General features: G+C 68.7%; 49 protein-coding genes and 1 pseudogene (1 of these 50 running past the window's edge). 31 read left to right on the top strand and 19 right to left on the bottom strand.

Going from position 1 to position 57671, the window contains the following annotated elements; genetic code table 11:
• The 15 genes from DFR50_RS03410 to araD form a co-directional block, all read left to right on the top strand.
• Nucleotides 1-839, top strand: the 3' portion of a protein-coding gene (locus tag DFR50_RS03410) for a beta-ketoacyl-[acyl-carrier-protein] synthase family protein (protein WP_245427289.1). Its footprint begins 349 nt before the window's first position; only the last 839 of its 1188 coding nucleotides appear in the window; the start codon falls outside the window, past its left edge; the stop codon is at nucleotides 837-839.
• A gap of 9 nt (nucleotides 840-848) precedes the next feature.
• Nucleotides 849-1355, top strand: a complete 507-nt coding sequence (locus DFR50_RS03405; RefSeq protein ID WP_113887801.1) for a MaoC family dehydratase — start codon at nucleotides 849-851, stop codon at nucleotides 1353-1355.
• Nucleotides 1352-2695: a glycosyltransferase family 4 protein gene (locus DFR50_RS03400; protein WP_113887800.1), complete on the top strand. Its 1344-nt coding sequence runs from the start codon at nucleotides 1352-1354 to the stop codon at nucleotides 2693-2695. The genes DFR50_RS03405 and DFR50_RS03400 overlap by 4 nt, the downstream gene beginning before the upstream one ends.
• Before the next feature lie 233 nt (nucleotides 2696-2928).
• Nucleotides 2929-3696, top strand: a complete 768-nt coding sequence (locus tag DFR50_RS03395; RefSeq protein ID WP_170153034.1) for a CDP-alcohol phosphatidyltransferase family protein — start codon at nucleotides 2929-2931, stop codon at nucleotides 3694-3696.
• A 17-nt stretch (nucleotides 3697-3713) separates the two neighbouring features.
• On the top strand, nucleotides 3714-4883 hold the full coding sequence (locus DFR50_RS03390) for a glycosyltransferase (RefSeq protein ID WP_113887798.1): 1170 nt from the start codon (nucleotides 3714-3716) through the stop codon (nucleotides 4881-4883).
• A 137-nt stretch (nucleotides 4884-5020) separates the two neighbouring features.
• The gene (locus tag DFR50_RS03385; protein ID WP_113887797.1) at nucleotides 5021-5788 is read left to right on the top strand and encodes an SDR family NAD(P)-dependent oxidoreductase; all 768 of its coding nucleotides are present in this window, start codon (nucleotides 5021-5023) and stop codon (nucleotides 5786-5788) included.
• A gap of 301 nt (nucleotides 5789-6089) precedes the next feature.
• Entirely contained in the window at nucleotides 6090-6317 is a 228-nt protein-coding gene (locus DFR50_RS33525) for a DUF2934 domain-containing protein (RefSeq protein ID WP_170153033.1), read from the top strand.
• Between the two features lie 100 nt (nucleotides 6318-6417).
• Nucleotides 6418-6591: a hypothetical protein gene (locus tag DFR50_RS31860; RefSeq protein WP_170153032.1), complete on the top strand. Its 174-nt coding sequence runs from the start codon at nucleotides 6418-6420 to the stop codon at nucleotides 6589-6591.
• A 458-nt stretch (nucleotides 6592-7049) separates the two neighbouring features.
• Complete coding sequence (locus DFR50_RS03370) at nucleotides 7050-8012, top strand: alpha/beta fold hydrolase (RefSeq protein WP_113887794.1); 963 nt, start codon at nucleotides 7050-7052, stop codon at nucleotides 8010-8012.
• Nucleotides 8013-9527 carry a glycosyltransferase family 39 protein gene (locus DFR50_RS03365; protein WP_113887793.1) on the top strand — a complete coding sequence of 505 codons (1515 nt, stop codon included), beginning with the start codon at nucleotides 8013-8015 and terminating at the stop codon, nucleotides 9525-9527.
• A 22-nt stretch (nucleotides 9528-9549) separates the two neighbouring features.
• Nucleotides 9550-10671, top strand: a complete 1122-nt coding sequence (locus DFR50_RS03360; protein WP_245427287.1) for a glycosyltransferase — start codon at nucleotides 9550-9552, stop codon at nucleotides 10669-10671.
• A 23-nt stretch (nucleotides 10672-10694) separates the two neighbouring features.
• Entirely contained in the window at nucleotides 10695-11348 is a 654-nt protein-coding gene (locus DFR50_RS03355) for a sulfate transporter family protein (RefSeq protein WP_113887791.1), read from the top strand.
• 419 nt (nucleotides 11349-11767) lie between these two features.
• Nucleotides 11768-13435 carry a ribulokinase gene (locus DFR50_RS03350; RefSeq protein ID WP_113887790.1) on the top strand — a complete coding sequence of 556 codons (1668 nt, stop codon included), beginning with the start codon at nucleotides 11768-11770 and terminating at the stop codon, nucleotides 13433-13435.
• Between the two features lie 22 nt (nucleotides 13436-13457).
• Complete coding sequence (gene araA / locus DFR50_RS03345) at nucleotides 13458-14966, top strand: L-arabinose isomerase (RefSeq protein WP_113887789.1); 1509 nt, start codon at nucleotides 13458-13460, stop codon at nucleotides 14964-14966.
• 17 nt (nucleotides 14967-14983) lie between these two features.
• Nucleotides 14984-15682 (top strand): L-ribulose-5-phosphate 4-epimerase AraD, encoded by a 699-nt coding sequence (gene araD, locus DFR50_RS03340; protein ID WP_113887788.1) that lies wholly within the window; start codon nucleotides 14984-14986, stop codon nucleotides 15680-15682.
• Nucleotides 15683-15783: 101 nt separating this feature from the next.
• Here araD and DFR50_RS03335 read toward each other — a convergent pair whose 3' ends face one another.
• The 3 genes from DFR50_RS03335 to galU form a co-directional block, all read right to left on the bottom strand.
• Nucleotides 15784-16221: a hypothetical protein gene (locus DFR50_RS03335; protein WP_113887787.1), complete on the bottom strand. Its 438-nt coding sequence runs from the start codon at nucleotides 16219-16221 to the stop codon at nucleotides 15784-15786.
• A gap of 121 nt (nucleotides 16222-16342) precedes the next feature.
• A complete protein-coding gene (locus DFR50_RS03330; protein WP_113887786.1) occupies nucleotides 16343-17329 on the bottom strand; it encodes a KpsF/GutQ family sugar-phosphate isomerase in 987 nt (328 codons plus the stop codon).
• A 78-nt stretch (nucleotides 17330-17407) separates the two neighbouring features.
• Complete coding sequence (gene galU / locus DFR50_RS03325; protein ID WP_113887785.1) at nucleotides 17408-18298, bottom strand: UTP--glucose-1-phosphate uridylyltransferase GalU; 891 nt, start codon at nucleotides 18296-18298, stop codon at nucleotides 17408-17410.
• 152 nt (nucleotides 18299-18450) lie between these two features.
• Between galU and galE the strand changes: the two genes are divergently transcribed.
• Nucleotides 18451-19449 (top strand): UDP-glucose 4-epimerase GalE, encoded by a 999-nt coding sequence (gene galE / locus DFR50_RS03320; protein ID WP_113887784.1) that lies wholly within the window; start codon nucleotides 18451-18453, stop codon nucleotides 19447-19449.
• 77 nt (nucleotides 19450-19526) lie between these two features.
• Here galE and DFR50_RS03315 read toward each other — a convergent pair whose 3' ends face one another.
• The 6 genes from DFR50_RS03315 to DFR50_RS03290 all read right to left on the bottom strand — a co-directional run bounded on the left by DFR50_RS03315 (nucleotide 19527) and on the right by DFR50_RS03290 (nucleotide 26023).
• Nucleotides 19527-20096: a PadR family transcriptional regulator gene (locus tag DFR50_RS03315; protein WP_113887783.1), complete on the bottom strand. Its 570-nt coding sequence runs from the start codon at nucleotides 20094-20096 to the stop codon at nucleotides 19527-19529.
• A 1124-nt stretch (nucleotides 20097-21220) separates the two neighbouring features.
• A complete protein-coding gene (locus tag DFR50_RS03310; RefSeq protein WP_113887782.1) occupies nucleotides 21221-22513 on the bottom strand; it encodes a glutamate-5-semialdehyde dehydrogenase in 1293 nt (430 codons plus the stop codon).
• Nucleotides 22514-22600: 87 nt separating this feature from the next.
• Entirely contained in the window at nucleotides 22601-23131 is a 531-nt protein-coding gene (gene mog / locus DFR50_RS03305) for a molybdopterin adenylyltransferase (protein ID WP_210208793.1), read from the bottom strand.
• A gap of 85 nt (nucleotides 23132-23216) precedes the next feature.
• The gene (locus tag DFR50_RS03300; protein WP_147262645.1) at nucleotides 23217-23459 is read right to left on the bottom strand and encodes an XrtV sorting system accessory protein; all 243 of its coding nucleotides are present in this window, start codon (nucleotides 23457-23459) and stop codon (nucleotides 23217-23219) included.
• 147 nt (nucleotides 23460-23606) lie between these two features.
• Nucleotides 23607-24557 (bottom strand): exosortase, encoded by a 951-nt coding sequence (gene xrt / locus DFR50_RS03295; RefSeq protein WP_113887779.1) that lies wholly within the window; start codon nucleotides 24555-24557, stop codon nucleotides 23607-23609.
• Nucleotides 24557-26023, bottom strand: a complete 1467-nt coding sequence (locus DFR50_RS03290) for an undecaprenyl-phosphate glucose phosphotransferase (RefSeq protein ID WP_113887778.1) — start codon at nucleotides 26021-26023, stop codon at nucleotides 24557-24559. The genes xrt and DFR50_RS03290 overlap by 1 nt, the downstream gene beginning before the upstream one ends.
• 141 nt (nucleotides 26024-26164) lie before the next feature.
• Here DFR50_RS03290 and DFR50_RS31200 point away from each other — a divergent pair, with 141 nt between their 5' ends.
• The 4 genes from DFR50_RS31200 (at nucleotide 26165) to DFR50_RS03275 (ending at nucleotide 32037) form a co-directional block, all read left to right on the top strand.
• On the top strand, nucleotides 26165-26686 hold the full coding sequence (locus tag DFR50_RS31200; protein ID WP_147262644.1) for a hypothetical protein: 522 nt from the start codon (nucleotides 26165-26167) through the stop codon (nucleotides 26684-26686).
• 55 nt (nucleotides 26687-26741) lie between these two features.
• Nucleotides 26742-27443, top strand: coding sequence for a trypsin-like peptidase domain-containing protein (locus DFR50_RS03285; protein ID WP_113887777.1), 702 nt, complete (start codon nucleotides 26742-26744; stop codon nucleotides 27441-27443).
• A gap of 172 nt (nucleotides 27444-27615) precedes the next feature.
• Nucleotides 27616-28839 (top strand): efflux RND transporter periplasmic adaptor subunit, encoded by a 1224-nt coding sequence (locus tag DFR50_RS03280; protein WP_245427285.1) that lies wholly within the window; start codon nucleotides 27616-27618, stop codon nucleotides 28837-28839.
• Nucleotides 28840-28842: 3 nt separating this feature from the next.
• Nucleotides 28843-32037 (top strand): multidrug efflux RND transporter permease subunit, encoded by a 3195-nt coding sequence (locus DFR50_RS03275; RefSeq protein ID WP_113887776.1) that lies wholly within the window; start codon nucleotides 28843-28845, stop codon nucleotides 32035-32037.
• A 1409-nt stretch (nucleotides 32038-33446) separates the two neighbouring features.
• On the opposite strand, the gene DFR50_RS03270 is transcribed toward DFR50_RS03275, so the two are convergent.
• The gene (locus DFR50_RS03270) at nucleotides 33447-33938 is read right to left on the bottom strand and encodes a chorismate mutase (protein WP_210208792.1); all 492 of its coding nucleotides are present in this window, start codon (nucleotides 33936-33938) and stop codon (nucleotides 33447-33449) included.
• Between DFR50_RS03270 and DFR50_RS03265 the strand changes: the two genes are divergently transcribed.
• Nucleotides 33922-34764 (top strand): protein-L-isoaspartate O-methyltransferase family protein, encoded by an 843-nt coding sequence (locus DFR50_RS03265; protein WP_113887958.1) that lies wholly within the window; start codon nucleotides 33922-33924, stop codon nucleotides 34762-34764. The two genes, DFR50_RS03270 and DFR50_RS03265, sit on opposite strands and share 17 nt — an antisense overlap.
• Before the next feature lie 151 nt (nucleotides 34765-34915).
• Here the strand turns inward: DFR50_RS03265 and DFR50_RS03260 are convergent, their stop codons facing one another.
• Entirely contained in the window at nucleotides 34916-36424 is a 1509-nt protein-coding gene (locus DFR50_RS03260) for a glycosyltransferase family 39 protein (RefSeq protein WP_113887774.1), read from the bottom strand.
• Nucleotides 36425-36506: 82 nt separating this feature from the next.
• Between DFR50_RS03260 and DFR50_RS33520 the strand changes: the two are divergent.
• The 3 genes and pseudogenes from DFR50_RS33520 to DFR50_RS03245 all read left to right on the top strand — a co-directional run.
• Nucleotides 36507-36836, top strand: a pseudogene (locus DFR50_RS33520) (cupin domain-containing protein); the annotation flags it as partial.
• A 530-nt stretch (nucleotides 36837-37366) separates the two neighbouring features.
• Nucleotides 37367-40888: an amino acid permease gene (locus DFR50_RS03250; RefSeq protein ID WP_113887772.1), complete on the top strand. Its 3522-nt coding sequence runs from the start codon at nucleotides 37367-37369 to the stop codon at nucleotides 40886-40888.
• 14 nt (nucleotides 40889-40902) lie between these two features.
• Nucleotides 40903-41709 (top strand): crotonase/enoyl-CoA hydratase family protein, encoded by an 807-nt coding sequence (locus DFR50_RS03245; protein ID WP_425376062.1) that lies wholly within the window; start codon nucleotides 40903-40905, stop codon nucleotides 41707-41709.
• A gap of 72 nt (nucleotides 41710-41781) precedes the next feature.
• Here DFR50_RS03245 and murB read toward each other — a convergent pair whose 3' ends face one another.
• The 6 genes from murB to DFR50_RS03215 all read right to left on the bottom strand — a co-directional run bounded on the left by murB (nucleotide 41782) and on the right by DFR50_RS03215 (nucleotide 47608).
• A complete protein-coding gene (gene murB, locus DFR50_RS03240; RefSeq protein ID WP_113887957.1) occupies nucleotides 41782-42693 on the bottom strand; it encodes a UDP-N-acetylmuramate dehydrogenase in 912 nt (303 codons plus the stop codon).
• Nucleotides 42690-43388, bottom strand: coding sequence for a glutamine amidotransferase (locus DFR50_RS03235; protein ID WP_113887770.1), 699 nt, complete (start codon nucleotides 43386-43388; stop codon nucleotides 42690-42692). Before DFR50_RS03235 ends, murB begins: the two co-directional genes overlap by 4 nt.
• The gene (gene murC, locus DFR50_RS03230; RefSeq protein ID WP_113887769.1) at nucleotides 43385-44800 is read right to left on the bottom strand and encodes a UDP-N-acetylmuramate--L-alanine ligase; all 1416 of its coding nucleotides are present in this window, start codon (nucleotides 44798-44800) and stop codon (nucleotides 43385-43387) included. Before murC ends, DFR50_RS03235 begins: the two co-directional genes overlap by 4 nt.
• 266 nt (nucleotides 44801-45066) lie before the next feature.
• A complete protein-coding gene (locus DFR50_RS03225; protein WP_113887768.1) occupies nucleotides 45067-45519 on the bottom strand; it encodes a DNA polymerase III subunit chi in 453 nt (150 codons plus the stop codon).
• A gap of 16 nt (nucleotides 45520-45535) precedes the next feature.
• Nucleotides 45536-46072: a hypothetical protein gene (locus DFR50_RS03220; RefSeq protein WP_113887767.1), complete on the bottom strand. Its 537-nt coding sequence runs from the start codon at nucleotides 46070-46072 to the stop codon at nucleotides 45536-45538.
• A 36-nt stretch (nucleotides 46073-46108) separates the two neighbouring features.
• Nucleotides 46109-47608, bottom strand: a complete 1500-nt coding sequence (locus DFR50_RS03215) for a leucyl aminopeptidase (protein WP_113887766.1) — start codon at nucleotides 47606-47608, stop codon at nucleotides 46109-46111.
• 240 nt (nucleotides 47609-47848) lie between these two features.
• Between DFR50_RS03215 and lptF the strand changes: the two genes are divergently transcribed.
• From lptF to DFR50_RS03185, 6 genes are all read left to right on the top strand, one after another.
• Complete coding sequence (gene lptF / locus DFR50_RS03210) at nucleotides 47849-48970, top strand: LPS export ABC transporter permease LptF (RefSeq protein ID WP_113887765.1); 1122 nt, start codon at nucleotides 47849-47851, stop codon at nucleotides 48968-48970.
• Nucleotides 48967-50046 (top strand): LPS export ABC transporter permease LptG, encoded by a 1080-nt coding sequence (lptG, locus tag DFR50_RS03205; protein WP_113887764.1) that lies wholly within the window; start codon nucleotides 48967-48969, stop codon nucleotides 50044-50046. The genes lptF and lptG overlap by 4 nt, the downstream gene beginning before the upstream one ends.
• Nucleotides 50046-52631, top strand: coding sequence for an LPS-assembly protein LptD (locus DFR50_RS03200; protein WP_113887763.1), 2586 nt, complete (start codon nucleotides 50046-50048; stop codon nucleotides 52629-52631). Before lptG ends, DFR50_RS03200 begins: the two co-directional genes overlap by 1 nt.
• A gap of 32 nt (nucleotides 52632-52663) precedes the next feature.
• The gene (gene pdxA, locus DFR50_RS03195; protein WP_113887762.1) at nucleotides 52664-53665 is read left to right on the top strand and encodes a 4-hydroxythreonine-4-phosphate dehydrogenase PdxA; all 1002 of its coding nucleotides are present in this window, start codon (nucleotides 52664-52666) and stop codon (nucleotides 53663-53665) included.
• Entirely contained in the window at nucleotides 53662-54543 is an 882-nt protein-coding gene (gene rsmA, locus DFR50_RS03190) for a 16S rRNA (adenine(1518)-N(6)/adenine(1519)-N(6))-dimethyltransferase RsmA (protein ID WP_113887761.1), read from the top strand. Before pdxA ends, rsmA begins: the two co-directional genes overlap by 4 nt.
• Nucleotides 54544-54615: 72 nt before the next feature.
• Nucleotides 54616-55314 carry a hypothetical protein gene (locus tag DFR50_RS03185; protein WP_113887760.1) on the top strand — a complete coding sequence of 233 codons (699 nt, stop codon included), beginning with the start codon at nucleotides 54616-54618 and terminating at the stop codon, nucleotides 55312-55314.
• Between the two features lie 106 nt (nucleotides 55315-55420).
• On the opposite strand, the gene DFR50_RS03180 is transcribed toward DFR50_RS03185, so the two are convergent.
• A complete protein-coding gene (locus DFR50_RS03180) occupies nucleotides 55421-56086 on the bottom strand; it encodes a class I SAM-dependent methyltransferase (RefSeq protein ID WP_113887759.1) in 666 nt (221 codons plus the stop codon).
• A gap of 220 nt (nucleotides 56087-56306) precedes the next feature.
• Between DFR50_RS03180 and DFR50_RS03175 the strand changes: the two genes are divergently transcribed.
• The gene (locus DFR50_RS03175) at nucleotides 56307-56693 is read left to right on the top strand and encodes a VOC family protein (RefSeq protein ID WP_113887758.1); all 387 of its coding nucleotides are present in this window, start codon (nucleotides 56307-56309) and stop codon (nucleotides 56691-56693) included.
• Nucleotides 56694-56700: 7 nt separating this feature from the next.
• Here the strand turns inward: DFR50_RS03175 and DFR50_RS32445 are convergent, their stop codons facing one another.
• Entirely contained in the window at nucleotides 56701-57549 is an 849-nt protein-coding gene (locus DFR50_RS32445; protein WP_113887757.1) for a PEPxxWA-CTERM sorting domain-containing protein, read from the bottom strand.
• Nucleotides 57550-57671 lie beyond the last annotated feature (122 nt).

Raw genomic sequence — 57671 nt, 5'->3', positions numbered from 1 at the left:
GGAAAAAACCGCATCCGCTGACGATCGTCCGCGGGATGGTCAGCGGATGCGCGAGCCAGGTGTCGATGGCGTGCGGCGCACAGGGTCCGTGCTTCGTGACGTCGAGCGCCTGCGCCTCGTCGACGCACGCGCTCGGCGTCGCGGCTTCGCTGATCCGGGCTGGCGTCGTCGACGTCGCGATCGCCGGCGGGACGGAAGCCTTTCTCACCGAGGGTTCGCTTCTCTCCTGGGAAGCGATGAAGATCGTCAGCCGGACCAAGTGCCGTCCTTTCTCGAGGACCCGTGACGGGCTCGTGATCTCCGAGGGCGCCGGCGTGCTCGTCCTCGAGTCGGAAGACCATGCCCGCGCCCGAGGCGCCAGACCGGAGATCGAACTGGCCGGGTTCGGTTCGAGCGCCGACGCCGGCGATCTCCTGCAGCCGTCGGCCGACGGAATGCGCCGCGCCATCCTCGCGGCGCTGCGCGACGCCGATCTTTCTCCCGGCGACATCGATTACGTCAATGCTCACGGGACCGGGACGCGCTCGAACGACATCACCGAAACCGAGGCGATGACCCGGGTGTTCGGCCGCGACGCCCGCCCGCCCGTGTCGTCGACGAAGGCGGTCACCGGCCACGCGCTCGGCGCCGCCGGAGCATTGGAAGCGGTCGCCACGGTCCTGGCGATGCGCCGGCAGGTGGCGCCGCCGACGGCGAATTACGACCAGCCCGATCCCGAATGCGATCTCGATTGCATCCCGAACGCCGCGCGCGCCATGCGGATCGACGCCGCGCTCTCGAATTCGTTCGCCTTCGGCGGCCTCAACGCCACGGTGGCGTTCCGTCGCAGCGGCGCGTGAGCGGCGCCGGTGATCGGCTGGAGCGACATCGTCGACGCTGAGGGTTCCCTCGATCTCGGCGCAACCGACTGGCGGGCGCTCTCGCAGGCGCAGGTCGACCTTTTCGCCCGGGCGACCGGCGACGCCCAGTTCCTTCACGTCGACCCGGAGCGCGCGGCCAGAGAGGGACCATTCGGCGGCGCGATCGCGCACGGGTATCTCCTCGTCTCGCTGATGCCGGCGCTCCTCGCGCAGCGGATCGTCCTGCCCCCGGGAGCGGCGGTCGTGAACTACGGGCTCGACAAGCTGCGCTTCGCCGATCCGGTCCGGGTCGGGGCGCGGTTTCGCGGACGGTTCGTCGTTACGGCCCGCAACCGGCTCGGGCCGGGGAAAACCCTGGTGAAGGCGCGCGCCGCCATCGAGGTCGAAGGCGCCGCGCGGCCCGCCGTCACGGCCGATCCGCTGATCGCGCTCGTCCGGTTGCGCGACGCCTTCCAGACCCCGGAGGGCGCGCCTCCGGCGGCGGCGCCGGCATGACCTCGCGTCCGGTCCTGTACGACCTCACCCGGCTGTTCTCGCGCGTGTTCAACCGGACCCCCAACGGGATCGATCGCGTGGATTTCGCCTTCGCCGATCATTTCCTCGGCGCGCGGGGCGCAACCGGCTACGGCCTTCTGATGACCCCGATCGGTCCGCGGGTCTATTCGCAGGCGGCGGCGCGCGAGGTCGTCGACCTCGTCCGTCGCCACTGGGGCGAGGAAGTCGTCCCCGATCAGGACCGGCATCTGACCCACGTCTCCGCAGCGCTGCGCGACGATTCCCCGGAGCGCCGCTTCTCCAAGGGCCGCGCCGGCCAGTTCGCCGAGTCGCTGCGATGGATGGCGCGCCACGGCGTCTGGCTCGGGCAGGCGCCGGGGCGGCTCGCGGCCGACGGCGCCGTCTATCTGAACGTCAGCCAGTACCTGATCGATTTCGACCTCTGCCTGCGCTGGCTCGGCGCCAACCCCGCCATCGACGGCGTGTTCTTCCTGCACGACCTGCTGCCGCTCCAGTTGCCCGAGTATTTCCGGCCGACCGAATATCGGCGGCACGAGCACAGACTCAGGGGCGTCGCGCGCCGCGGACGCGCGGCGATCGTATCCAGTCAGTCGGTGCGGTCCGCGCTCGCGCGTCACATGGCCGGCCTCGGCAGGCCCGACCTGCCGATTCTGGTGGCGCCGCTCGCGCCCGACCCGACGTTCTCGACCGTCGAGACGGCCGCGACCGCCGACCCGGAGGCGCCCTATTTCGTGATGTGCGGCACCATCGAGCCGCGCAAGAATCATCTGTTGATTCTGCAAGTCTGGCGAGACCTGGTCGCGCGTTTGGGAGACCGCGCGCCCAAGCTCGTCCTCGTGGGCGAACGCGGCTGGGAGAACGAGCACATCATCGACCTGCTCGACCGCAGCGTGTCGCTGCGTCGGCACGTCGTCGAAGTGTCCGGACTGCCGACGCCGAGCCTGAAGCGGCTGATGCTCGGGGCGAGAGCGCTGCTGATGCCGTCGTTCGGCGAAGGCTACGGCCTGCCGATCGTCGAGGCGCTGGCCGCCGGCGTCCCGGTCATCGCCTCCGACATTCCGGTGTTCCACGAGATCGGCGGCGGCCGGATGACGATGATCGATCCGACGGACGGTCCCGGCTGGCTCGCCGCCATCCGCGCCTATGCCGACGACGCCGGCGGAGCGCGCACGCAGGCTCTGGCGCGCCTGAACGGCTACCGCGGCCCCGCCTGGGCGTCGACGCTTGCGGCGGTCGAGAGCTTTCTGGCGGGGTTGCCCGAGGAGAGGGGTCGCTGCGGGGCGCCTTCGGAGGCCCGCAAGACCGAGGCGGCGCTTTAGTGTTCGGCCGACGAACGCCTGCTGGCGGGCCGCCCGGGCGTCGCCGAGTTGTCGGCTCGCAGCGGCTCCTGGATCGCAGCCCGGAATCGGCGCCTTGCGGCCCTACTCTTGCTGTGGCATTGACAGTGTTTGCGCCGAGTGAACGCATTTCCACGGGATCGAGTCCTGCGCGGGGGGACGGGGTATCCCGTCGTATGCGTCAAGACTGGTCCGGGTCGAGGCGGGTTGAAATCATGACGTTCAAGCGGTCATATTATGACACCCGCATCCACAACAGCATGCTCTCCGGCCCGGAACGTCGTCTCCTGAACTGGACCGTCGAAAACCTGCCGGAGTGGGTCACACCCAACATGATGACCTCGCTCGGCGTGTTCGGCGGGGCGGTTGTCTTCTTCGCATGCGTTTCCGCCAACTATAATCTCAAGTTCGCCTATGTCGCCATTCTCGGCCTGCTTCTCAACTGGTTCGGGGATTCTCTGGATGGCTCTCTCGCCCGGATGCGGGGATTGGCTCGGCCTGCCTACGGATTCTATCTCGACCAGTTCGCCGACGTGGCGTCGCATTTCCTCCTGCTGTTCGGGTTGGGGCTGTCGCCCTTCATGCATCTGAGCCCGGCGCTGATGGCCCTGCTCGGCAGCATGCTGCTGATGTTTTACGATCTTCTGCAACTTCCGTTCAGCCGCACGCACCAGCTCGCTTACTTCGGCTGGGGACCGACGGAGCTGCGGATCGTCATTGCGGCCGGGTTCGTGTTCGAATCCGGGATGGGAATCCACTCGGTGACCAGCCCGTTCGGCACGCTCACGCTGTTCGATCTGGTGGGAATGATCGTATTCGTGGTGGCCGTCGCCAGCGTCGCGAGGGCCTTTTTGATCGACAGTCCGCGTTTCGCCGCCCTGGAGCGCCGCAAGCAAGTCTCGCGGCCGGCCCGGCCGGATCTCGTGACCCTGCGCGCGGCGGGCGAACCGGCGCCGGCGAACCGGACGACCGTAGGGTCCTAGCCGAGGGGGCCTCCCCCGTGCCGGCTCTCATCCTCGAGGCGTCGCTCGTCGCGGTCGTGGCGGGCGCCTTCGTTCTTCACGTGGCGACGGCAGCCATGACCGTGCGGCGACTGCGCTCGCCGAGGGAGCCGGACGGCGCTCTCCTCGCAAGTCGCCCGTCCGTGAGCGTCATCGTTCCGATCGTCGCGCTGGGACCGGGAGAGGTCGCGACGGCGCTGTCGGCGTTCGGAATCGGCTACAGCCGGTTTGAACTCTTGTACTGCGCGTTCCGCGCCGACGAGCCGGGCCTCGACGCGCTTCGTCGCCGGATCGCCTCCGCGCCCGACGTGAACGCCAGGCTGCTGATCGGCCGCGAGCGCCGTTCCGCCAACCCGAAACTCGACAACATGGAAAAAGGGTGGGCGGCGGCCCGGTCCGACTACCTCGCCATCGTCGACAGCAATGTCGACGTTCCCTCCGACCTCATCGAAAGATTGCTGGCGGTTTGGGACGAGTCGACCGGATTGTCGTGCTCCATCCCGATCGGCGTGAGACCCACGGGATTCTGGGCGCATGTCGAATGCGCTTTCTTGAATACGTTCCAGGCGCGCTGGCAACTCGCGGCCGACAGCCTCGGCGCCGGCTTCGGCCACGGCAAGGCGATGCTGGTGCGCCGGGACTTTCTCGCCGCCCGCGGCGGTCTTCAGGCCCTGCATTTCGATGTCGCCGAGGATTCGGCGGCGACCAAGATCGTCCGGGCCGCCAACCTCGGGGTCAGACTGGTTCAGCGTCCCTTCGAGCAGCCGCTCGGCCGCCGTGAGGCGACGGCGGTCTGGAACCGCCATTTGCGTTGGGCGCAGCTGCGCCGCCGCTCCTTTCCGCAGGTGTTTTTTCTCGAGGCCTTCGGGACCGTCGGCGCGCCGCTCGTCGCCGGGCTCCTGCTGGCGGCCTGCGCCGGCTGGCCGCCGCTCTGGGCGGCGCTCATGATCGCCGGATCGTGGTATGCAGTCGAAGCCGGGCTGGCGGTCGCCGTGGGCTGGCCGTGGCGGCCGATATCGTTCGCGGCCTGTCTGGTTCGCGACGGCATGGCGCTCGCCATGTGGCCGGTGGCGCTCGTCAGGGCGAGCTATTCGTGGCGAGGCCAGTCCGTCGAACTGGCCGATTCCTCCCGTCTGTCGGCTGCGACGGGACGCCGCCGCCAGTTCTGAAACACGAGCGCATGTCCGCCCCGCGCGGGCGTCCCGGCGGCGAAGGGTTCGCAGGCGTCCCGGCGCAGGGACCGGCGCTTCGCCAGGGCGCGCCGAGCCCGGCCGGTTTTCGAAACAGCAGTGGGAAGGGAGTTCGCATGCCTCGGGCGATCGTCATCACCGGCGCGAGCAGGGGTCTCGGGCGCGCGCTGGCGGTCGAATACGCCGCCCCCGGCGTCGCGCTCGCCCTGATCGGGCGCGACGCGGCCGCCCTCGGCGCGGTGGCGCGCCTCGCGGAGGCGAAAGGCGCGCGGGTGCGGATCGGCCGGATCGACGTGCGCGACCGCGACGCCCTCAGCGCTTTCCTGGTCGAGACCGACGAAGCGGACGCGACCGATTGCCTGATCGCCAGCGCCGGAGTGACGATGGTCACGCCGCGCGCCGGCGCGGTCGAGGATCTGACGCGCGCGCAAGATCTGTTCGACGTCAACCTCAACGGCATGATGAACACGCTGGCGCCGCTCGCGCCGCGCATGCGGGCGCGCCGGCAGGGACAGATCGCCCTCTTCGGCTCGATCGCCGCCTTCGCGCCGCCGCCGGATTCGCCGAGCTACGCCGCCAGCAAGGCCGCCATCGTCGCCTTCGCGCTCGCGACCCGGGCGCTCTACCACGCCGACGGCGTCTCGGTCAGCGTCGTCTGCCCGGGGTTCGTCGACACCGACATGACCGGCTCGTTCGACAGCGCAAAGCCCTTCCTCCTGAGCGCCGAGGACGCCGCGCGCCGCATTCGCCGCGGCCTGGCGCGCCGGCGGGCGGTGATCGCGTTTCCCCGCCGCCTCTATTACGCCGCGCGGTTTCAGCAGCTGCTTCCGGAGCCGTTGCGACGCCGCATCCTGCTGGCGTTCCGCGCGACCGCCCGGCCCTGAGGCCGGCGAGCGAGGCGTGCGCGCCGGGGATAGGATCGGGTTCGACAAAATGTGCATGTTGACGAGTTGTCTGCACGATCGCGTCCGCGAATCGGCGACAAGCAAATAAATCGCCTTTAATTTTTCGGTAATCCTGTTCTCACTGAGAATACCGCCTATGTAAGGATTGTCATCACAAAATATTGTCTACGATGGATACAATTCTATCGCCAGACAATCAGACCAAAATAGAAGACAAGCGGCCATAAATCCCAGAAAATAGCGGCGCGGCTTGCCGAAGACAGTCAAGGAGGAAGCAAAAGTGAACACCAGGGAACGCAGGATTCGCGAACTCGCGTATCGTCTATGGGACCATGCGGGCAGGGCGGAGGGCGGCGGCGAGGGATACTGGTTGGCCGCGACTGCGGAGGTCGAACGCAACGAGGAAGCGGGCAGGCGAAAGTCAGGCGCCCCCGTTCGCAAAGCGACCGACATGCGCTGTGAAACGGCGGCGGATTGGGGACTGCGAGGGCGCGACCCGAGCTTCTGACTCGGCTCTTGCGCGTCCGTGGGGACGATGAGCCTCGGCCCACGACAGCGGTCGACGGGGCGCGGACCTTCCCGTTAACATTGACATGGAAAATTAACCCGTGATGAAACAAGCATCAGACGAACGCCAAGCCTTGTTGATCTGGGCAAGAGCGCTCGACGCTGCGGCCGAGGCGGCTCAGGCGAAGATCAAGGCCACGCTCGCGGCCAATCGCGTTGAAGTCGGGAAGAAACGGAAGGCGGTTTACGGCGAACAGCCCGTGGTCCGCTTGTGATGCTCTTGTTTCTGGAACGGGGACGCAAGCGGAGGAGGCGGATCGAAGCGGAGGCGGAGTCGTTGATCCGACGCCTCGGTCCGGGGGCGTTCGATGCGGCTCACGAGAGGGAGCGCAAGGCCGAGGCGTTCGCCTCGGTGAGATATTGGCGCTCGGTCAGGAAGGCGATCGCACGCGAGACGACGGCCGAGACGCATCGGCTCAGGGATGCGCCCCCCGACACGGGGCGTCCGCCAGCCGGTCCGTGAGCGGCGCAGGCCCCTGCAAGGGCATGCGACAGGCCCAACCGATTCTGGGCTCGGCGCGAGCCGCCTCCCGGGTCGGCAGGCGCGCGTCCCGACCGCGCCAGCGAAACGGGCCCGCAGCCGCGCCGGACGGAGACCGGCGCAAGGTTGGCGCTGCGAGCGTCCGGCTGATAAGACGCGGCCAATACGGAATCCCCCGTTTCGAGCCGACGGATGCCCCTGGCGTCGACGAGCGACAACCCGGCTCCTCCCGGCGCGATCGAGCACGCCGTCCGGACGGCCGACGGCGTGCGGCTGCGCGCGGCGCGCTGGGCGCCGGCGGGCGCGGCGCGCGGCACGGTGGCGATCTTCGGCGGGCGCGGCGAGTTCATCGAGAAATATTTCGAAGTGGCGCGCGACCTGCTGGCGCGCGGCTTCGCCGTCGCGGCGCTCGACTGGCGTGGCCAGGGCGGCTCGGAGCGGCGGGTTCGCGACGCGAGCAAGGGCCATGTCGACGACTTCGCCCAGTTCGGACGCGACCTCGACGCCTTCACAGCGCAGGTCCTCGCGCCCCATTGTCCCCGGCCGTGGATCGGCCTCGGCCATTCGATGGGGGCGGCGATCCTGCTCATCCTCGACGCGGACGGGCTGCGTCCGTTCGAGCGGCTCGTGCTGACCTCGCCGATGATCGCGGTCAAGGGCGTCGACCATCGCGGCTTCGCCCGCTTCGCGATCGACGCGCTCGGCGCGCTCGGACTGGGCCGCGCCTTCGCGCCGGGAAACGCGCGACAGACCTTTTGGGCGCGGCCGTTCGCAGGCAACGTCTTCACCACCGATCCTGGCCGCTTCGCCCGGATCGCGCGCCTGCTGGTCGAGGCGCCGCACCTGTTTCTCGGCGGCCCGACGATCGGCTGGGCGCGCGCCGCCTTCCGGGCGATGCGCCGGTTCGACGATCCGCGGGTCGCCTGGGGCGACGGAACGCCGGCGCTGATCGTCGCCTCCGGCGCGGACCGGGTGACCGATCGCGCCGCCGCCGAGCGGTTCGCGGCCCGGCTCGCGCCGGGAAGCCTGGTGGTGATCGAGGGCGCCGAACACGAGATCTTGATCGAGCGCGACGCGCTGCGCGACCAGTTCTGGGCCGCCTTCGACGCCTTCGTCGCCGGCGCGCAATCGCCCTCGCCGCCGGCGGCGCCCTGAATGACGGGGGGGACGATCCGCAACCCGGACCGGCTGGCGGCGATCGTTATCGCCGCCTTCCTCGTCGCGCGGCTGGTCTTCGCGCTCCTCCTCGGCCCCGGCGTCGACGAAAGCTACACCCTGGCGATCGCGCGCACGCCGGCGCTCTCCTATTTCGATCATCCGCCGCTGCATCAGTGGATCGCCCATGCCGCGGCGAGCGCCTTCGGCGAGGGCGTCGGGGCGCGCCTGCCGTTCCTCGCCCTGTTCGCCGTCACGGGCTGGATTTATTATCGCATGACGGCGGATCTGTTCGGCCCGCGGGCGGGGATCGTCGCGGTCTTCGGCCTCGACGCCGCGCCGTTCTTCTTCGCCTCCGCCGGGACCTGGATCGTGCCCGACGGACCGCTGCTGTTCGGGCTCGCCGCGGCGGCCTGGGCGCTCGCGAAGCTGTTTTTCGGTCCAGGGAGCGGGCGGGCGACGGAATGGGCGCTGTGGCTCGCGGCCGGCGGCGCGCTCGGCCTCGCCGGCCTGTCGAAATACAGCGCCGCCCTCGCGGTCGTCGGGGTCCTCGCCTTCGTCGCGATCTCCCCGGGGCGGCGGCGATGGTTCGCCGACCCCGCCCCTTACGCCGCAGCCGCGCTGGCGCTGGTCATGATCGCGCCGGTCGTCGTCTGGAACGCCCGGCACGGTTGGGCGTCGTTCGGCTTTCAGGGCGCGCGGGGGGCGGCGGGATCGGGCCTGAAGCCGGCGCAGGTCGCCGCGATGGCGCTGGGCGAGGTCGCCTATCTGTCGCCCTGGCTCGCGGCCCCGCTCGGGCTCGGCCTGATCGCGGCATGGCGGAAGCGCGCTGACGAGCGGCGGCTCTTCCTTCTCTGTCTCGCCCTGCCGCCCATCGTCGTCTTCACCCTGACGCCGCTCTGGGGCGCGCGCGGGCTGCCGCACTGGGCGATGCCCGGCTGGTTCTTCGTCTTCGCCTTGATGGGCGCCTGGGTCGAGGACGCGCACGTGACCGACCGGGCGCTCGGCCGATGGGGGTTGGCCTGCGCTGGCGCGCTGGCCGCGATCGCCGGACTGGTCGCCGTCGAGGCCCGGACCGGCTGGCCGCTGCGGCTCCTCGCCCCGGGCGCCGCGGACCCGACGCTCGAGGCGCTCGACTGGGGCGCGCTTCGCGACGCGCCGGCGATGCGGCCGCGCCCCGCCTTCGTTCTGGCGCAAAAATGGTCCGACGCCGGCAAGATCGCGCTCGCGCTCGGACCCGAGACCCCCGTTTTCGTGATCTCGGACGACCCGCGCGGCTGGGCTTTCGTCGCCGGCGAGAGCGGCCTCGCGGGTCGCGACGGGGTCCTGGCGACCCGGGCGCCCGACGCCGCCGCGGCCGCGGCCAGGGCGGCGGAGATCGCCGGTTCGCTCGGCCCGCCGCAGGCATTCCTGTTGACGAGGGGCGGAGAACCGGCGATTGCGCTCACGCTCATTCCCGTTCACCGCTTGACGCGTGCGCTTCCCCTCCCTTATCCGGGCGCGCCCGGCGGTTGACCCGTCGCGAGAGGCGATCGAGGTGAATTCAGACCTGATGCCGGCGTCCGTGTCGCCGACCGTTTCGGTGATCGTGCCGACCTACCGGGAATCCGCCAACGTTCCGGCGCTGTTCGAACGAATGAAGGCCGTCCTCGACGGCCTGCCTTGGGAAATGATCGTCGTCGACGACGACTCCCCCGACGGCACGGCCGACATCGCCTTCGCGATCGCGGCCTCCGACCGGCGCATGCGCTGCCTCAGGCGGGTGAACCGGACCGGCCTCGCCGGCGCCGTGATCGAGGGCTGGATGGCGTCGAGCGCCGATTTCGTCGCCGTCATCGACGGCGACCTGCAGCACGACGAGACGATCCTGCCAAAGATGTACGGCCTGATCGAAGCCGGCGCCGGCGATCTCGCGGTCGGGACCCGCATCCGCGAGGAGGCCGAGGGCGGGCTGTCCCCGTCGCGGCAGGCGTTGAGCGATCTGGGCAAATGGGTCTTCCATCGCATCGCCGGAACCGCGGTCTCCGATCCGATGAGCGGCTTCTTCATGATCCGGCGCGACGTCGTCGCGCGGCTCGCGCCGCGCCTGTCTCCGGACGGCTTCAAGATCCTGGTCGACGTGGTCCTGTCGGCCGGCGGCGGCCTGCGGATCGTCGAGGTTCCGTACCGGTTCCGCAAGCGCACGGCCGGCGAGTCGAAGCTCACGCCCCTGGTCGGCCTCGACTTCCTGGGTCTCGTCATCCATCACGCGACCGGCGGCGCCCTGCCGGTGCGCTTCGTCCTGTTCGCCCTCATCGGCCTCGTCGGCCTCGGGGTTCACATCCTCGTCCTGTCGGCGTACCGCACTCTTGTCGGGCCGGCGGACTTCCAGGCGGCGCAGATCGTCGCCACGATCGTCGCCATGGGGAGCAACTTCGTGCTCAACAACGAGATCACCTATCGAACCCACCGCTATCGCGGGCCCGGCATGATCGGCGGCTTCGTCGCCTTCGCGCTGGCTTGCGGGGTCGGCGCCCTGGCCAACATCGACGTCGCCTCGATGCTGTACCGGTCGCACCAGACCTGGTGGCTTTCCGGCCTCTCGGGCGCCGCGCTCAGCGTCGTCTGGAACTACGCGGTCAGCAGCCGTCTCGTCTGGCGTCCGCGCCGCGGCCGCTGAGCGGGAAGGGAGCCCGACGGGCCATGATCGGCGACGCCCTCGACGCATTTTCCCAGATTGTCTCGCCGCCGTTCCGGCGCGTGATGGCGAAGTCCCTGGCCCTGACCGCGGCGATCCTGGTTCTCGCCGGCGTCGGGCTCGACCGGCTGGCGTTGTCATACGTTCACGTCGAGACGTCCTGGCTCGGCGCCCTGCTGTCGGCGTTCGTCGCGCTCGGGCTCGTCGTCGGCATGATTGTTCTCGCCCCGCCGACGGTCTCGCTGGTGGCGAGCTTCTACCTCGACGACATCGCCGCGATCGTCGAGCGCTCCCTCGATCCGCGCGGCGTCCCCGGCCGTCCCCTGCCGCTGTGGCCGTCGCTCGTGTTCGGGCTGCGGTTCGCGCTGCTGTCGATCGTCGTCAACGTCGCGGTGCTCGCGCTCACGATCTTCACCGGCGTCGGCCTCGCGGCGTTCTTCGTGCTCAACGGCTATCTGCTCGGCCGCGAGTATTTCCAGCTTGCGGCGATGCGTCACATGTCGGCGGCCGAGGCCCGGGATCTGTTCGACCGTCATTGGCTGGAGGTGTTCGCGGCGGGGGCGATCGTCGCCGCGCTGGTCGCCGTGCCGGTCCTGAACCTGCTGACGCCGCTGTTCGCCACCGCCTTCCTGACCCGCGTCTACAAGCGATTCGCCTGATCGCCGGGCGCAGGGAAGCGTCGGAGACTCGCGTCCCGAGGGGCCGCGCCCTCGCCGCGCCGTCGCCGAACGAGCCCGCGCTTGGCCGCGAAAACCCGCGTCGTGAGCGGTTCGGCTGCGGCGTTCGGCGGTCTGCGTGCGAGCGGCCGCTGGACGCCGACGGCGCATTTGTATGATAATTGTGTTGGCGCGACGCCCGGGCTCGGATATTGCCGAGAACCGTCGACGGGAACGGTCGTCGGCCGGAGGAAAGACGAGGCGATGGGAAGCGGGAGCGACAATCCGTGCGCCGGGCGGGCGACGCGCCCGCCGCCGCCCGGAGTCGGGCCGAGGCGAGCGCGCTCCCGTCCGGAATGCGAACCCGCCGCCCCCCTGCAACCGGAGAGAGCCGGTCCGCGGCAGCGAATTTCGGAGCGCGCATGTTTACCCTAGGTCTCGATTACGGCACGAACTCGGTCCGGGCGCTGATCGCGCGGTGCGCGGACGGAGCCGAATACGGCGCCTGCGTCATCGACTATCCGTCCGGCGCGCAGGGCATCCTGCTCGACGCGAAGGACGGGCTGCTCGCGCGGCAGAGCCCCAGGGACTACCTTTACGGCCTCGAAGCGAGCGTGCGCGGCGCGCTGGCCGCCGCCTCGGCGCGGCCCGATTTCAGCCCGGCCAAAATCGTCGGGATCGGCGTCGACACCACGGGTTCGAGCCCCCTGCCGGTGGATGCGCTGAACGTCCCGCTGGCGCTCGACCCGCGTTTCAGCGCCAACCTTTCCGCCCAGTGCTGGCTGTGGAAGGACCACACCGGCTGGAGCGAGGCGGCGAAGATCACGGAACTGGCGCGCGCCATGCGGCCGCAATACGTCGCCAAATGCGGCGGCGTCTATTCCTCGGAATGGTTCTGGTCGAAAATCTGGCGCTGCCTCGCGGTCGCGCCCGAGGTGTTCGAGGCGGCCCATTCCTGGGTCGAGATCGCCGACTGGATCCCGTCGGTGCTCGCCGGCGTCACCGACCCGCGCGCGATCAAGCGCGGCGTCTGCGCCGCCGGGCACAAGGCGCTCTACGCCGACGACTGGGGCGGGCTGCCCGACAAGGCGTTCCTGAGCGCGCTCGATCCGCGTCTCGCCGACCTGCGCGACCGGCTGTACGAGGAGGCGTGGGACGCCGACACGGCCGCCGGCGCGCTCACGCCGGAATGGGCGGACAGGCTCGGCCTGACGGCGGGGATTCCCATCGCCATCGGCGAGTTCGACGTCCATTACGGGGCGATCGGCTGCGGGGTGCGCGAGGGCACGCTGGTCAAGGTGATCGGCACCTCGACCTGCGATTGCGCGGTGGTGTCGGCGAGCGAGGAAGTCGCCGACATTCCCGGCATCTGCGGCATCGTCAAGGGCGCGATCCTGCCCGGCTTCTTCGGCATCGAGGCCGGCCAGTCGGCGGTCGGCGACATCTTCAAGTGGTGGGTCGAGGGGGTCTGCCGCGGCGACGCCGCCCTGCATGCGGCCCTGACCGCCGAGGCCGAGCAGCAGAAGCCCGGCCAGAGCGGCCTTCTCGCGCTCGACTGGAACAACGGCAACCGGACGATCCTGGTCGACCAGCGTCTCACCGGGCTGATCCTCGGCCAAGACCTGTACACCAGCCGGGCCGACGTCTATCGCGCCCTGATCGAGGCCACCGCCTTCGGGGCGCGGGCGATCATCGAGCGCATCGCCGAGTACGGCGTCAGGATCGACCGGGTCGTATGCAGCGGCGGCATCGCGGAAAAGAATCCGCTGCTGATGCAGATCTACGCCGACGTGACCGGCCGGACCATGCATGTCGCGGGCTCCAGCCAGAGCTGCGCCCTGGGTTCGGCGATCGCGGCCGCTGTGCTCGCCGGCCAGCATCCGGACTTCGCCGCCGCGCAGGCGGCGATGACCAGCCTCAAGCCGGTCCATTATCAGCCGATCGAGGCCAACCGGACGGTCTACGACCAGCTCTACGTCCTCTATCGCCAACTCTACGACAGTTTCGGCGGCCTCGACCGCTCCGCCGACCTCGGCCGGGTCATGAAGGACCTGATCGAGATCAAATACGCCCAGCGCGCCGCCGCCTGACCTTCAACGACGAAAGACTCCCATGATTCTCGAAGCCAAACCCGAAATCTGGCTCGTTTGCGGCTCCCAGCACCTGTACGGGGCCGGGCCGCTGCGGCAGGTCGCCGACAATGCGCAAAACGTCGCGGGCGCGCTCGACGCTTCGCCGAAACTGCCGCTCAAGGTCGTCTACAAGGCGCTTCTCACCACTCCGGACGAGATCGTGAAGCTGTGCCAGGAGGCGAACGCCGACGTCAATTGCGCCGGGCTCATCCTGTGGATGCACACGTTCTCGCCTTCGAAGATGTGGATTCGCGGTCTCAACGTCCTGCAGAAGCCTTTCGTCCATCTCCACACGCAGTTCAATCGCGACCTGCCGTGGTCGACGATCGACATGGACTTCATGAACCTCAACCAGTCGGCGCACGGCGACCGCGAGGCCGGCTTCATCCACACCCGCATGCGGCTCGGGCGCAAGGTCGTGGTCGGGCACTGGTCCGACCCCGAGGTGCACGAGCGCATCGGCGCGTGGATGCGCGCCGCCCACGCCTGGGCCGACTGGCAGGGCGCGCGGTTCTGCCGGTTCGGCGACAACATGCGCCAGGTCGCCGTCACCGAGGGCGACAAGGTCGCGGCGGAAATGAAGTTCGGCTTCTCGACCAACGGCTACGGGGTCGGCGATCTCGTCAGGACGGTCGACGGCGTGTCGGACGGGGAAGCGGAGGCGCTCGCGGCCGAGTACGAGGAACTCTACACGGTCGCGCCGGCGCTGCGCCGCGGCGGCGACCGTCACCCGTCGCTCGTCTACGGCGCGCGGCTCGAACTCGGCTTGCGCGCCTTTCTCGGCAAGGGCGGATTCAAGGGCTTCACCACCACTTTCGAGGACCTGAACGGCCTCAAGCAGCTTCCCGGGCTCGCGCCGCAGCGGCTGATGGCCGACGGCTTCGGCTTCGGCGCGGAAGGCGACTGGAAGACCGCCGCGCTGGTGCGCGCCATGAAGGTCATGGGCGACGGGCTGCCGGGCGGAACCTCGTTCATGGAGGACTACACCTACGACCTGCCGCCCGACGGCCATCTCGTGCTCGGCGCGCACATGCTCGAGGTCTGTCCGACGATCGCCGAGGCCAAGCCCTCGCTCGAGATCCATCCGCTGGCGATCGGCGCCCGGGAGGATCCGGTCCGCCTGGTGTTCAACGCGCCCGCCGGCCCGGCCCTCAACGCGACGCTGATCGACCTCGGATCGCGGTTCCGGCTGATCGTCAACGAGGTGACGGCGGTCAATCATCCGGTTCTGCCGAAACTGCCGGTCGCGCGCGCGGTGTGGGAGTGCAAGCCCGACTTCAAGACCGCCTGCGCCGGCTGGATTCTGGCCGGCGGGGCGCATCACACCGGGTTCAGCTACGCCGTGACCGCCGAGATGCTCGAGGACTTCGCCACCATCGCCGGCATCGAATGCGTCCGGATCGGCGAGGGCACGACGCTGCCGGCGTTCAAGCAGGAACTGCGCACGAACGAGGTCTACTACTACCTCGCCCAGGGTTTTCGCGCCTGACCGGGAGCCGTCGAGCCATGTCGCAGTTCACCGAACTCAAGCGCGAGGCCTACGAGGCCAACGTCGCCCTGCCGAAGCACGGCCTCATCAACCTCACCTTCGGCAACGCCAGCGTCGTCGACCGTGCGCGCGCCGTGTTCGCGATCAAGCCGAGCGGCGTCGATTATGCGGCGCTCACGCCGAACGACATGGTCGTGGTCGACCTCGAGGGCCGGACGGTCGAGGGCGCTCTACGGCCGTCGTCCGACACGCCGACCCACCGGAAGCTGTTCCTCGCGTTCGGATCGATCGGCGGCGTCGTCCACACCCACTCCTCGCACGCGACCGCCTTCGCCCAGGCGGGGCTGCCGATCCCGATCTTCGGCACCACCCACGCCGACTACTTCAACGGCGAGGTTCCCGTGACCCGCAAGATGACGGCGGCCGAAATCGCCGGCGCCTACGAATGGGAGACGGGAAACGTGATCGTCGAGCGGTTCGCGGCCATCGACCCGGCCGACTTCCCCGGCGTCCTGGTCAATCGCCACGCGCCGTTCGCCTGGGGACCGAGCGTCGCCAAGGCGGTCGAGACCGCGGTGGCGATGGAATGCATCGCGGACATGGCGTTGATGTCGCTGACGCTGGCGCCGAAGCTCGGACCGATCGAGCCCGAGCTTCTGGCGAAGCATTTTCGCCGCAAGCACGGCGCCGGCGCCTATTACGGGCAGACGCGGTAGCCGCGGGCGTCCCGCCGCCCGGGAGCGCCGGACGCGCTCGCTCCCAAGTCGCAAATCAGTCTCGAAACGGGGTCGCGCCCCTGCGCGAGCGGCGCAAACGCCTAGCCCAGCGCGATCGACATGCCGCTGAGGTCGATCGAGAACATCAGCCCCATCTGCCGCCCGTGCAGCTTGAGGACCACCCCGCGCGCGTTGGTGAGCTGCGCGACCGATCGGCCGCCGGCGACGGACATTCCCGCGCCGATCGCCGAATAGATGCCCTCGATGTCGGCGGGCTGGCGCAGATGGTAGGCGCTGCCGACGAGATCGGTGCCGGAGGCGCCGATGGTCGCGCCGGCGCTCACGCCGCCGATCCTCAGCCGGAAGTCGGTTCCCTCGAAGCGCAGGATCCCGCTGCCGACCGACGCGCCGAAAATGAAGCCGGCGCTGAGGATGCGGATCGAGATCGATCCGGTCGCCGCCTCGGCGGAACCGAGAAGCGCGCCGGAGGCCAATGCGGCTCCGGACACGATGAGAGAACGACGCGTGATGGCGTTCATGGAACCCCCGGGGTGCGACTCACGGCCGAAAAACACTGGCCGAAGCCCTGTTTAGACCCCGTGATCGAAGCTTGACAAGCCGGGCGGCGAAAGCCGGTCCCGCTTCTGTCGGCCTGGCCGGTCACACCGCGCCGATGCGCATGAGGTCGTGGAAGTGCACGATTCCGACCACCTCGCCGCCGTCGACCACGAGCAGGGCCGAGATCTTCTGGCTGATTCGCTCCAGCGCCTCGGCGACCAGCGCGTCCGGCGCGATGGTGCGGGGTTTCCGCGTCATCACCTCGGCGACCGGCGTCTCGAGCGAGAAGCCGTTGCGGATATGGCGGCGCAGGTCGCCGTCGGTGACGATGCCGACGAGCTTGCCGTCCTCGAACGCCGCGACGCAGCCAAACCCCTTGGAGGACATTTCGACGATCGCCTCGGCCATCGGCGCGCGCGCGCCGATGCGCGGAATGCGCTCGCCCGCGTGCATGACGTCGCGCACGTGCTGCAGCTTCGCCCCGAGCTTGCCGCCGGGATGCAGGTCGCGGAAATCCCGGGCGGTGAACCCTCGGCTTTCCAAAAGCGCGATCGCGAGCGCGTCGCCGAGCGCGAGCTGCATGGTCGTCGAGGTCGTCGGCGCGAGGCCGTTCGGGCAGGCTTCCTCGGCGGTCGGCAGCGTCAGGCGGATGTCGGCCTCGCGGCCGAGCGCGCTCGCGGGGCTCGCGGTCATCACGATCAGCGGGATCGCGTAGCGCTTGGCGAAGGTGACGATGGCGGCGAGCTCGACGGTTTCGCCCGACCACGACAGGGCGAGCACCACGTCGCCGTTCAGCACCATGCCGAGGTCGCCGTGACTGGCTTCGGCGGGATGGACGAACGAAGCCGGCTGGCCGGTCGAGGCGAGCGTCGCCGCGATCTTGCGCGCGATGTGGCCGGACTTGCCCATGCCGGTGACGATGACGCGGCCGCTGGCGGCCGCGATCGTCTCCACCGCCCGGGAAAAAGCGGCGCCGAGCTCGCCCTCGCCGGCTATGCGCATCGCCGCTTCGAGGGCTTCGAGGCCGCGGCGTTCGTTGTCGAGGGTTCGCAACGCCGAAAGGACGGCGCCGGACTGTTCGTGAATCATGCGGGTGTCTATCACCGCCGCGCGCGGCGGCCAATGGTCTGGGCCGCCCGCGGGCGAGCGGGCGGCGAGGCGGGCCGGTCAGCCCGCCACGAAACCGAGCTTGCGCAATTCCTCCTTGAGCCCGGCGGCGAGGTCTTGCCGGCTGAGCGCGAAGGCGATGTTGGCGGCGAGGAACCCGAGCTTCGAGCCGCAGTCGTAGGTGGTCCCCTCGAACCTCACCCCGTGAAACTTTTGCTTGCGGGCGAGCTGGATCATGCCGTCGGTCAGCTGGACCTCGCCGCCTGCGCCCTTGTCGACCAGCTCGAGGATCTGGAAGATCTCCGGCTGCAGGATGTAGCGCCCGGAAATGATCAGGTTGGACGGAGCTTTGCCCGCTTTCGGCTTCTCCACCATGCCGGTGATCTCGCAGGCGCGGCCGTGATCGGCGCCGATCGCGACGACGCCGTATTGGTGCGTCTCCTCGGGCGGAACCTCCTCGAGCGCGAGAATGTTGCCGCCGAATTCGTTATAGGCCTCGACGCACTGGGCGAGGCAGCGGCCGCCGCCGCCGCCGGGCTTGGTCACCATGTCCGGCAGCAGGACGGCGAACGGCTCGTCGCCGACGATGTCGCGCGCGCACCAGACCGCGTGGCCGAGGCCGAGGGGGGCCTGCTGGCGGGTGAAGCTGGTCGCGCCGGCGGGCGGCAGGTCGGCCATCAGGGCGGCGTAGGCGCCGTCCTTGCCGCGCCGCTTCAGCGTGTCCTCGAGCTCGTAGGACGAATCGAAGTGATCCTCGATCACGCCCTTGTTGCGGCCGGTGACGAAAATGAAGTGTTCGACGCCCGCTTCGCGCGCCTCGTCCACGATGTATTGCAGAATCGGGCGATCGACGACCGTCATCATCTCCTTGGGGACGGCCTTGGTCGCGGGCAGGAAGCGGGTGCCGAGGCCGGCGACGGGAAGAACGGCTTTGCGGATCGGCTTTTTCATGGATTTTTTCGTCCCTGAAAGCGCCCCACAGCGGGCGCCGGTTTGGTAACGTCCGAATCAGTCACCGCTTAACAAATCCGGTCGCGGCCCGCCATGCGGCTTTCGACGACAAATTGCCGGATCGCGGGACGGCAGAATGGAAGGGCGATCGAATGAGCGTACTGGTCACGGGCGGCGCCGGCTACATTGGCGGACACATGACCCTCGGCCTGCTCGACGCCGGGGAGGAGGTGGTCGTGCTCGACAACCTCTCGACCGGCTTCGACTGGGCGGTCAAGGAACCGGCGCGCCTCGTGGTCGGCGACATGGGCGACGCCGATCTCGTCGCACGGCTGATCGAAGAGCACGCGATCGACGCCGTCGCCCATTTCGCCGCCAGGATCGTCGTGCCGGATTCGGTCGTCGATCCGCTCGGCTACTATCTCAACAACACCGCCAAGGCGCGCACGCTGATCGAGACGGCGATCAACGGGGGCGTGAAAACCTTCATCTTCTCCTCGACGGCGGCGGTCTACGGCGAGACCTCGTCGGAGCCGGTGTCGGAGGAGACGCCGCTCGCGCCGATCTCCCCTTACGGACGCTCGAAGCTGATGGTCGAGTGGATGCTCGAGGACGCGTCGCGCGCCTACGATTTCCGCTACGTCGCCCTGCGCTATTTCAACGTCGCCGGCGCCGATCCCGAAGGGCGGCTCGGCCAGTCGACGCCGCGGGCGACGCATCTCATCAAGCGCGGGGTCCAGACCGCGCTCGGCATGTATCCCAGCATGGAGATTTTCGGGCAGGACTATCCGACCCGCGACGGCACCTGCATCCGCGACTACATCCAGGTGACCGACCTGATCGACGCGCATTTGGCCGCGCTCCGCTACCTGCGCGACGGCGGCGAGAGCATCGTCTGCAATTGCGGCTACGGGCACGGGCAGACGGTCAGGGAGGTCGTCGACGTGGTCAAGCGCGTCTCCGGCGTCGATTTCAAGGTGGTCCTGTCGCCGCGCCGCGCCGGCGACCCGGCCGCCATCGTCGCGCGCGCCGACCGCGCCAGGAACACGCTCGGCTGGCGGCCGACGCGCGACAATCTCGACGCCATCGTGCGCCAGGCCCTCGACTGGGAGCGCCGTCTGCACAACAGCCGGCCGGGACGCGAGCCGTAGCGCAAGCAAAACGCGCGCGCGGGGGCGGCCGTCGCGCCGTCCCCGCTCGCGCGCCGGGGACGGCGATCGCCGCCGGTTCAGGTCCGCTCGATCGTCTTGGCCGCCTGGTCGAGGGCGTCGACAATCGCCTGGACCTGCTCCGGGGTCGCGTTGCGGGCGCGCAGGCGGAGCCGGGTCGCCGCGCGCAGGTTCATCATGGCGCGAATGACCGAGCCCATGCCGGCGCGCCCGAGCGCCTCCTCGCGCTCGGAGAAGCGGGCGAAGATGGCGTCGACCTCGGGCTTCGACCGGGCCAGCGCCGCCTCGCCCTCGGGCGTGACGCCATAGAGCCTGCGGCCCTGCTCGTCCTGGCTGGTCGCGGCGTAGCCCATCTCCTCGAGCATGGTGAGGGTCGGATAGACGACGCCCGGGCTCGGCGAATAGTCGCCGCCGACCCGCTCCGACAATTCCTTGATGATCTCGTAGCCGTGGCGGGGTTTCTCCGCGACCAGCGCGAGAATGACGAGCTTGAGCTCGCCGCCGTCGAACATGCGCCCTTCGCGCGGGCCGTTCCCGCCGCCGCCGCGTCGGCCCCAGCCGAACGGGCCGTGTCCGGGTTCGCGATGGCGGCCGTGGCGGACATAATCCTCGAAATGACGATGGAACATGAGTTGGTTCTCCCTTGCAGGACATATCCAAGATATGTCTCATCAAAAGATATATCTTATAGCGCCGCGCGCAAGATCCGGGCGCGCGAATTTTCCGCTGCCCTCCCGGCCGGGCGCGCGCGTCTCCCGGCCCCGCGCCGCCCCATACGGGCAGCCGCCCCGGCGCGGCCGAGTCGAATCATTTCTTCCGAAAATCAGAAATCCGTGCTATACGTCCAATCGTCCGCCCTTTGAACGCGCAGTCGCAACCGGCCTCCGCGCGCCTCGGCACGCTGTTTGACAGACGGAGGGTGATGACGGCGGGAGGCGTCATCGCCCCGCCTCGGCGTCGACAAACGCCCGCAAATTCCGCCGCAAACCCTTGGAAGACGACAAAACGCGCCCGGGACGAAAAGGCGCGCTGGCGGCGTCGGCCGGCGCCCGACGGCGTCATGCGCCGGACCGGCGTCAAGAGCGGCCGGGTCGCGGTCGGGGCGATCGGGTCGCGTCGGCGCCGTTGGTCGCGGCTGAACCGGCGGCTCCGCCGCCCGCACGCCGGATGCCGGCCTTCCGGAGATCGCTCGGTCGCCTCGCCCGCACGCGGGCGCCGCCGAACGCCGTCATCGCGCCGACGGCGCAAACGCCGTCGTGGCGGTTTCAGCCGCCCGGAAAAGTCCGTGCAACGTATTGAAAACGCGAGAAACAGGCTCGGGGTTGGGGCGTCTGTCGCCCGGCCGTCGCGGGACGACGGGCTGGCGCCGCCACTGAGCCCGGGCGGACCCGAGGGCGGAGAGTCGCCCGGAAAAATCCGCGCAACGTCTTGAAAAGGCTCGAAACCGGCGCGGGTCTGGGGCCCCGCCGCCGGGCGTAGAGCTGTCGACACGATTGGGCCACGCCTGGCCGGCGAGGCCAACGCTTTCCTCTCTCTTCCGCGAGAGCGGCGGCCGGGCCAAGCCCGGCAGGGCGAGGGTGAAGAACGCCGACACACGGCGGTCCAGGGGCCGCGACAGCAGCAAAGCGGCCTCTGGATCGCATCGCTTCGCTCGCGATGACGGCGCTCTTCACGCCCGTCCCGGCAGGGAAGCCGCCCGGAAAAATCCGCGCAGTCCCTTGAAAACGTTCGAAACCGGCCGATCTCGGCGGCGTCAGGGCCGGATCTGGCCGTCGCCGCGCACGCGGTACTTGAAGGTGCAGAGCTGCTCGACCCCGACCGGGCCGCGGGCGTGCATGCGGCCGGTGGCGATGCCGATCTCGGCCCCGAAGCCGAACTCGCCGCCGTCGGCGAACTGGGTCGAGGCGTTGTGCAGGACGATCGCCGAATCGACCTCCTTCAGGAACCGCTCGGCCGCCGCCTCGTCCTCGGTGACGATGCAGTCGGTGTGATGCGAGCCGAACGTCTCGATATGGTCGATTGCGGCCTCGAGGCTGTCGACCACCCGGACGGCGATGATCGCGTCGAGATATTCCGTCCGCCAGTCCTCTTCGGTCGCGGGCGTCACCCGCGAGTCGGCGGCCTGGGCCGCGGGATCGCCCCGCACCGCGCAACCCGCCCCGATGAGCGCCTCGATCAGGGGCTTCAGCAGGGCCGGCGCCGCGTCGCGATGGACCAGCAAGGTCTCGGCCGCGCCGCACACCCCGGTGCGGCGCATCTTGGCGTTGACCAGGATCTTCACCGCCTTGTCGCGGTCGGCGCCCCGGTCGACGTAGACGTGCACGATGCCCTCGAGATGAGCGAACACGGGGACGCGGGCTTCCCGCTGCACCCGGTCGACGAGGCTCTTGCCGCCGCGCGGCACGATGACGTCGAGCGTCCCCCCGAGGCCCGCCAGCATCTCGCCGACCGCGGCGCGCGACGCGGACGGCGCGCGCGAGATCGCCGCTTCCGGCAGCCCGGCTTCGCGCAAGCCCGCGACGAGGCAGGCGTGGATCGCGGCCGACGAATGAAAACTGTCCGAGCCGCCGCGCAGCACCACGGCGTTGCCGCTCTTGAGACAGAGCGCGCCGGCGTCGGCGGTAACGTTGGGACGGCTCTCGTAGATGACGCCCACGACGCCGAGCGGCGTCGCCACCCGCTCGATCGCCAGGCCGTTGGGTCGGGAGAAGGTCGCGAGCACGCGTCCGACCGGGTCAGGCAGCGCCGCGACCTCCTCGAGGCCGCGCGCGATGGCCTCGACGCGGCCTTCGGTCAGCGCGAGGCGATCGAGAAACGCAGGCGTCAGTCCTTTGGTCTCGCCCTCGGCGAGGTCGCGCGCGTTGGCGGAGAGAATCGCCGGCGCGCGCTCGCGCAGGACGCGGGCGGCGGCGGTCAGCGCCTGGCTCCTGCGCTCGGACGGCGCGTTGGCGAGCGCGCGGGCGGCGGCGCGGGCCTGCCCGCCAATGGCGCGCATGGCGGCGCGGACCTCGGCCTCGGGCTCGACAATCTGGACGGCGGCGGACATGGACCCTCCGATCACGGCCGATCCGCACCATCTAGCGGAGGGTGCGGCGAAACGCCACCCCGGCCGGTTGGGCGTCGCCGAGGGGCGTCAGCTCTTCGGCCGGAACGCGACGCAGAATTTCGGGTTCGTCTCCAGGCGGGGCCCGCCGATGAGGTCGATGCAATAGGGCGTCGCGGCGAAGACGGCGTCGAGGCACGTGCGGATGGCGGAGGGCTTGCCCGGCAGGTTGACGATCAGGCACGATCCCCGGGTTCCGGCGATCTGGCGCGACAGAATCGCCGTCGGGACCTCGGCCAGGCTCTTCGTCCGCATCAGTTCGCCGAAGCCCGGAAGGACGCGGTCGCAGACCGCTTCGGTGGCCTCGGGCGTCACGTCGCGAGGGCTCGGTCCGGTGCCGCCGGTCGTCAGGATGAGCGGACAGCGCTCGGCGTCGGCGAGTTCGATCAGCGCCGCCTCGATCTGGGCTCGGTCGTCCGGCGTCAGCCGCCTGACCGGCCGCCAGGGGGTGGCGAGCAGGTCCGCGAGCGCCGCCTCGATGCCGGGGCCGCCCTTGTCCTCGTACACCCCCTGCGAGGCCCGGTCGGAAATGGTGAGAACGCCGATGGGGATGTCGGGCACGTGCAGTCTCTCGAGCAGAAGGAAGCGAACGGCCGGCCCGATCGGGCGGAAAGCTCGCCGGCCGCCTTCGCTGTCGCGACGAAGGCTAATGTCTGACGACGATGTAGGTGTAACCGATTCCGGCGACGATGAGAACGACGGCGAGCGCGTCGAGCCAGAGGTAGCCGCGCTGCAGCGCCACGTTGCCGACCTGGTTGGCGATCGCGAAGGCCGCCGCCGGCAGCATGAAATGCGCCAGCACCTTGAGTCCCCCCTCGGTGAACATGAAATACGTCAGCACCAAGCAGGCGAAAGAGATCACCGTGACAAAATCATATACGGTCTTCATGGAAAACCCGCCCCAACCCAGCTTCATCGAATTCGCGATCGCGGAAAACCGACCGCCTTCCTCAAGCACCACTCGAAGTCCCCTGCGTCGCTCGTCGCGCCGCCGCAACCTTCCGCCCCCGCCTCCGTCTCCAGAGCGCGCGCCGCCTCACGTCGCGCTCGGCGCCCCTCGGGAAGGGGGAAACGCCCGGCGGATCAAGTAGCCGGTCCCGATGAGCACGGTGTCGAGGAGGAAAAACAGGACAAGCGCGAATACGAACAGCGCAATGCCCGTCACATCGTGGAACAACCCTTCGACTCTGTCGACCCCGAGGTAGTAGGACCCCAAGACCAGCGCAAGCACGCGGAACAGGTTCGCCATGACCGTGATCGGTATGATCGACAGGATCAGAATCGCCTTTCGGATCCAGTTGTTGTGGACGAATTCGTACACGTAGAAGATCCCGATCGCCGACAGGGCGAAGATGGAGTTCATTCCAGAACAGGCGTCCTTGACCATCAGTTCGTAGGAGCCGATCATGATGATCACGCCGTTCTGGGCGATCGGGTAACCAAGAGCATACAGCAGGTTGGTGACCACATCGGACACCCACGCCTTCAACGGCACGGTCAGAGCGTCCAGGATCCAGCCGGGCGGCGGGACTGAAAAGATCAGGAACGCCAAAGGAAACGCGAAGACCTTGGCGAGCGGCCAACCGCCGATCAACAGGAGACACGCGAGCAGGACAGGGATCTGGGTCGCGGTTTCGATCATCAGAATGTCCTGCGACCGGGTCACCGCCATGACGAGGAGCGACGCGATCAGGACGATCCAGCCGGCGACCGGCGCGGGTCTCGGGACAAGGTTGCGGAGTTTCTCCCGCTGTTGCCACGCGAGCCACACGGACGCCAGCATGATCAGCGGCCCATGCCCCTCCTGCTCGGTCTGCCAGGGTCCGTTTGCGAGTCTGATGTAGGTCGGGATGTAGGCGACGAGGAACGCGATCGCCATCGCGCCGAGCGAGACCAGGCGCAGGCCGTGGCTGCGTGCGCGCGCAGCCACGGCGGGATTGCCGACGGATCCGGACGTTGGCGATAGCTTGCTGGACAGGTCGGTCATCAATGTGCATTCTCCGCGGAGAAGACAACAAATATAGTTCTAATCATGATGGAAAAATCCAGCAAGACACTCCAGTTATTTATGTACCAAAGGTCAAGCTCGACTCTCCGTTGCATCTTGTCGAGGGTGTCTGTTTCCCCTCTGGCGCCGCAAACCTGAGCCCAACCCGTTATCCCTGATTTGACATGGTGTCTGAACGCGTATTTCTCGATCATGGAGGTAAAATATCGGTCGTGAGCCGCCGCGTGGGGGCGCGGCCCGACAATCGACATGTCCCCGTAGAACACGTTGATCAGCTGAGGGAGCTCGTCGATGCTCAGCCTCCGTATCCAGTACCCGACTCGGGTGACACGCTTGTCGTTCTTTTCTGCCTGACGGACGACATCGCCATTTTCCATGACCGTCATGGAGCGAAACTTGTACATGCGGAACGGGCGGCCATTGAAACCGTGACGCGTCTGGCGGAAAAACACCGGCCCCGGGCTGTCGAGTTTGATGGCGATTGCGACCGCGGTCATCAGCGGAGCGAGAATGACGAGCGCGGACAACGATATGACAATGTCGATGATGCGTTTGACCGCCTGCTCGACGGGAGACAGCGCCGCTCTCTGAAGTTCGATCGCGACCGTGTCGCCGATATCGCTGTGGGTCCTCTGAAAGAGTTGAGCCAGCGTCCCGAAAGGCACCAGCGTCACCGGCAGGGGGAGCACCCGCAAGCGCCTGGCGATGGGTCGAAGGTGAGCCATGCGCTCGGGATCGACGAACAGCAGGACTTCCTCGATGTCCGCTGTCCGGCACATGGAAATAACGCTGTCGATCACGTCATCGGACGACGATTCGCCGGCCGGCACATGAAAATGGGCGAGGATGAGATATCCGTAGCGGCTCAAGTTTTCGACGAACCGCGGCGGCAACGCGTCTTCGCACGTCATGCTGACGACCTTGCGCCCTCGCAGCGCGCCGCTCTCGAGCGCTTGCGGCAGAAAGGCCCGCCACGCGACACGATGGAGCAGCAGCGCCACGGCGCCGATCGCCCAAAACAGCAAGATGTCGCCGCGGGACAAATCGTGGCCGACCCCCCACGTGAACACGCCCGAGGCGAGTATGAAGAAGGCGCCGCACCACGCGGCCAGGACGCTGCGCGCCTGATCGTCGATGACGACGAGGCGCGCCGGGGTGTACAGCTTCTGGATGCGGATCACCGCAACGAAAAGAATAGCCACAAACACCGCGGCGGCGAGGGTGTGGGAAAACTCGCCCTCGAATTCCGACGGGACGTTGTGGTAAATGAGTTCGGCGCTGATGGCGGACAGAACGATGATCGCCAAGTCGATTGCGAGCGAGATCGGAGCGATGGCTCGGTACGCGATTGGGACGCGCCACCGCCGCTGCGCCGGCTTGCCGACTGGCGCTCCGCCGGAAAGCCCCCGCGCGGTTTCGGGCGCTACTTCGGTATCCGTCGTCATTCAGGTCGCTCGCGATTCGACGTCACACCCCAGCCTGACGGGCGCGGCTGTCGCCTCAATATATTCCCATATCGCTTTTGGGTACAAATTGTGGCCCCCGCATGCGGGATTTGCCATTTCGCACTCCCACAGCTTATGCGAATGGTGTTTGAAAAGGAAGCGGATCGAGGCGGTCCGCGGCGGTATGGGCGCCTCCGCGCAAGGTGGAAGCCGCAAACGGGCGAACGAGACATCGGTTTCGACGGGATCAACATGTTTGGCGCCTTGGTTTTTATCATGCGACTGGTCACGGGTGTTGCAGTACTCGTTGCGTCTTGGTTTGTCTTCGACAGGATTCATGACCGCAACACGGAAATTGTCGTCTCAATTCTCGGGTTGACGTATTGCTTCATTTTCCTAGTTTCCAGAAGACTGGAATACTTCGGACTGTCAGTATTTTCTTTTTTTGGCAGAACTGTATCGCATATCCAAAAAATTCCTTATGATCAGGTCATGCGCGACGAAATCGGCTTACCCTCGAGCGGGCGTCATCTCTATCTCAATGTCGTTTTTACGGCGCTCGTCGAACTGCTTTGTGTCTATCGCCTAGTGTCGTCCTTATCATCCCGAGGCTGGGACGCGGTATCCGATCCGATCAACAAGCTCATTGCGAGCGCTTTCTGATAGACACTCGTTCCCGCGCGCTGCGCGCGGGAACGAGTGCACGAGTCAAGGCAAGATGGCGAAGTTTGTCTCGGCGGTCGGGATCGGGCTGATGGCTTTGCTCGCGATCGGGCGGAATGCCGCTGCGCAGGAGGGGCCCGAATCCGAAGGGTTCGACGACGGACTTCGGCTGTACGCCGTCCACGTCAACCGGACGCCCGTGCAACCTTGGCCCGGATACGGGATGTACCTGGGGAACGGGCTCGTCATCACGGCGGCGCATGTTCCAGGAAACTTCGCTGACACCAGGCCCCATGTGATTATCGACGGACGCGACTATCCCGCCGGGCTGGTCAGGCAGGGCTCGCTGGAGGGCGTCGATCTGACGCTGCTGTCGATTGACGTGGCCGCCCTTCCGGTCCGCATGCGCATGCGGCGCCTGCCGCTTTGCGCGGCTTCGCCCTATCCGGGCGAGCGTGTCGTCGTCATCACGCCAGAGAGCGCCGCGCAGTCACGCGTCCTTCCGCCAGCCGCGGTGCCGACCGATCTTCGCGCCCGGTTCGACACCGTGATCGGCGACGTCGCGACCACAGGCAATTCCGGGTCGGGCGTCCTCGATGTTTACAATTCCTGTCTGTTGGGCGTCATCAGCCGCAAGATAACGATCGAGCGCGTCGGCGCCGGCCTTGGCGCGCGCAGGCAGAGCCAGGACATCGCCAAGTACTTCGTCCCGGTAACGAGTATCCGGGCGTTCATACCGCCGCAGGCGTCCTTCTAGGAAGCGCCCCGGGCGCCGGCCTGAAAAACCCTGGAGCCGGTCAAATTTCGTTGAACCGCAATTTCGCCCGATCATTTGATGGTATGGCCTCGATGAGTTCAATCACCGCGCCTCGAGCGCAGGCTGGAGGATTGCGCTCTGTCAGTACGCTCTGTCTGTTGAGGTGTTGCGAATGGGTTTCACGCGAACGGTTTCGATCGGGACGCTGGCGCTGGTCGCCGTCGCGGCCGCCGGCGTGTACGCGCCGGAGGCGGTCGACCGTTTCGCGCCGGCGCTCGGCCCGGTCATGCACCGCACGCACGACCGGATCCTGGGCGGACAGAAACAGGCGAACGCGGGACAGGCGGAGGGATCGCGCTCGGGCGCCGCGCCGGGCGGCGTCGCTCCGATCGCGGTAACCGTCACGCCTGCGAGGCGAGCGGATTTTCCGGTCATTCTCGAGAGCCTCGGCCAGGTCCAGGCCTACAACACCGTGCTCGTGCGGGCGCGGGTGGACGGCGAGATCGTCAGGATCGGGTTCAAGGAAGGTCAGATCGTCCAGAAGGGCGACCTCCTTGCGCAGATCGACCCGAGACCGTTCCAGGCGGCGCTCGACCAGGCCGTCGCGAAGAAGTCACAGGACGAGGCCACCGTCGCCAACGCTCGCCTCGACCTCACGCGCTACGCCACGCTCGCCAAGCAGAATTTCGCGACCCAGCAGCAGCTCGACACGCAGAACGCCCTGGTCAATCAGCTGACCGCCACGATCGCCGCCGACGCCGCTGCGGTCGACGCCGCCAGGGTCCAGCTCGACTACACGACCATCCGCGCGCCGATCACCGGCCGGGCCGGTTTCCGCCTGATCGACGAAGGCAACCTCGTGAACGCCGGCCAGCAAACGGGGATCGTGTCCATCGCCCAGCTGCAGCCGATCGCGGTGATCTTCACCGAACCCCAAGCTTATGTCGATCGTATCAACCAGGAGTTGGCGTCCGGCGCGCCCGACGTGACGGTCTTGAACACCGACGGCGCCAGAATCGCCGTCGGCAAGCTCACGATCAGCGACAACCAAGTCGATCCGGCGACCGGGACGATCCGTTTGAAAGCCGAATTCGACAATAAGGACGACGCCCTGTGGCCCGGTCTGGCGGTCACGACGCAATTGCGGCTCGGCGTCATGAAGAACGTCGTCGTCGTTGCTGCCGACGCGGTTCAGCATAGCGACAAGGGACTCTTCGTCTATGTTGTCGGCGACGACGGCCGCGCGTCGGTCCGACGGGTCAAGGTCGCCCGGCAGGACCCGACGACGGCCGTCATCGCGGAAGGTCTGAATGAAGGCGATCGAGTGGTGACGACGGGCGAATTCCTGCTGCAGCCCGGTTCCCTCGTCTCCGTCGACGCCGGAAGCGGGAGCTGACCGATGTTCGGCAGCATTTCCGCGCCCTTCATTCGCCGCCCGGTCGCGACCACGCTCATCATGGTGGCGATCTTCCTGGTCGGCCTCGTCGCGTTTCCGTCGCTGCCGGTGGCGCCCCTGCCGCAGGTCGACTTTCCGACCATTTCGGTGTCGGCGTCGCTGCCGGGCGCTTCGCCAGAGACGATGGCTTCGTCGGTGGCGCAGCCGCTCGAACGCCAGATCGCCCAGATTCCGGGCGTTTCCCAGATGACGTCGACAAGTTCGCTCGGCGCGACCGGGATTACCGTCCAGTTCGATCTCGACCGCAACATCGACGCCGCAGCCAACGATATCCAGGCCGCGATCAACGCGGCGTCGGGCCAGTTGCCGAAAAACCTTCCGAGCCCACCGACCTATCGCAAGGTCAACCCGTCCGACACGCCGATCCTGATTCTGTCGGTCGAGTCCGACGTCGCCCCGATCATCGACGTCGACGATGCTGCGGAAAACATTCTCGCCCAGCGCATCAGCCAGATTTCCGGCGTCTCCCTGGTCCGGGTCGGGGGCCAGCAGACCCCGGCCATTCGCATCCAGATCGACCCGGCGAAACTGGTGGAGAAGAACCTCCAGCTCGAGGACGTGCGGGCGCAGATCGGCATCTCGACCGTCGACAGCCCCAAGGGATCGATCATCGGGCAGAAGCAGTCCTTCACGATCTATGACAACGATCAGCTGACAAGCTCCGACCCCTGGAACAACGTCATCGTCGCTTACCGGAACGGCGCGCCGGTCTATGTCCGCGACATCGGCAAGGCGGTCATGGGGCCGACCGACACCACCCAGGCGGCCTGGTCGAACGGCAAGCGCAGCGTCTTCCTGGTAGTGTTCAAGCAGCCCGGCGCCAACGTGATCAACACGGTCGACTCGATCAAGAAAACGCTGAGAACGCTCGAGGCGGCAATCCCGCCCACGATCCACGTCGCGGTGCTGTCGGATCGAACCACCACCATCCGCGCCTCCGTCAAGGACGTCGAGCTGACGCTGATGCTGACCATCGCGCTCGTCGTCGGCGTCATCTTCGTCTTCCTGCGCAGCGTCTGGGCGACGATCATTCCGAGCGTCACGGTGCCGCTGGCGCTGCTCGGCGCCTGCGCGCTGATGTGGGCGGCCAACTACAGTCTCGACAACCTGTCGCTGATGGCGTTCACCATCGCGGTCGGCTTCGTCGTCGACGACGCCATCGTGATGCTGGAAAACATCACCCGCCACATCGAGGAGGGGGAGCAACCGTTCCAGGCGGCGCTGAAAGGCTCGGCGGAGATCGGCTTCACCATCATTTCGATCTCCATCTCGCTGGTGGCGGTGCTGATCCCGCTCCTGATGATGGGCGGCATCATCGGCCGCCTGTTCCGGGAGTTCTCGGTCACGATCGCCATGACGATCGGCGTCTCGGCCTTCGTCGCCCTGACCCTCACCCCGATGATGGCGTCACGGTTCCTGAAAGCGCACGACCAGCAGCGCCACGGCCGCCTGTTCAAGGCGAGCGAGGCCGGGTTTGTCGCGCTCGCGCGCGGCTACGAGCACGGCGTCGACTTCGTCCTGCGCCATCGCCTCGCCACGCTGCTCACCTTCTTCGCCACCGTCGCCGCCACCGTCTATCTCTTCACGATCATTCCCAAAGGGTTCTTTCCCCAGCAGGACACCGGCATCGTTTTCGGCACGACCGAGGCCGGCCAGGACATCTCGTTTCCGGCGATGTACAAGCTGCAGGAGCAGGCGGGCGCGGTCATCATGAAGGATCCCGCCATCGCCACCATGGCGATGGGACTGGGCGTCGGCGTCGGCAATTCGGCGCAGAACAACGGCCGCATGTTCATCACGCTGAAGGCCCGTGAAGACCGGGACGTCGACGTGTTCCAGGTGATCGCCCGCCTGAGGCCGCAACTGGCGAAGATCCCCGGCCTCAAGGTCTACCTACAGGCGGCCCAGGACGTCACCGTCGGCGGCCGCGCCGCCAGGACCCAGTTCCAGTACACGCTGCAGGACGCCAACCTCGACGAGTTGAACGCCTGGGCGCCGAAGATCCTCGACAAGCTGAAGGCGCTGCCGGAGTTGCGCGACGTCGCCACCGACCAGCAGAATTCCGGCACGACGCTGACGCTGAAAATCGACCGCGACATGGCCTCGCGCTACGGCATCCAGCCGCAGCTGATCGACGACACGCTCTACGACGCCTTCGGCCAGCGGCAGGTCACGCAGTACTTCACCCAGATCAACACCTACGAGGTGATCGAGGAGGTCCTGCCCGAGCTCAGGGGCGATCCGGCGACGCTGGACAAGCTCTACATCCGCTCGCCGGTCACGGGCCAGATGGTGCCCTTGAGCGCCTTCGCCAAATGGACGACCGCCCCGGTCCAGCCGCTGTCGATCAGCCACCAGGGCCAGTTCCCCGCGATCACCATCAGCTTCAACCTCGCCCAAGGGGTCGCGCTCGGGCCGGCGACCGACGCCATCCAGAAGGCGATGCAGGCGCTGCAGATCCCGACCGGCCTGACCACCACCTTCCAGGGCAACGCCCAGGCGTTCCAGGATTCGCTGACCACGGTGCCGCTGCTGATCCTGGCGGCGCTGGTGACGGTCTACATCATCCTCGGCATCCTCTACGAGAGCTTCGTCCACCCGCTGACCATCCTGTCGACGCTGCCGTCGGCGGGCCTCGGGGCGCTCGCGACCCTGATGCTGTTCGGCTACGAGTTCAGCCTGATCGCGCTGATCGGGACGATTTTGCTGATCGGCATCGTCAAGAAGAACGGCATCATGATGGTCGACTTCGCCATCAGCGCCAAGCGCGACGAGGGCCTGTCCAGCGTCGAGGCGATCCGAAAGGCGGCGCTGCTGCGCTTCCGGCCGATCATGATGACCACCATGGCGGCGCTGCTCGGCGCCGTGCCGCTGATGCTGAGCCATGGCACCGGCTCGGAACTGCGCCAGCCGCTCGGCTACACCATGTTCGGCGGCCTGCTGGTCAGCCAGGCGCTGACCCTGTTCACGACGCCGGTCGTCTACCTGTATCTCGACCGGCTGTCGCAGTGGCTGTCGGGCGGTTCGGGCGAGCGCGTCCCGGCGGCCGCTCCGGCCCCCGGGCGCGAGCCCGCCGACGAGGCCCGGCCGGCGCGCGAACCGGAATGGGCGGGCGAGCCGGCCAAGGCCGCCGAGTGAGGGGCCGCAAGCCCGCGCCGGTTTCGAGCCCTTTCAAGGGGTTGCGGCGGGATTTCCGGGCGGGTGTCACGCCCGAGGCGGTGTTCGCGAGGAGCGCGGCGCCCTCCCGATGAGCGCGCGACGGCCGCTCTGACGGCCGGATTCGGATTGAAGCCGGCGCGGGCGGGCGCCTTCGTGGACGCGGCTGCGGGCCGCGAACCGCGTTCGCCGAGCGCGGCTAAGAAGCGGCGCGCGCCCGGACATCGGCCTCGGTTCCGGATTTCCCGGCATTCGCGTCGCCGGCCCGGCGGCGGGTCCGGCCGACGGCGGCCAATGTGCAGTTCTGGCAGGCGACACATGATTTCAGGGACTTGGGCGCCGAAACCTGTCACTCCGTAACTCCCAAGCCGGCAGCGAATAGCGCCGTCATCGCGAGCGAAGCGAAGCGATCCAGGGCCGCTGGGCCGCTGTCGCGCCCTCTGGTCGTCCCGCCGCCCTTCCTTGCGAGCAATTTCTTCCGCAGGAAGCAAGCGGCGGCATGGATTGCTTCGTCGCTTTGCTCCTCGCAATGACGGGGTTGGGAGTTACGTCACTCCGTAACTCCCAAGCCGGCAGCGAACAGCGCCGTCATCGCGAGCGAAGCGAAGCGATCCAGGGCCGCTGGGCTGCTGTTGCGCCCTCTGATCGTCCCGCCGCCCTTCGTTGCGACCAGAAGACGGAGCGATTTTTTCCGCAGGAGGCAAGCGGCGGCATGGGTTGCTTCGTCGCTTCGCTCCTCGCAATGACGGGGTTGGCAGTTACGTCACTCTGTAACTCCCAAGGTGGGGTGAAGAACGCCCACATCGCGAGCGAAGCGATCCAGGGCCGCTGGGCCGCTGTTGCGCCCTCTGATCGTCTCGCCTCCCTTCGTCGCGAGCAGAAGACGGAGCGATTTTTTCCGCAGGAAGCAAGCGGCGGCATGGGTTGCTTCGTCCCCCGGGCTCGTCGACCAGGGGGTTGCTCCTCGCAATGACGGGGTTGGGAGTTGCGTCACTCTGGAACACCCGAGCCGCGGTGATGGCGGCAGGCAGTAGGCATCGGCAGTCCGCTCTGCAACACCCGAGGAGCCCTCGATACGCCCGACCCGGATGGTTCCTTCGTCGCCGCGAAAGCGGGACGCAGCGGCCGGGCCTCAAAAATCTTTGCAGTGGCGCACGATGGCCCCAGATGTCGCCCTGCGCGCCTGTGGATGCCGGCTTTCGCGGGCATGACAACTTTGGCGGCCACGCCCCTGCGCGCCGACGCTGCGTTCATGAAGCGCCCTGTCAAACAGCGGTGAGGCCGTTCGCCGGAGGAACCGGCCCGCGGCCTCTTTCGATCGTTTGAACGAGCATAGCCGACATTTCTGTTTTTTGGAAGCTTTTGCTTGGGGCCAGGGTTCGCCGCCCCGGTCACTTCGCCGGCGCCGCCTGCCGCTTCCCCCACTCGGCGCGCTCGAAAGTCTCGAACGCGGCGATCATCGCCCGAAACGTCGTTTCCGCGACCGTCGGGTCGAGTCTCTGCGCCGCGGCGTCGGCGCGAACTCTTGCGATGATCGCGTCGACCCGGGCGGGATCGCCCACGGACGCGGGGTCTTTCTTGAACCGCCCCGCTTCGCCCACATATTGCTGGCGCTCGGCCATCAGGCGCACGAGCTCGCGGTCGATGCGGTCGATGTTGTTCCGCACCTCGGCGAGCGTGGCGCAGCATCTGCCGCCGTCCGCCGACGGCGCGCCCCAATAGGCGGCTCCCTTCGCCGGTTCGTCGGCGCGCGCCGGCAGGGCGGCGAGGATCAGCAGGGTGAGGACGGAAAAGCGCATGGAGCAGGCCCGGATGGCGACGACGGCGCTTGACCTTCCCGCGCCGTTGGGCGCCAGAATGGCGTCCATGGACTTCGATGTCACGCGACGCGCGTTCCTCCTCGGCGCGGCGTCGGCCCCGTTCGCCGCGCCCGCGTTCGCCAACGTGCCGGCCCCCTACGACTGGAGCGCCTCGCCGCCGCGCGAGAACCGCGCGGCGTTCGTCCGGTGGATGGTCGACAACCGCGGCGAGGATCCGACCTTCCTCGGCCAGCGCTGGGACCGGCTGCAGCAATGCCTCGCGCGCCGCGACCTCTGGGACGAGGCCGACATCCGCGCGTTCCTCATGACGCCGCGGGAACGATTCGTGGGCGACGAAAACCTCGGGCGCGCCTATGAATGGCATCATCTCGACATCGGCTTCGGCGTCACCATCACCGGCCCGCACACGGTCGCGCGGATGACCAACACGCTGGCGATCCGGCGCGGCGAGAAGGTGCTCGAGATCGGCACGGGCTCGGGCTACCAGTCGGCCTATCTCGCCAACCTCACCCCGGAGGTTTTTACCATCGAGATCATCCCGCCGCTCGCCGCCCGGACGCGCGCGCTCGCCGCCCGGCTGATCGGCGAGGGCTACGAGGAGTACCGCGCCATCCGCGCCCGCGTCGCCGACGGCTATTTCGGCTGGGAAGAGCACGCGCCGTTCGACAAGATCATCGTCACTTGCGGCATCGACCACATCCCGCCGCCGCTCCTGCGCCAGCTCGCGCCGGATGGCGTCATGGTCATTCCCGTCGGCCCGCCCGGCGCCCAGCACGTGATCAAGGCGACGAAGGCGACGGCGGCGGACGGGACGGTCTCGGTCGTCCGCTCCGACATCTACGGTGGCGCGATCATCCCGTTCGTGCCGTTCACCGGAGGGCATCAGTAGGGGGCGTCGCCGCCACCCTGTCCTCCGCCAGGACGAACCCGGGTCCGGACCGATCAGATCCTTGGGAAGGCAAGGAATCAACGCTCCCGCCGCGCCGGTTCGCCAAGGGCGGCCGGCCGAGGCCGGCGCGAGCGCAGATGGTCGTGCGGGATCAGCCGAAATGCCTGAGCCGCGGCCACAGCTGATCGACCGGTTGCAGGATGTCCCGGCACAGCCACACCGTCTGGCCGGATTCTTCGGGCATCGCGAGCGGATGCGAGAACCTGCCGACCGGCTCGACCGAGCGGAACATCTGCGTGAGTCGCGCTCGCGTTCCGCCGAGAATGAGCACGACGCTTCCGTCGGCGCTGCGGGGACCCCAGAGAAAGTAGCTCTCGTGCCCGCTGATGGCCGGCGGCAGGCCCCAGGGAGCCCCGAAGACATCGATTGCGGCGGCGTCGCCGTAGTTCCAGGCGAAGAAGACGGCGCGCGCCCGGTCCTGCGGCGGCAGCGCCTGGTACGCCCGGCCGACGACCTCGGCCATCTCGGGCCAGCCGAACTGATCGGCGTAATATTGCGGCAGATCAGCGAGCGCGAGCCTTTCGCCGGTGCTCGGCCGGAATCCGATCGCGTGCAGATAGGCGATCAGCGTCTCGATCGGCAGGACGGGCAGGAACAGCGGCGCCGAAACGACGCCGACGACGAGGACCGCGGCCGCGAGCGCGGCGCGCCCGAGCGGCGGCAGCCACGCTTCGAGCGCGACCGCCCCTCCCGCCATCAGCAAGGGAAAGGCGGGTGCGATGTAATAGGGCCGCCCGTTGCCGAGCGCCGCGGCGGCGACCAGAAGCGCCGAGCTGATCGCGACCCACCGCAAGCCCCAAAACCCTCTCCAGACGGCGAAGGCCGCGAATCCGGCGATCCACAGCGGCGCCGTCGCCGGCCCGAGAGTCAGCGCCTCCTGCACCAGGAAGGCGCCGGGCGAGTGCGGGATGTTCTTGCCCGCCAGCACCGCCGTGTGGGCGACGAACGGCCAGCCGTTGCGGGCCTGCCAGACCAGGTTCGGGGCGGCGACGGCGCAGGCGAGCAGCGCCCCGGCCCAGGGCTGCCAGCGGGCGAGCAGGCGACGCTGCGGGGACAGAAGCAGAGCGAGCGCGATCGAGGCGAGATAGAGGGCGACCGTATATTTGGCGAGAAAGGTTACGCCCGCGACGGCGCCGGCGGCGAGAAACCAGCGCGGCTCGTCGTCGCGCTCCGCCTTGACCACACACAGGCCGATGGCGAGCCAGGCGAGCGGCAGCAGCGTGTCGGTCGTCAGGAGGACGCCGACGAGCTGCAGGGCGCCGGCCGCGAGCGCGGCCAGTCCCGAGAGCCAGCGCGCGTAGCGTCCGCCGCCCAGCACGGCCGCGGCCGTCGCGGCCAGCGCGACGAAGGCGGCGGAGGCCAGCGCGGGAACCAGCCGCAGCCCGCGCAGCGAACCGAACGCGGCGTCCGAGGCGGCGGCGATCAGCGGCACGAGCGGCGGCTGGTCGGTGTAACCCCAGGCCGGATGGCGTCCGCAGACGATGAAGTAGAGCTCGTCGCGGAAATATCCGTACCTTCCGTTCAGCCACAGGTGCAGGGCGAGCGTCGCCAGGCCGAGCGCGAGTTCGGGACGATCCAGAAGCCAATGTCCGCCCCGCATCGCAAACCCTCCCGCGGCTGGGCGCGAAGCGGGAAACGCTCCGCGGCGATTTGACCTCGCTTGTTTAGCCGCACGGACGCGAATGGCCAGCGACGGAGCGCCCGACTCGCCCGCGGACCTTTTTGGGCGAGGCGGGATCGGGATTGCCAATCCCCGGGGCGCTTCTTGCGACGCTCGCCCGTCACGCCGCGCGCCCTCGCCGCCGTTCGTGGTCGGCGTCGAGCGCGCGCCTCCGGGTTACGGCGCGCCCACCGACGTTCACAGCGCCGACGACGAGTTTTTCCACATCCTCGAAGGCGAACTGTCGGTCGCCGGACCGGGGAGAGAACGAACGGCCGTCGTGGTCGAATCGGTGAAGCCGCCCCGCGACGTCCCGCACGGCTTCCGCAAGATCGCAGACCAACCGGCGCGGATGCTGGTCGTTCTGTCCCCCCCGGCCTACGGGCGCCCGAGATGTTTCGCCATTTCGACCACGCCGGGCGAGCGGGGCCGCTCGCGCCCGAAGCGATCGTGGCGGTCGCTGGACAGTTCGGCGTCCGGTTCGTGTGACCTCGACGCGCGCGCGCCAGCGACGCCGGTCGGAATTGAGGCGCGAACGGCCGACCTCGTTGCGCCGCGCAGGCGCTCGCGGGACCCCGCTTCCATCAGGAACGCCAGGTCCGGTCGAAATCCGTGTTCCGCGCCGCCGAGGCGCGACGGGATCTTCCCCACCCTCTATGCGTCGGGGCAGACAAGTCGACCGCGCTTGTCCGAACCGGGCATAGGACGATCCGGCGCGGCATGTCGCCCAGTTACATCGTAAATAACATGTAATTTATTGAAATCTATTGATTTTCTGTTGAAGCGACCGCAGTCTTCGCGCGAAATGCTCCGTAGGTCGCCCATTGGCGGGGCATGGGGGCTGTCCCTTTGTCGTTTGGGACCCGCGAGCGTTGATGACCGGTGCAAAAGGCTCTGGACGCGAAAGCGCTTAAGGACGGGTCGGACCTCGACGCGCAGCCTCTGCGCCATCACCCCCGCACAATCGGCTGGATCGGCACGGCTGCGCTTGCGATGGGCGGCAGCAACCAGAGCCTGTTTCTCGTGGCGGCGCTGTTTGGCGGTCAGGGCGACATCCCCGGCCAGGGAAGCGCCTCGATTATACTTCTCGCTATCGGGCTTTTGCTGAGCTACGCCGCGGCGCCGGGCTGGATCGAACTCGTCCTCATGTCGCCGAACCGGGTCGGCGGCATCGCGGCGGCCTGCTCGGAAGCGTTCAAGCCGTACAGCGTCATCCTCTCGGCGCTCGCGGGCGTTTGTTACTGGTGGGGCTGGGTGCCCACATGCGGTCTGACCGCGTTGTTCTCGGCCACCGCCATCAATCAGTGGGCGCTGCCGCAGACGCCGGTTCCGGCGATCGCGTGCGGTCTCGTCGCGCTGTTCGCGGCCGTGAATCTGGCGGGCATCCGTTGGGTCACCTGGCTGAGCATCCCGATCGCCACCGTGTCGGCGACCCTCGCCTTCGTGTCGATGATCGCGCCCGTCGTCGCCGGAACCGCGGACTGGTCGTCGCTCGGGCGTCTTCATCTCGACATGCCCTTCCCGGGATGGTTCGGCGGCGTGACCTCGATGATGGCGGGCCTGTACCTCATCGGCTTCGCCGCGCCGGCGTTCGAAGCCGCGACCTGTCACGTCGCCGAAACGATCGACGAGAATCGAAACGTTCCCCGCGCAGTGGTCGCAGCCGCCGCCATGGCGGCGGTCTTTTTTGTCGGCTTGCCGGTCGTCTGGTTCTGCACCCTCGGGGCCGGTCCGCTTACCGGCGATCTCGGCCAGGCGCTCGGCCCGACCTTTGCGCCGCTGTTCGGCGCCCTGGGGAAATCGGCCGCGATCTGGTTCATGATGTTCAACATGTTCCACGGCACGATGCAGCCGCTCGCGGGCGCTGCGCGGACGCTGTCGCAACTGAGCGACGACGGCCTGCTGCCGCGCTTTCTGGCCTTGCGTTCGAGGACCGACGCGCCCTGGGCGGCGACGCTGCTGACGGCGGCGTTTTCGGTTCTGTTTCTCTTGATCGGAGATCCGATCTGGCTGGTCGCGGCGGCCAACTTCACCTACCTGATCGGCATCTGTCTGCCCAACATCGCGGTCTGGCTGTTGCGCCGCGACGCTCCGGAGGCGGCGAGACCCTGGAAGGCGCCGCGGGGAACGATTGAACTGGGCGTCGGCGCGGCGCTCGTCTGGCTGACCTCCACGCTGCTCGGCTTCGAGCAGTTCGGCTTGCCGACCGTCGTCTTCGGCCTGGTGATGGCCTATTCGGGCGCGGCTCTGTTCGCCTGGCGCAAGATCGAAGATCGGCTCCGGATCGGGCTGCCGGCCTTCGGACCGACGCTCCACGTCAGCCTGACCGGCGCGATGTTGCTGGTGCTGTCCATGGACGCGGTCGGGTATCTCGTTGCGGTGGACCGCATCCCGCCCGGCGAACCCGCGCTGATCGCCGCGCTCGAAGACATCTTCGTCGCGGTCGCGGTCCTGACCATCACGGTGGGAATCGTCCTGCCGGGCATGATCGCCCAAAGCGCCAGCGAGGTCAGCGCGGCGGCGCTCCGGCTGTCGTCGGGCGTTCTGCGCGAGTTTTCCGAGGCGATGCATTCGCTCGCGCGCGGAAATCTCGCCGGCGCGCATCTGGAGACCGACATCGTTCCCGTGGTCGTGCGGTCGCGCGACGAACTCGGCACGATGGCCGCGAGCTTCAACACGATGCAGCTCGAAGTGAAGAAAGCCGCCGTCGGGCTCGACGGGGCGCGCGAAGGCCTGCAAGCCGCGCGGGCCGAACTGACGCAAGCCAACGAACAGCTGCGCGGCGAAGTGCGCGAACAGGAACGGCTCGCCGCGGAGCTGACGGCTTCGCGAGACGCGGCGGAGGCTGGAAACCGCAGCAAGGCCGAATTCCTCGCCATGATCAGCCACGAATTGCGGACGCCCCTGAACGGCGTCATCGGAATGGCCGGCCTCCTGCTCGACGGAACGCTCGACCCTCGCTCCCGCAGATATGCGGAGACGCTGCGCGACGCCGGCGACCATCTTCTGCAATTGATCAACGACCTGCTGGACTACAGCAAGATCGAGGCCGATCAGCTCGCCTTCGAGGATATCGCTTTCGACCTGGAGACGGTTGTGCGCGCAGTTCTGGATCTGATCGCGCCGCGCGCCCATGCGAAAGGTCTGCATCTCGCAAAGTATATTTCCTCCGACGTCCCCGCGCTGCTGATCGGGGATCCCGGACGCCTGCGCCAGGTGCTGAACAATCTTCTCGGCAACGCGCTGAAGTTCACGGAAACCGGCACGGTTTCCCTGGAAGCGCACTGTGTCTCCGCCGACGGCGACGAGGCTCTGCTCGAATTCGCGGTCAGGGACACCGGCATCGGGATCGCGCCCGAGAATCTGCCGCTCCTCTTCCAGCTGTTCACCCAGGTCGACAGTTCGATTTCCCGGCGGTTCGGCGGCACCGGGCTGGGCCTCGCCATTTGCAGGACCCTCGTCGGCCGCATGGGCGGGACGATCAGCGCGGAAAGCGCGCCCGGCCAGGGCTCGACGTTCCGGTTCACGAGCCGGTTCAAGATCTCGAGCGCGCCCGCCAGGGACGACGACCGTCTCGATGGGCAGCGCGTTCTGATTGTCGACGCCGGGGACGCCGACCGGAGCGCGGTTGGCCTGCAGGTTGCGGAGTTCGGCGCGCGGGTCGACATCGTGAGCGATTCCGGGGACGCCGTGTCGACGCTGCAACGGGCCGCAGCCGACGGCGCGCCGTTCGACGCGGCCCTGATTCATGGCGCGGCGCCGGAGTTCGACGCCGACGGCCTGGCGCGGGCGATCGGCGCGGGGGCGGGCTATCCGCGGCTGCGCCTGATCCTCACGACCACAGACGACCTCACGCCCGCCGAGCGGATGGCGTCGGAGGCCCTGTTCGACGTGGTCCTGGCCCGGCCGATTCGTCGCAACCTGCTCGCGCGGGCTCTGTCCCGGAGCCAGCCGACGATCGCGGCCCCCGCCGCCGCGGAGCCGCCGTCGTCGACGCCGGGGTCGCCTGCCGTGAAGATCCGCGTTCTGGTCGCCGAAGACAATCCGGCCAATCAGATGGTGATCAGCGCCTTTCTCGAGAAGGCCGGAGCGCGGGTCGATCTGGTCGGCAACGGGCTCGAGGCGGTCGCAGCCATGCGGGAACGCCCGTACGATCTGGTGCTGATGGATGTGATGATGCCGGAACTCGACGGCGTGTCGGCCACCCGCGAGATCAGGAAGTTGCCCGGCAGGGCGGGCCGGGCGCCGATCGTCGGACTGACGGCCAACACCACGCCCAAGGACCACGAAGACTTCCTGATCGCGGGGATGGACAGGATTCTGACGAAGCCGATCCGATATCAGCAGATCAAGACGCTCGTCTCGGAGGACAAATGGATGAACGATCGACGGGGTTCGCCATGATCGAAAGCGAGACCATCGCCGGCCGGGTGACGCTGACGTTCGCCGACGGCGTGGCCGAGGCGCGGCTCGACCGGCCCGACAAGCTCAACGCGCTCGATTCGGCGATGTTCGAGGCGCTGGCCCTGGCCGGCGAGCGCCTGACGCGGGCGCGAGGCCTTCGCGCCGTCGTGCTGCACGGCGCGGGGCGCACCTTCTCGGCCGGGCTCGACATGGCCAGTTTCGCCGCCATGGCCGCGGGCGGCGGCGAGACCCTCACCGCCGACCTCGAGGCGCGCAGCCATGGGATCGCCAATCTGGCGCAGCAGGCGGCGTTCGCGTGGCGGGCGCTGCCGGTTCCGGTGATCGCGGCGCTGCATGGCGTCGCGTTCGGCGGCGGGTTTCAGATCGCCCTCGGCGCCGACGTGCGCTACGCGGCGCCGGACACGAAGTTGGCCATTCTCGAGATCAAGTGGGGTCTCGTGCCCGACATGGGCGGGATCGCGCTGATGCGGGAACTCGCGTCTGGCGACGTGATCCGCGAGCTCGCCTTCACCGGCCGGCAGTTTTCGGGCGAGGAGGCGTTCCGCTACGGCTTCGTCACCGCCGTTCACGCCGACCCGCTGGAGGCCGCGCGCAGGACCGCGCGCGCGATCGCGGAGAAGAGCCCCGACGCGGTGCGGGCGCTCAAACGCCTGCTCAACGCTTCCGCCGACCTCGATGCGGCGGCCCTTCTTCTCGCCGAATCGCGCGAGCAGGCGAGGATCATCGGCGCGCCCAATCAGGTCGAGGCGGTGCGGGCGGGGCTCGAGCGGCGGGCGCCGAACTTCGTCGATCCGGAGTAAGGTTTCTTCACCACCAAGGACACGAAGAGACACGAAGACTTAGCGCCCCTTCGTGTCCTTGGTGGTGAATTCCTACCGCCGCCCGATCCGCTTGATCTCCCATTCCAGCGTCACGCCGCTGGTCTCGAGCACGCGCCGGCGCACCGCTTCGCCGAGCGCCTCGAGGTCGGCGGCCGTGGCGCCGCCGCGATTGATCAAAAAATTGCAGTGCATCGTCGACACCTGCGCGTCGCCCACCACCAGCCCGCGGCAGCCCGCCTTGTCGATCAGCTCCCAGGCGCTCGCGCCGGGCGGGTTCTTGAAGGTCGAGCCGCCGGTCTTTTCCCGGATCGGCTGCGACGCCTCGCGGACGCGGGTGATCCGCTCCATCTCGGCCAGAATGGCGTCCGGGTCGCCCGGCCGTCCACGCAGCGTCGCGCGGGTGAAAATCACGTCGTCGGGGGCCGAGGAATGGCGGTAGGAGTAGCCCATGTCGGCGTTGGACAAAATGCGGACGGCGCCGGTCCGGTCGAGGCCGCGCGCTTCGACGAGCGCGTCGGAGATTTCGCCGCCGTGGGCGCCGGCGTTCATTTTCAGCGCGCCGCCGATCGCCCCGGGAACGCCGCGCAGGAAGGCGAGGCCGCCGACGCCGGCGGTCGCGGCGGCCTTGGCGACGAAGGCGTCGGGCGCCGCGGCCCCGGCGACCAGCGAATGATCCGCCGTCACCTCGATCGCATTGAACGCCCGCCCGCCGAGCCGGACGACGACGCCCGCGATCCCGCCGTCGCGCACGATCAGATTCGAGCCGAGACCGACGACTGTGACCGGGACCTCGCGCGGCAGGGCGCCGAGGAAAGCCGCGAGGTCGTCCTCGTCGGCCGGCGAGAACAGGGCGTCGGCCGCGCCGCCGACGCGGAACCAGGTCAGCGGCGCGAGCGGCGCGTCATAGGTCACGCGCCCGCGCGCCGCCCCGGCCGCCGACCGGATCGCCGCGGCGAAACTCATGGCGCCGAGGTCCCGAGCCATTCGGCGAGGAGCGCGCGGCCCGCCGCCGCCGTCGCTTCCCCGTGACGCAGCGCGTCGGCGCGCAGGGCGCGCGGATCGAGGCCGGCCGCGGCGAGTTCGGCCGCGTGGCCGATCAGCCATTGCTCGATCCGATGCGGATCGGCCTCGACGTGGAACTGAAGCGCGAGCGCGCGGGGCCCGCGGCTGAAGGCCTGGACGGGACCCAAGGGGGTGGAGGCGAGCAGCAAAGCGCCGGGCGGCAGTTCGCAGGCGTCGCCGTGCCAGTGGAGCACGGGCAGGCCGTCGAGGCGCGCCAGCGGGGAGGCGCGGCCGGCGTCGGCGAGCGCCACCGGCGCGTAGCCGATCTCCTTGCCCGGGCCGGGGGCGACGCGCGCGCCGAGCGCGACCGCCATCAGTTGCGCGCCGAGACAGACGCCGACGATCGGCGCCCCCGCCTCGAGGCGGCGGCGAACGACCGCGATCTCGTCGACGAGAAACGGATAGGCGTCGGTCTCGTAGACGCCGATCGGGCCGCCGAGCACGATCACGAGGTCCGCGGCGCGGGCGGCGTCGGCGAGGGCGTCGACGCCGGCCTCGACATAGGAGAGGTCGTAGCCGGCCTCGGCGAGCGGCTCGCGCCAGACGCCGGCGTCCTCGAACGCGACGTGGCGGATCGCGACGGCGGTCTTGGTCATGCGGCGCTCCTGTCGAGTTCGGCGAGTTCGCCGGGCAGCGCGTAGGCCCATTGCGTCACCGTGCCGGCGCCGAGGAAGACGACGATGTCGCCGGGCCGCGCCAGCTCGCGCACGCGGGGGGCGATCGACTCCGGGCCGGGCAGGGCGAGCGCGTGGCGATGGCCGTGGGCGGCGATGGCGGCGGCGAGACGCGCCTTGTCGACGCCGGGAATCGGGGCCTCCCCCGCTGGATAGACGTCGGCGATCAGAACGCAGTCGGCGTCGTTGAAGCAGGTGGCGAAGGCGTCGAACAGCGACGCCAGCCGGGTGAAGCGGTGCGGCTGCATGATCGCGATCACCTGGCCCGCGGTCGCGGTGCGCGCGGCCTTGAGCACCGCCGCGATCTCGACCGGGTGGTGGCCGTAATCGTCGTAGATCGCGACGTCGTTCCATGTACCGGTGCGGGTGAAGCGCCGCTTGACCCCGCCAAAGCCCGCGATCGCCTTGCGGATGACGTCGACCGAGGCGCCGAGCCGGTGCGCGACCGCGATCGCCGCGGTGGCGTTGAGGGCGTTGTGGCGGCCCGGCATCGGCAGCGCCAGATTGTCGATGTAGGTCGCCCGGCCGGTCGCGCGCTCGCGGATCAGCACGGCGAACCGGGTGACGCCGCCGTCCGGCTCGACGTCGAGCAGGCGGACGTCGGCCTGCGGGTTCTCGCCATAGGTGAACACGCGGCGGTCCTCGATCTTGCCGACCAGCTCCTGCACCGTCGGATGGTCGAGGCACATCACGGCGAAGCCGTAGAACGGCAGGTTCTCGATCAGCGCGGTGAAGGCGTCCTTGATCGCCTCGAAGGTCTTGAAATGGTCGAGGTGCTCGGGATCGATGTTGGTGACGATCGCCACGTCCGCCGGCAGTTTCAGGAACGTGCCGTCGCTTTCGTCGGCCTCGACCACCATCCAGTCGCCGCCGCCGAGGCGGGCGTTGGTTCCGTAGGCGTTGATGATGCCGCCGTTGATGACGGTCGGGTCGAGTCCGGCGGCGTCGAGCAGCGTCGCGACCAGCGAGGTGGTGGTGGTCTTGCCGTGGGTGCCGGCGACCGCGACGCAACTCTTCAGGCGCATGAGTTCGGCGAGCATCTCGGCGCGGCGGACGACCGGAATGCGTTTCGCCCGCGCCGCCGCGAGCTCCGGGTTGTCGCGCCGGATCGCGGTCGACACCACGACCACGGCGGCGGCGCCGAGGTTTTGCGCGTCGTGGCCGACGAACACCTTCGCGCCGCGCTCGCGCAGCCGCTTGACGTTGGCGTTGTCGCTGGCGTCGGAGCCCTGGACGGCGTGGCCGAGATTGATCAGCACCTCCGCGATTCCGGACATGCCGATTCCGCCGATGCCGACGAAATGGATGGGCCCGACCTCGTTCGGCAGTTTCATGGGTTTCCAGCGCCTCCGGCGCGGGGCGCGGAACGCCCCGATTCCTGAACGGGACGCAATAGGACAAGTCGGGCGATTTGGGAAATCGGGGTGAGGGGGTCTTCGCGGAGCGGCGGGCTGACGAATGACCCCGGACGCAGCGGCGACCGGGCGCGACGCCCCCTCGTACATGAGCGCTCCTCGACGCTGGTGAGAGGGAGACGACGCGATCATACCGAAACCTTCGCCGCAAAGCGCCGCTCGACGTCCGTCCCCCCGGGCCTCGCTCACCGCGCCTTGTCCCAGCCTCCGTCCTCGCCCTCGCGCCAGTAGCTGGGCGAAAGCCCTGCGTCCCTGAGCCGCTTCCACGCGCGCCGCGCCTCGCCGAGCGCCTCCTCGTCGCGACCGTCGAACAGGCGGATCGCGGTGTCGAAGGCGTCGTCGCCGGGGCTCGTTTCCGCGCCGGCGAGCAGGACAAGCACGGTCGCGGCGTTCGGATTGCCGAGCGTGTCGGTGAGGAACACGGGTTGGGTCGCCGGATCGCCGTCGCCGGCCGCGCCGTGCGGCAGGAAGCTCGCCTCGTCCCAGGTCCACAGCCGGTCGTTGAGCGCCTGAACCATCTCCGCCGAGGGCGCCCGGACGACGACACGCCGGCCTTCGGCGTAAAGCCGCGCCACGAGGTCCGGCAGCGCCTGGTCGACGCGGCGGCGTTCGCAATGATGGAAGCGGACTTCGCTCACATCGGCCGCCTGCGCGTCATTCGCCGGCCGGGCCGACGATCACGAAGGTCCGATCGGAATCGGTCGCCATCATGCCGAGCGACACGTTGCCCGGCACGTGCTCCTCGGTCTTGCCGGCGACATAGACGTCGCCGCGCTCGCGCGACGCGTCGCGGAACTCACGCGCGTCGCCGCTCATCCCCTTGAGGACGCCGCGGCTCTTCGCCGCGTCCCAGCCGAGCGCGGCCTTCAGCGCGGCGATCTGGAAGCGCTCGAAATTGGTGGACGTGCGCGCCTTGGCCGGTTCGCCGACGCGCGCCTCGAAGCGGACGAGCTCGTCGCCGCGGCAACTGAGCGTCGCATCGACGTCGACCTTGGTCGTCACGTCGTAGACGCTGGCGTCGGAGCGCGAGCGGGAGACGACGATCGCGCGCGAGAACTCCACGCCCATGTCGCTCGCCCCGGTCCGGAGCGCGGCGGTGAAGGCGTCGCAGCCCGAGAGCGCCCAGGCCGGCTGCGCGCCGGCGCACGCGGCGGCGAGCGCGAGCGCCAAGACCGTCGAACGAAGCCCCATCCTGATCTCTCCCAGCCCCTGGTCCGCACAGCGGCTCTAATCTTCGTAGGCGTCGGCGATGAGACGGTTCAACAGGCGTACGCCCCAGCCCGATCCCCAGGACGAATTGATGTCAGAGGATGGCGAACCCATGGCGACGCCCGCGACGTCGATGTGCGCCCACGGGGTATCCTTAACAAAGCGTTGCAAAAACTGGGCCGCGGTGATCGAGCCGCCGTGCCGCCCGCCGGTGTTCTTCATGTCCGCGATCTTGGAATCGATCAGCTTGTCGTAGGCCTTGGCGAGCGGCATGCGCCAGACTTTTTCTCCGGTCGCCTCGCCCGCCGCCGCGATCGCCTGAGCGAGTTCGTCGTTGTTGGCGAACAGGCCGGCGTATTCGGCGCCCAGCGCCACCATGATCGCCCCGGTCAGCGTCGCGAGGTCGATCATCACGCGCGGCTTGAACGTCTGTTCGGTGTAAAAAAGGGCGTCCGACAGCACCAGGCGCCCCTCGGCGTCGGTGTTGATGATCTCGATCGTCTGCCCCGACATCGAGGTGAGGATGTCGCCCGGACGAATCGCGTCGCCGTCGGGCATGTTTTCGACCAGACCGACGACGCCGACGACGTTGACCTTGGCCTTGCGGGCCGCCAGCGCGTGCATGAGGCCGACGACGCAGGCCGCGCCTCCCATGTCGCCCTTCATGTCCTCCATTCCGGCCGCCGGCTTGATCGAAATGCCGCCCGAGTCGAAGCACACCCCCTTGCCGATCACCGCGACCGGCTTGCCGCGCTTGGCGCGCGCGCCGTTCCAGCGCAGGGTGACGAGCCGGCTGTCGCGCGACGACCCGCGCCCGACCCCGAGCAGGGCGTGCATGCCGAGTCGCGCCATTTCCTTCTCGTCGAGGACGCCGACTTCGACCCCGAGCTTCTCGAGCGCTTTCGCCCGGTCGGCGAACTCCGTCGGAAACAGCACGTTCGGCGGCTCGTTCACGAGGTTGCGCGCCAGTTCGACGCCGTCGGCGACCGCGAATCGGTCGTGCGCCGCCGCACGCGCCGCCGCGGCGTGCCCCGAGCCGAGCACGAATTCCGGCGGGCCGGCGTCGTCCTCGTCGGGCTCCTTCTTCCGGGTCTTGTATTTGTCGAACTTGTAGCCGCGCAGCCGCAGGCCCAAGGCGAAATCGGCCTCCGCCGCCGCGTCCCACGCGCCCGCCGGCCCATCGAAGGCGACCTCGACCCGGGTCGCGCCCGAGGCTTTCCCGAACACGAATCCGCCCAGCATCACGAAGTCCAGCGCGGCGTTGTCCTTGGCGGGAGCGACGCCGACCACGATCAGACGCGCCGCCTCGACGCCCGCGGGCGCCAGGATGTCGAGCGCCGTGCGCTGGGCGCCCTTGAAACTGACGGCCTTCGCAGCCGCGCGGATCAGCGGCTCGAGGTCGCCGGCCTGCGCCGCGACCGCGGCCGAGGGCTTCATGTCGGCCCCGACGAAGACCACCAACGCTCCGCCCTTGGGCGCGGCCAGGGGACCAAAGGAAATCTTGACCGCGGCGCTCATTTCCAACGCATTCCTCGTGTCCCAAACGCAACCACGCCTCGCCCGTCGCGAGGAGCCCGGCGTTCCGAGATATCGGGGGGACGCCCGGCACGTCAACACAATGCCGTTATTTCCCGGCATTCGACCCCCCCGTCCCGGGCAAGGAATCGAAAGGCGGCTTGCCTCGGCGGCGCGGCCGGGCTAGGCGGCTCGACCGGGCGGGCGGGCCCTGGCGCGCGCGCCGCGCAGGAACAGGCCGGGATGAGTCGAATCGAGCGCTACGTTCTGAGAACCGCGACGACGGCGTTCCTGACCGGGCTCGTCGTGCTGACCGGCGTCATCTGGATCACGCAGGCCTTGCGCCAGATCGACCTCCTGACCAGCAAGGGGCAGACGATCCTCATCTTTTTGCTGATGACCGGGCTCGCGCTGCCCTCGCTGATCGCGGTCATCGCGCCGGTCGCGCTGTTCGCCGGCATTCTCTACACGTTCAACAAGCTCAACGGCGACAGCGAGCTGGTGGTGATGGCGGCCGCCGGCGTGTCTCCGGCCCGCCTCCTGCGGCCGACGCTCGCCCTGTCGATCGCGGTGTTCGCCGGCGTGGCGGCGATCACCGTCCAGGTTCTTCCCTGGAGCTTCGGGCAGATGGAGAACCTGACCACCTACATCCGCGCCGACTTCATCTCGAATTTCGCCCGCCCCGGCGCCTTCAACGACCTGACGGTCGGGTTCGTGTTCCATTATCGCGAGCGCACCCCCGACGGCGCCCTGCGCGGCGTGTTCATGCAGGACCGGCGCGACCCGGAGCACGTGTCGACCTACATTGCGGAGGCGGGCAAGACGCTGGAGAAGGACGGCTCGAGCTATCTGCAGCTGTCCAAGGGCGTCCTGCTCCGCCCGCAGGCGGCTGGCGATTCCGCCATGGTGACCTTCGACGACTACACCATCGACCTCAACCAGTTCTCCCAGGCGGTGGCGGCGGTCAAGCGCCCGCGCGAGCGCAGCACCGTCGACCTGATGCTGCCGACCGCCGCCGACCGCGCCGACGCGGCGATGGCGGGACACATCCGCAGCGAATTGCTCGATCGCCTGGCGAGCCCGCTCTATGCGCTGGTGGCCGGACTCGTCGCCTTCGCCGCGCTCGGCGAAGCGCGGACCACCCGCCAGGGGAGGGGACTGGCGATCGGCGGCGCGGTCTTGGCGTTCGTGGCCATTCGCGGACTGGGCATCGCCGCGACGACGCTGACGGTGGGCGTCCCGTCGGCCGCGATCTTCGTCTGGCTGATCCCGCTCGCGGCGACCCTCGGCGCGCTGGCGATGATCTTCCGCCAGCCGCTGTTCCTGGCGCACGCCGCCCGCCGCGCGGCGACGAGGCCGGCATGATCGGCCGCACGCTGTCGCTCTATCTCGCCGGCCGGTTCGCCCGCACGGTGCTGGCGTCGTTCGGCTTCGTGTTCGCGCTCATCTACGCCGTCGATCTGGTCGAGATGCTGCGCCGGTCGGGCGACGCCCAGAAGGCGACCGCCCCGCTGTTGGCGGCGCTGTCCTTCATGCGCACCCCGACGGTCGCCGAGCAGGCGCTGCCGTTCGCCGTGCTGTTCGGCTCGATGATCGCGTTTCTCAACCTTTCGCGAAAGCTCGAACTGGTCGTCGCCCGCGCCGCCGGCGTCTCGGTCTGGCAGATTCTCGCGCCCCCGATCGCGGTCGTGGCGCTGATCGGCGCCGTGTCGGTCGCGCTCTACAACCCGGCCTCGGCGTGGATGAAGCAGAGGTCGGACGAAATCGAGACCAGCGTGTTCGGCGGGCGCGCCAACCCGTGGGGCGACATCTGGCTCAGGCAGAAGAGCGTGGACGGTCAGGCGATCCTCCACGCGCGCAGCAAGGAGGCCGACGGGACCCGCCTGACCGGGCTCGAGATCTTCAATTTCGACGACAAGGGGAACTTCGTCGAACGGGTCGACGCCGCTTCGGGAGACTTGCGCGACGGATACTGGGAGTTGCACGACGCCAAGGTCGTCACGCCGGGCTTCGAGACCCTGCCGGTCTCGACCTACCTGCTCGCCACCAGCCTGAACCGCCGCGAGATGGCCCAGGCGTTCGTCGCGCCCGAGACCGTGTCGTTCTGGACGCTGCCCGGCCTGGCCGAGCAGACGGCCCGGGCGGGCCTCGATCCGACTGCTTACCGCCTGAAATTTCAGGAACTTCTCGCGCGCCCGCTGCTGCTTGCGGCGATGGTTCTGGTGGCCGCTTGCTTTTCGTTAAGATTCTTCCGAATGGGCGGCGTGGAGGTTATGGTTTCGGGTGGCGTCGCGGCGGGGTTCGTGCTTTATGTGGCCACCAAAGTCATCAACGATCTCGGCGAGGCCGGCTTCATCAGCGCGGTCGCGGCGGGTTGGTTGCCGGGGCTCGTTGGGTGCTTGTTTGGCGTCTACGTTTTGCTGAACCAAGAGGATGGTTGATGGGATTCGCCGTCAGCTCCTCCGCTGAACGCAGACAGCGCCGGCCTTGGCGGATCAGGGTCCTGGCGGCGGCGATGTTTGCGCTGGCGCTTGCGATCTCGTGCCTCTGCCCGCAGGCTCCCGCGCGCGCCGCCCAGGCCGCGCCGCCGCCGGCCGCGGCGGTCAAGCCGGCCGACAAGCTGGTCATCGACGCCGACGAGCTCATCTACGACAAGGACAAGGACACCGTGACCGCCCAGGGCTCGGTCCAGCTGTTCTATCAGGGCCGGATCCTGCAGGCCGACCGGGTCGTCTACACCCGCTCGACCAAACACGTTTACGCGGAAGGTCACGCCAAGATGACCGACGAGCACGGCGACGTCGTCTACGGCAAGCGATTCGAGCTCAGCGAGAATTTCCGCGACGGCTTCATCGACAGCGTGCAGGCGCTGACCGCCGACAAGACCCGCTTCACCTCGCCGCGCGGCGAGCGGGTGAACGGCGCCGTGACCGTGCTGGAAAAGGGAAGCTACACCGCCTGCGAGCCCTGCAAGGATCACCCCGAGCGGCCGCCGTTCTGGCAGGTGCGGGCGACGAAGATCATCGAGAACCAGGAGACCCACACAGTCTATTATGAAGGCGCCCAGATGTTGGTGTGGGGCTTTCCGGTCTTCTACATGCCCTATTTCTCGTCCCCCGACTCGACCGTCAACAAGCAGACCGGCGTGCTCGCGCCGCAGTTCGTCTCGGGGGCGTCGCTGGGCTACGGAATCAGCATTCCCTATTTCATCAACCTCGCGCCCAACTACGATCTGACCATCATTCCGACCTACCTGTCGAGACAGGGTGTGCTGGGCGAGGTCGACTGGCGTCAGCGGCTGGACAACGGCCAGTACAGCGTCAAGGTGGTCGGAATCGACGAGCAGCAACCGAACGCTTTCTCGCCCTCGCCTTACGGCGCCGGCGACCAGAAGGAGCGCGGCTCGATCGAGACCAAGGGCAATGTCTTCCTCAACCAGAACTGGCAGTTCGGCTGGAACGTCGCCTGGATGTCGGACAAGTTCTTCGCCAACGACTACAAGCTCCAGGGCATCGACTTCAGTAATTATTACTTCCAGGACATCGTCTCGTCGGCCTATCTTCGCGGCCAGGCCGACCACAGCTTCTTCGATCTCAGCGCCTATCACTTCCAGGGCACCACGGCGAACGACGACAATCGGACCCTTCCGCAGGCCGTGCCGGTGCTCGACTACAATCGCGTGTTCGGGCTTCCCGCCGACCGCACCAATGGGATCGGCGGCGCGGCGACGGTCGACGTCAACATCGCCAACATCACGCAAAGCAACGCCGCGTTCCAGTCGACCGGATTGCAGACGTTTGATAACGCCTACCATCTGTACAATGTTTGCGAGACCACCGTCGGCAACAAGTACGTGAACACGTACTATCCGGGCGCGTGCATGCTGCGCAGCATCGCCGGCGACTACACCCGCGCATCCGGGCAGGTGTCCTGGCAACGCAGCTATATCGACCCGATCGGCGAAGTCTGGAAGCCGTTCGTCTTCGCAAGGGTGGATGGCGAAGCGACGGAGCTGAACGAGACCGGCTCGATCACCTACGCGAGTTCGCTCGGCGTGAGCACGGTCGCCAATTCCAGTCAGGCGGCGTTTTTCTCGGGCGGCGGCCAGGGCGCCTTCGCCCGCGGCATGGCGGGCTTCGGGCTCGAGTACCAATATCCGTTCGCGCTCACCAACGTTTTCGGCTCGCAGACGATCACGCCGATCGGGCAGTTCATCGTCCGTCCGAGCGAGGTCATGCCGAGGATCCAGCCGAACGAAGACTCGCAGAGCCTCGTGTTCGACGAAACGAACCTGTTCGCGTGGAACAAGTTCTCCGGCTACGACCGCATCGAGGGCGGGACGCGGTTCAATTACGGACTCCAGTACACCGCCAATTTCGCCAACGGCGGCCACGCCAACATCGTCGCCGGCGAATCGATCCAGGTCGCGGGCCAGAACTCGTATACGCTCTACGACATGGCCAACACCGGCATGAACTCGGGCCTCGACAAGACGTTCTCGAACTTCGTCGCCGGCGAGATGATCCAGCCGACGTCGGCGCCGGTGTCGTTTCTGAGCAAGCAGCAGTTCGACAGCACGACCTTCCAGCTCGACCGGTTCGACGCCATCGCCAAGGCCACGATCGCCGGCGTGACCGGCAGCGTCGACTACGCGCTCTATGCGGCCCAGCCGGCGCTGGGGTGGGCGTACCCGCGCGAGGGCCTGACCGGCAGCGCCTCCTACAAGCTCCAGGACCGGTGGACGATCGACGGGTCGCTGGTGCTCGACATGTCGCGACACTATTACGACGTTCCCGGACAGGAGACCCCGGTCTTCTATCCCATCGGCTATTCGCTGGGTTTCGGCTACAAGGACGAGTGCACCACGCTGACGGTCCGCTATTCCGCGAGTCTCAGCGCGCCGGCCGCCTTCACCGAATACGCCGGCGGCCCGCTCACCACCCTTCCCGCGACGCGCAACCAGACCCTCATGTTCCAGCTCGTCCTGCGCACGCTCGGCGACCTCCGGGGCAACGTCGGCCTGTAATGGCGGGCGCTCTCGTTTCCGGAAAAGCCGTCATGACAGGCCGACTTCCGCCGCTGGCGATGACGATGGGCGACCCGGCCGGGATCGGGCCGGAGTTGGCGCTCGCGGCGTGGCGGCTGCGAAAGGAAGGCGGTCCGCCGTTCTTCGTTCTGGCCGCGCCCGCTCATCTCGCCGCCATCGCCGGCCGGCTGGGGTGGGACATCGCCATCGTCGAAACCGACCCCGCCGGCGCCGCCTCGGCCTTCGAGCGCGGCCTTCCCGTCGTCCCGCTCGAGGCTGCGGTCGCGGCCGAGCCCGGCCGCCCGGCCGCCGGCAACGCCGCCGCGACCCTCGAATCGATCGAGCGCGCGGTCGCGGCGACCCGCGCGGGCGACGCCCGCGCAGTCGTGACCAACCCGATCGCCAAGGCGACGCTCTACGAGGCCGGGTTCCGCTTTCCCGGACACACCGAATATCTGGGCGCGCTCGCCGCCGCCGCCTGGGGCGAGACCGTCTTCCCGGTGATGATGATCTGGTCCGAGGCGCTCGCGGTCGTGCCCGTCACCATCCATGTGGCGCTCGCGGAAGCGCCGAAAGCGCTCACCCGGGAGCTGATCGTGGCGACCGCCAGAATCGTCGCGCGCGACCTCAAGGCGCGATTCGGCGTCGCCCGTCCCCGCCTCGCGGTCGCCGGCCTCAATCCGCACGCCGGCGAGGGGGGCGCGATGGGCCGCGAGGAGATCACCATCATCGCGCCCGCGCTCGAGATCCTGCGCGCCGAGGGCCTGGACGTCGCCGGGCCGCTTCCGGCCGACACGATGTTCCACGCCGCGGCGCGGGCGCGCTACGACGTCGCCCTGACGATGTACCACGATCAGGGCCTGATCCCGGCGAAGACGCTGGCCTTCGACGAGGGCGTCAACGTGACGCTCGGCCTGCCCTTCGTCCGCACTTCGCCCGACCACGGCACGGCCTTCGACATCGCCGGCCGCGGCGTCGCCAATCCGACCAGCCTGATCGCCGCCCTTCGCCTCGCCGACCGGCTGACCCGATGACGCTCGCCCCCGACGGGCTGCCGCCGCTGCGCGAGGTGGTGGCCCGCTGCGGGCTCGACGCGAAAAAGTCGCTCGGGCAGAATTTCCTGTTCGACCTCAATCTGACGGGCCGGATCGCCCGCGCCGCCGGTCCGCTCGACGGCGTCGTCGTCGTCGAGGTCGGGCCGGGCCCCGGCGGGCTCACCCGGGCGCTGCTGTCCGAAGGCGCGCGGAAGGTGATCGCGATCGAACGCGACGCGCGCGCGGCGCCGGCGCTGGCGGAGATCGCCGCCCGCTGGCCCGGCCGCCTCGAGGTCATCGCCGCCGACGCGCTCGCCGTGCCGCCCGAGGCGCTGATCGAACGGGCCGGCGGCGCGCCGATCCGGATCTGCGCCAACCTGCCCTACAACATCGGCACGCGCCTCCTGACGGGATGGCTGGAATCCGAGCCGTGGCCGCCCTTCTTCGACCGGCTCACCCTGATGTTCCAGCGCGAGGTGGCGTTGCGCATCGTCGCCACCCCGGCCGAACGCGCCGACTACGGCCGCCTCGCCGTGCTCAGCCGATGGCGCGCCGAGACGCGCATCCTGTTCGACGTGCAGCCCTCCGCCTTCACCCCGCCGCCGAAGGTCGTCTCGAGCGTCGTCGAACTGGTTCCGCGGGCTTCGCCCGACCCCTGCGACGCGGGCGCGCTGAGCGCGGCGACCCAGGCCGCGTTCGGGCAGCGGCGCAAGATGCTGCGCCAGGCCTTGAAGGGGATCGCGGCCTCGCGGGGTCTCGACGCCGCGGCCCTGCTCGGGGAAGCGGGTATCGACCCCACCCGGCGCGCGGAAGACGTCGACATCGCCGGCTTCGTCCGGCTCGCCCGGGCGGTCGCGCGCGAGCGCAGACCGGCTTAAGATGGGGACGGCGTCGCGGGCGCCCCGATCGGCGGGGCGCGCGCGCCCCTGCGACCGAGGAAAGAGCCCCCCTTGTTCATCAATACGCCGATGGCGAGACGCCAGTGGACAGGCCTCGACGACGAACACCTGGCCAGCATCGGCTTCATCAACTTCGGCTGGAACGCGCTGGAGCGAAAGTTCGCCTCGCTGGTCTGGGTGACGGCCGGTTGGGACCAGGACGTCGGCGAACTGGTGCTCTCGACGCTCGGCAACGTCTCGCTGGTCAAGCTGTTCATGAACCTCCTGAGACAGGAGGTCCGGCCGTGGCCGGACAAGTCGCTGACGGCGCAGGCGGTGCAAACCGGGGTCCTGTTCGACGCCATCCGCGAGGCGCGCAACGATGTCGTGCACTGCTTTTTCTACGTCGACCCGGCGCGCGACGTTCAGGGGCACTTCAAGACCGCGACGCGCAAGAGCGCGGGCGGGACGGCGGAACTGCGAACGGTGGCGATGGGGAAGGCCGACATCGACGATCTGTGCGTCGCCATTTCGGACTGCATCGAGTCGGTCGACGACCTCGTCATGAAGATCTGGTTCCGCCGCCGGTTCCTCGCCGCCGCGCAGGACGGCCGCCCGACCGACGAGGCCGCCTATCACGCGGCCGTCCATGGCTGGTCCGTCGCTCCCTTCGACATCGGCAGACTGCGGATCTACCCGAGGAAGCACGCCCGCCGCCGCGCCGCGCCCGATCGCGCCGGCGACGCGTCCCTGTCCGGCGAGGCGGACTGAGCGGATTTCGCCGGTCCGCCCAACCGAACTCGCGGACAATGGGAGGGGCGGCGTTTCGCCGCCCTCGGCGGTCGGCGCAAACCTGCGAGCGCGTCGTGGCCGCCCGTCACCCGGCCTTGTCGATCCTGAGCAGCGTGAACAGCCGCATCGGCGGCAGTTCGCAGCGCTCGACGATCCGCGCGTCGGGGCGGGCGGCGATCCAGTCGCCGATCGCCGAATAGGGGAAGTTCGGATGCCAGCCGAGCCAGGCGGCGGCGGTCTCCATCCGGCGTTCGACGGCCTTGCGCAGGCCGCGTTCGGCGGCGAAATGATTCATGACGATCAGCGTCCCACGCGGCCGAAGCACCCGCCACGCTTCGTCCAGCGCGCGCGCCGGGTGGGGAACGACGCTCATCACGTAGGGCGCGAGCGCGACGTCGAAGGCGGCGTCGGGAAAGTCGAGCGCGCCCGCGTCCATCACGTGCAGGCCCTTCACCTGGACGAGCCGCTGGCGTTCGACCCGCGTCCGCGCCGCCCGCAGCATCGGCGCGCTGATGTCGATGCCGGTGACGCGCACGTCGCCCGGCAGCAGCGGCAGCTCGAGCCCGGTGCCGACGCCGATCACCAGAATTTCACCCCCGGACCCCGCCGCGGCCGCCGCGGCTTGCGCCGCCGCCAGCCGCCCCGGATGGAACGGCAGGTCGAAGATCAGATCGTAGATCGGCGCCCAGCGGCCGTACGCCGCCTGCGCGTGATGCCCGGCGTAGACGCGGGTCGCGGGGATCGGATTCATGGTCTGCGGCCCTCGCGGCGCCGGGCTGACGCGGCGTTCGGGCGAGATTCGCTCAGAACGCCGTCGACTGCAACAAGACTAAGCGCTCGCCCGACGGAGGCGGAAAGAGACGTTCCCGGCGGTCTTGCGGAATGGGTCCGACGGTCCGGGCGCGGCGGCCCTTGCCGACACGACGCCGGGGCCCTATCCACAGGGAAGCGGAGACTTCACGAGGTCAATCGTGCTCGACCACATTGGGATTGCCGTCGCCGATTTCGAGCCGTCGAAGGCGTTCTACGAGGCGGCGCTGCGGCCGCTCGGCCTCTCGCTCGTCATGTCCGTGACCGCGGAAGAGACGGGCGCGGGGGCGCACGCCGGCTTCGGCGCGTCCGACAAGCCGTTCTTCTGGATCGGAACCGGCGCCGGGCCGAAGGGCGGAACGCACGTCGCCTTCGCCGCCGGGACGCGCGCCGAGGTCGACGCCTTTCATCGCGCGGCGCTCGCCGCCGGCGGCCGCGACAACGGCCCGCCGGGCTTAAGACCGCACTATCATCCGAACTACTACGCCGCCTTCGTCCTCGACCGCGACGGAAACAACATCGAGGCCGTCTGTCACGCGCCGGCGTGACCGCTGTTCACGCTGCACGTCGATTCCTCGATCGCATCGCCCGGCCGAGGCCGGCGAAGCCGATGAGCAGCATCGCCCAGGTCGCGGGTTCCGGGACAGCCGGATCCTGCAAGCTGTAGTCGAAGCCGAAGCCGCCGGCGGGCATGACCACGTCCGCGTCCGGCGTGAGCGCGAACGACACGGCGACCGTCCGGCCGCCCCGGCGCACGACGCCGAGGTCGAGCGTACGGCCGGAAAAGAAGCGTTCCGCCGCGCGCAGCGACGTGAACCTGTCGGCGACCGCCGCGCGCCCGTCGACTGTGACCGTGAAGCGCGCGGAGGCGAACCCCGATCCTGCGGCGATGGTGTCCAGAAGCGTCAGCGACAGCCGTTCTCGCGCTCCGGTCGCGAACGTGAAATCCGCCTCGTCCGAATAGTTCCGGGCGCCGCAGCACTCGGTGGCGCCGGCAGACATCACGCCGCCCCCGATTGTTGGACCGTTCGAGGTCAGCGTGGCGTCGGAGATCGTCTCCCCGGCGACGATGGGCGCGAGCGCGGAAGATCCGGCGCCGACCACGGCCAGGGTTTCGGCGATCGCCGCGCCGTTGCTCGGGGACGACGCGACCGCCGGGGACTGCGCGGTGGTGGCGACGGACCCGTCGGCGTCGCTCGCCGCGCTGCGCGCGGACGCGGCGCCGGAAGGTCCCTCGACCATGACTTGCACGCCCTGCGCGCCGCCGGTCGCGATCGCGGTCGACGACACGCTCCCCGGACCGTTCAGGGTCGCATCGCTGCTGGCGCTCGCGTCTCCGCCTGCACTGGCCGATCCCGGCCCGTGCGGCGAACCGCCGGCGCCGCCGGTCGCGATCGTGGTCACGGCGAGACTCGACGCCGAACCGCCGCGCGGTCAGGGTCGAGGAGGCCGCGCCGCCCGCGCCGCCGTTGTTCCCGGACGCCCCGCCGGCCCCTCCGATCGCCGTCTGCGTCAGCGTGAGCGAA

The organism is Roseiarcus fermentans, from assembly GCF_003315135.1.
Classification (GTDB): Bacteria; Pseudomonadota; Alphaproteobacteria; order Rhizobiales; family Beijerinckiaceae; genus Roseiarcus; species Roseiarcus fermentans.
Note: the sequence above shows the minus strand (reverse complement) of the source record. Positions and strands in the feature narration are given on the sequence as shown.

Excerpts from the sequence above, each read along its gene's own strand:
- DFR50_RS03400 (WP_113887800.1), top strand. The coding sequence starts at position 1,352 with ATGACCTCGCGTCCGGTCCTGTACGACCTCACCCGGCTGTTCTCGCGC.
- DFR50_RS03395 (WP_170153034.1), top strand. The coding sequence starts at position 2,929 with ATGACGTTCAAGCGGTCATATTATGACACCCGCATCCACAACAGCATG.
- DFR50_RS03385 (WP_113887797.1), top strand. The coding sequence starts at position 5,021 with ATGCCTCGGGCGATCGTCATCACCGGCGCGAGCAGGGGTCTCGGGCGC.
- DFR50_RS03370 (WP_113887794.1), top strand. The coding sequence starts at position 7,050 with ATGCCCCTGGCGTCGACGAGCGACAACCCGGCTCCTCCCGGCGCGATC.
- DFR50_RS03365 (WP_113887793.1), top strand. The coding sequence starts at position 8,013 with ATGACGGGGGGGACGATCCGCAACCCGGACCGGCTGGCGGCGATCGTT.
- DFR50_RS03355 (WP_113887791.1), top strand. The coding sequence starts at position 10,695 with ATGATCGGCGACGCCCTCGACGCATTTTCCCAGATTGTCTCGCCGCCG.
- DFR50_RS03350 (WP_113887790.1), top strand. The coding sequence starts at position 11,768 with ATGTTTACCCTAGGTCTCGATTACGGCACGAACTCGGTCCGGGCGCTG.
- araA (WP_113887789.1), top strand. The coding sequence starts at position 13,458 with ATGATTCTCGAAGCCAAACCCGAAATCTGGCTCGTTTGCGGCTCCCAG.
- araD (WP_113887788.1), top strand. The coding sequence starts at position 14,984 with ATGTCGCAGTTCACCGAACTCAAGCGCGAGGCCTACGAGGCCAACGTC.
- DFR50_RS03335 (WP_113887787.1), bottom strand. The coding sequence starts at position 16,221 with ATGAACGCCATCACGCGTCGTTCTCTCATCGTGTCCGGAGCCGCATTG.
- DFR50_RS03330 (WP_113887786.1), bottom strand. The coding sequence starts at position 17,329 with ATGATTCACGAACAGTCCGGCGCCGTCCTTTCGGCGTTGCGAACCCTC.
- galU (WP_113887785.1), bottom strand. The coding sequence starts at position 18,298 with ATGAAAAAGCCGATCCGCAAAGCCGTTCTTCCCGTCGCCGGCCTCGGC.
- galE (WP_113887784.1), top strand. The coding sequence starts at position 18,451 with ATGAGCGTACTGGTCACGGGCGGCGCCGGCTACATTGGCGGACACATG.
- DFR50_RS03315 (WP_113887783.1), bottom strand. The coding sequence starts at position 20,096 with ATGTTCCATCGTCATTTCGAGGATTATGTCCGCCACGGCCGCCATCGC.
- DFR50_RS03310 (WP_113887782.1), bottom strand. The coding sequence starts at position 22,513 with ATGTCCGCCGCCGTCCAGATTGTCGAGCCCGAGGCCGAGGTCCGCGCC.
- DFR50_RS03300 (WP_147262645.1), bottom strand. The coding sequence starts at position 23,459 with ATGAAGACCGTATATGATTTTGTCACGGTGATCTCTTTCGCCTGCTTG.
- xrt (WP_113887779.1), bottom strand. The coding sequence starts at position 24,557 with ATGACCGACCTGTCCAGCAAGCTATCGCCAACGTCCGGATCCGTCGGC.
- DFR50_RS03290 (WP_113887778.1), bottom strand. The coding sequence starts at position 26,023 with ATGACGACGGATACCGAAGTAGCGCCCGAAACCGCGCGGGGGCTTTCC.
- DFR50_RS31200 (WP_147262644.1), top strand. The coding sequence starts at position 26,165 with ATGGTGTTTGAAAAGGAAGCGGATCGAGGCGGTCCGCGGCGGTATGGG.
- DFR50_RS03285 (WP_113887777.1), top strand. The coding sequence starts at position 26,742 with ATGGCGAAGTTTGTCTCGGCGGTCGGGATCGGGCTGATGGCTTTGCTC.
- DFR50_RS03280 (WP_245427285.1), top strand. The coding sequence starts at position 27,616 with ATGGGTTTCACGCGAACGGTTTCGATCGGGACGCTGGCGCTGGTCGCC.
- DFR50_RS03275 (WP_113887776.1), top strand. The coding sequence starts at position 28,843 with ATGTTCGGCAGCATTTCCGCGCCCTTCATTCGCCGCCCGGTCGCGACC.
- DFR50_RS03265 (WP_113887958.1), top strand. The coding sequence starts at position 33,922 with ATGGACTTCGATGTCACGCGACGCGCGTTCCTCCTCGGCGCGGCGTCG.
- DFR50_RS03260 (WP_113887774.1), bottom strand. The coding sequence starts at position 36,424 with ATGCGGGGCGGACATTGGCTTCTGGATCGTCCCGAACTCGCGCTCGGC.
- murB (WP_113887957.1), bottom strand. The coding sequence starts at position 42,693 with ATGAGTTTCGCCGCGGCGATCCGGTCGGCGGCCGGGGCGGCGCGCGGG.
- DFR50_RS03235 (WP_113887770.1), bottom strand. The coding sequence starts at position 43,388 with ATGACCAAGACCGCCGTCGCGATCCGCCACGTCGCGTTCGAGGACGCC.
- murC (WP_113887769.1), bottom strand. The coding sequence starts at position 44,800 with ATGAAACTGCCGAACGAGGTCGGGCCCATCCATTTCGTCGGCATCGGC.
- DFR50_RS03220 (WP_113887767.1), bottom strand. The coding sequence starts at position 46,072 with ATGGGGCTTCGTTCGACGGTCTTGGCGCTCGCGCTCGCCGCCGCGTGC.
- DFR50_RS03215 (WP_113887766.1), bottom strand. The coding sequence starts at position 47,608 with ATGAGCGCCGCGGTCAAGATTTCCTTTGGTCCCCTGGCCGCGCCCAAG.
- lptF (WP_113887765.1), top strand. The coding sequence starts at position 47,849 with ATGAGTCGAATCGAGCGCTACGTTCTGAGAACCGCGACGACGGCGTTC.
- lptG (WP_113887764.1), top strand. The coding sequence starts at position 48,967 with ATGATCGGCCGCACGCTGTCGCTCTATCTCGCCGGCCGGTTCGCCCGC.
- DFR50_RS03200 (WP_113887763.1), top strand. The coding sequence starts at position 50,046 with ATGGGATTCGCCGTCAGCTCCTCCGCTGAACGCAGACAGCGCCGGCCT.
- pdxA (WP_113887762.1), top strand. The coding sequence starts at position 52,664 with ATGACAGGCCGACTTCCGCCGCTGGCGATGACGATGGGCGACCCGGCC.
- rsmA (WP_113887761.1), top strand. The coding sequence starts at position 53,662 with ATGACGCTCGCCCCCGACGGGCTGCCGCCGCTGCGCGAGGTGGTGGCC.
- DFR50_RS03180 (WP_113887759.1), bottom strand. The coding sequence starts at position 56,086 with ATGAATCCGATCCCCGCGACCCGCGTCTACGCCGGGCATCACGCGCAG.